At 59.2% G+C, this 57,671-nt stretch carries 51 protein-coding genes and 1 tRNA gene (2 of these 52 running past the window's edge); 18 read left to right on the top strand and 34 right to left on the bottom strand.

Annotated features, from left to right (window positions below; genetic code table 11):
• Positions 1-1,168: the 5' portion of a dicarboxylate/amino acid:cation symporter gene (locus PMI28_RS22105; protein WP_007983831.1), read on the bottom strand. 188 nt of this gene lie to the left of the window's left edge; 1,168 of the gene's 1,356 nt are visible here — the first part of the coding sequence; the start codon lies at positions 1,166-1,168; its stop codon lies beyond the left edge, outside the window.
• A gap of 105 nt (positions 1,169-1,273) precedes the next feature.
• The gene (locus PMI28_RS22110) at positions 1,274-2,329 is read right to left on the bottom strand and encodes a tartrate dehydrogenase (RefSeq protein ID WP_007983829.1); all 1,056 of its coding nucleotides are present in this window, start codon (positions 2,327-2,329) and stop codon (positions 1,274-1,276) included.
• Between the two features lie 136 nt (positions 2,330-2,465).
• Between PMI28_RS22110 and PMI28_RS22115 the strand changes: the two genes are divergently transcribed.
• Together PMI28_RS22115 and PMI28_RS22120 are read left to right on the top strand one after the other, a co-directional pair.
• Positions 2,466-3,389 (top strand): LysR family transcriptional regulator, encoded by a 924-nt coding sequence (locus tag PMI28_RS22115; RefSeq protein WP_007983827.1) that lies wholly within the window; start codon positions 2,466-2,468, stop codon positions 3,387-3,389.
• A 141-nt stretch (positions 3,390-3,530) separates the two neighbouring features.
• Positions 3,531-4,352, top strand: coding sequence for a DeoR/GlpR family DNA-binding transcription regulator (locus PMI28_RS22120; RefSeq protein WP_007983824.1), 822 nt, complete (start codon positions 3,531-3,533; stop codon positions 4,350-4,352).
• A 129-nt stretch (positions 4,353-4,481) separates the two neighbouring features.
• Here the strand turns inward: PMI28_RS22120 and otnI are convergent, their stop codons facing one another.
• From otnI to PMI28_RS30740, 6 genes are all read right to left on the bottom strand, one after another.
• Positions 4,482-5,264, bottom strand: a complete 783-nt coding sequence (gene otnI / locus PMI28_RS22125; RefSeq protein WP_007983823.1) for a 2-oxo-tetronate isomerase — start codon at positions 5,262-5,264, stop codon at positions 4,482-4,484.
• Positions 5,265-5,285: 21 nt separating this feature from the next.
• Positions 5,286-6,746, bottom strand: a complete 1,461-nt coding sequence (locus PMI28_RS22130; RefSeq protein WP_007983821.1) for a GntP family transporter — start codon at positions 6,744-6,746, stop codon at positions 5,286-5,288.
• A 189-nt stretch (positions 6,747-6,935) separates the two neighbouring features.
• The gene (otnC, locus tag PMI28_RS22135) at positions 6,936-7,574 is read right to left on the bottom strand and encodes a 3-oxo-tetronate 4-phosphate decarboxylase (protein WP_007983819.1); all 639 of its coding nucleotides are present in this window, start codon (positions 7,572-7,574) and stop codon (positions 6,936-6,938) included.
• Entirely contained in the window at positions 7,571-8,869 is a 1,299-nt protein-coding gene (gene otnK / locus PMI28_RS22140) for a 3-oxo-tetronate kinase (protein WP_007983817.1), read from the bottom strand. Before otnK ends, otnC begins: the two co-directional genes overlap by 4 nt.
• 10 nt (positions 8,870-8,879) lie before the next feature.
• A complete protein-coding gene (gene ltnD, locus PMI28_RS22145) occupies positions 8,880-9,785 on the bottom strand; it encodes an L-threonate dehydrogenase (RefSeq protein WP_007983815.1) in 906 nt (301 codons plus the stop codon).
• Positions 9,778-9,945, bottom strand: coding sequence for a hypothetical protein (locus tag PMI28_RS30740; protein WP_007983813.1), 168 nt, complete (start codon positions 9,943-9,945; stop codon positions 9,778-9,780). The genes ltnD and PMI28_RS30740 overlap by 8 nt, the downstream gene beginning before the upstream one ends.
• Before the next feature lie 220 nt (positions 9,946-10,165).
• Here PMI28_RS30740 and PMI28_RS22150 point away from each other — a divergent pair, with 220 nt between their 5' ends.
• The 9 genes from PMI28_RS22150 (at position 10,166) to PMI28_RS0128345 (ending at position 17,790) form a co-directional block, all read left to right on the top strand.
• Positions 10,166-10,930: a COG4705 family protein gene (locus PMI28_RS22150; RefSeq protein WP_007983811.1), complete on the top strand. Its 765-nt coding sequence runs from the start codon at positions 10,166-10,168 to the stop codon at positions 10,928-10,930.
• 28 nt (positions 10,931-10,958) lie between these two features.
• Positions 10,959-11,396, top strand: a complete 438-nt coding sequence (locus PMI28_RS22155; protein WP_007983809.1) for a hypothetical protein — start codon at positions 10,959-10,961, stop codon at positions 11,394-11,396.
• 81 nt (positions 11,397-11,477) lie between these two features.
• A complete protein-coding gene (locus PMI28_RS22160; RefSeq protein WP_007983807.1) occupies positions 11,478-12,143 on the top strand; it encodes a response regulator in 666 nt (221 codons plus the stop codon).
• Positions 12,119-13,477: an ATP-binding protein gene (locus PMI28_RS22165; protein ID WP_007983804.1), complete on the top strand. Its 1,359-nt coding sequence runs from the start codon at positions 12,119-12,121 to the stop codon at positions 13,475-13,477. The genes PMI28_RS22160 and PMI28_RS22165 overlap by 25 nt, the downstream gene beginning before the upstream one ends.
• A 164-nt stretch (positions 13,478-13,641) precedes the next feature.
• A complete protein-coding gene (locus PMI28_RS22170) occupies positions 13,642-14,709 on the top strand; it encodes an alpha/beta fold hydrolase (RefSeq protein WP_007983802.1) in 1,068 nt (355 codons plus the stop codon).
• A 238-nt stretch (positions 14,710-14,947) separates the two neighbouring features.
• Positions 14,948-15,601 carry a hydrolase gene (locus tag PMI28_RS22175; protein ID WP_007983801.1) on the top strand — a complete coding sequence of 218 codons (654 nt, stop codon included), beginning with the start codon at positions 14,948-14,950 and terminating at the stop codon, positions 15,599-15,601.
• A 170-nt stretch (positions 15,602-15,771) separates the two neighbouring features.
• Entirely contained in the window at positions 15,772-17,091 is a 1,320-nt protein-coding gene (locus PMI28_RS22180) for an OprD family porin (protein WP_007983799.1), read from the top strand.
• A gap of 170 nt (positions 17,092-17,261) precedes the next feature.
• Entirely contained in the window at positions 17,262-17,507 is a 246-nt protein-coding gene (locus PMI28_RS22185) for a type II toxin-antitoxin system ParD family antitoxin (RefSeq protein WP_007983798.1), read from the top strand.
• Positions 17,500-17,790: a type II toxin-antitoxin system RelE/ParE family toxin gene (locus PMI28_RS0128345; RefSeq protein WP_033063138.1), complete on the top strand. Its 291-nt coding sequence runs from the start codon at positions 17,500-17,502 to the stop codon at positions 17,788-17,790. Before PMI28_RS22185 ends, PMI28_RS0128345 begins: the two co-directional genes overlap by 8 nt.
• Positions 17,791-17,907: 117 nt before the next feature.
• Here the strand turns inward: PMI28_RS0128345 and PMI28_RS0128340 are convergent.
• The 7 genes from PMI28_RS0128340 to fdnG all read right to left on the bottom strand — a co-directional run bounded on the left by PMI28_RS0128340 (position 17,908) and on the right by fdnG (position 27,014).
• Positions 17,908-18,003: transfer RNA gene (locus PMI28_RS0128340), tRNA-Sec, on the bottom strand.
• Positions 18,004-18,034: 31 nt separating this feature from the next.
• The gene (selB, locus tag PMI28_RS22190; RefSeq protein WP_007983796.1) at positions 18,035-19,942 is read right to left on the bottom strand and encodes a selenocysteine-specific translation elongation factor; all 1,908 of its coding nucleotides are present in this window, start codon (positions 19,940-19,942) and stop codon (positions 18,035-18,037) included.
• Complete coding sequence (gene selA / locus PMI28_RS22195) at positions 19,939-21,369, bottom strand: L-seryl-tRNA(Sec) selenium transferase (protein WP_007983794.1); 1,431 nt, start codon at positions 21,367-21,369, stop codon at positions 19,939-19,941. The genes selB and selA overlap by 4 nt, the downstream gene beginning before the upstream one ends.
• A gap of 51 nt (positions 21,370-21,420) precedes the next feature.
• Positions 21,421-22,347: a formate dehydrogenase accessory protein FdhE gene (gene fdhE / locus PMI28_RS22200; RefSeq protein ID WP_007983793.1), complete on the bottom strand. Its 927-nt coding sequence runs from the start codon at positions 22,345-22,347 to the stop codon at positions 21,421-21,423.
• A gap of 3 nt (positions 22,348-22,350) precedes the next feature.
• Entirely contained in the window at positions 22,351-23,016 is a 666-nt protein-coding gene (locus PMI28_RS22205) for a formate dehydrogenase subunit gamma (RefSeq protein WP_007983791.1), read from the bottom strand.
• Entirely contained in the window at positions 23,013-23,948 is a 936-nt protein-coding gene (fdxH, locus tag PMI28_RS22210) for a formate dehydrogenase subunit beta (RefSeq protein ID WP_007983789.1), read from the bottom strand. Before fdxH ends, PMI28_RS22205 begins: the two co-directional genes overlap by 4 nt.
• Positions 23,949-27,014, bottom strand: a complete 3,066-nt coding sequence (fdnG, locus tag PMI28_RS22215; RefSeq protein ID WP_157395752.1) for a formate dehydrogenase-N subunit alpha — start codon at positions 27,012-27,014, stop codon at positions 23,949-23,951.
• A gap of 288 nt (positions 27,015-27,302) precedes the next feature.
• Here fdnG and PMI28_RS22225 point away from each other — a divergent pair, with 288 nt between their 5' ends.
• Positions 27,303-28,457: a MalY/PatB family protein gene (locus PMI28_RS22225; protein ID WP_007983784.1), complete on the top strand. Its 1,155-nt coding sequence runs from the start codon at positions 27,303-27,305 to the stop codon at positions 28,455-28,457.
• Between the two features lie 158 nt (positions 28,458-28,615).
• Here the strand turns inward: PMI28_RS22225 and PMI28_RS22230 are convergent, their stop codons facing one another.
• The 3 genes from PMI28_RS22230 to PMI28_RS22240 all read right to left on the bottom strand — a co-directional run bounded on the left by PMI28_RS22230 (position 28,616) and on the right by PMI28_RS22240 (position 33,595).
• Entirely contained in the window at positions 28,616-29,524 is a 909-nt protein-coding gene (locus tag PMI28_RS22230; RefSeq protein WP_007983783.1) for a zeta toxin family protein, read from the bottom strand.
• Between the two features lie 127 nt (positions 29,525-29,651).
• The gene (locus PMI28_RS22235; RefSeq protein ID WP_007983781.1) at positions 29,652-31,931 is read right to left on the bottom strand and encodes an ATP-dependent DNA helicase; all 2,280 of its coding nucleotides are present in this window, start codon (positions 31,929-31,931) and stop codon (positions 29,652-29,654) included.
• Positions 31,928-33,595 (bottom strand): VRR-NUC domain-containing protein, encoded by a 1,668-nt coding sequence (locus PMI28_RS22240; protein WP_007983779.1) that lies wholly within the window; start codon positions 33,593-33,595, stop codon positions 31,928-31,930. The genes PMI28_RS22235 and PMI28_RS22240 overlap by 4 nt, the downstream gene beginning before the upstream one ends.
• Before the next feature lie 195 nt (positions 33,596-33,790).
• Between PMI28_RS22240 and PMI28_RS22245 the strand changes: the two genes are divergently transcribed.
• Both PMI28_RS22245 and PMI28_RS22250 read left to right on the top strand, forming a co-directional pair.
• Complete coding sequence (locus PMI28_RS22245; protein ID WP_007983777.1) at positions 33,791-34,015, top strand: YgdI/YgdR family lipoprotein; 225 nt, start codon at positions 33,791-33,793, stop codon at positions 34,013-34,015.
• Between the two features lie 138 nt (positions 34,016-34,153).
• Entirely contained in the window at positions 34,154-34,831 is a 678-nt protein-coding gene (locus PMI28_RS22250; RefSeq protein WP_007983775.1) for a lysozyme inhibitor LprI family protein, read from the top strand.
• Between the two features lie 45 nt (positions 34,832-34,876).
• Here PMI28_RS22250 and PMI28_RS22255 read toward each other — a convergent pair whose 3' ends face one another.
• The 4 genes from PMI28_RS22255 to PMI28_RS22270 form a co-directional block, all read right to left on the bottom strand.
• On the bottom strand, positions 34,877-35,962 hold the full coding sequence (locus PMI28_RS22255) for a polyamine ABC transporter substrate-binding protein (protein ID WP_007983774.1): 1,086 nt from the start codon (positions 35,960-35,962) through the stop codon (positions 34,877-34,879).
• 72 nt (positions 35,963-36,034) lie between these two features.
• The gene (locus tag PMI28_RS22260) at positions 36,035-36,376 is read right to left on the bottom strand and encodes a cupin domain-containing protein (protein WP_007983773.1); all 342 of its coding nucleotides are present in this window, start codon (positions 36,374-36,376) and stop codon (positions 36,035-36,037) included.
• A 43-nt stretch (positions 36,377-36,419) separates the two neighbouring features.
• Positions 36,420-37,826 (bottom strand): NAD(P)/FAD-dependent oxidoreductase, encoded by a 1,407-nt coding sequence (locus PMI28_RS22265; protein ID WP_007983772.1) that lies wholly within the window; start codon positions 37,824-37,826, stop codon positions 36,420-36,422.
• 50 nt (positions 37,827-37,876) lie between these two features.
• Entirely contained in the window at positions 37,877-38,692 is an 816-nt protein-coding gene (locus PMI28_RS22270) for a helix-turn-helix transcriptional regulator (RefSeq protein WP_007983770.1), read from the bottom strand.
• A 265-nt stretch (positions 38,693-38,957) separates the two neighbouring features.
• Between PMI28_RS22270 and PMI28_RS22275 the strand changes: the two genes are divergently transcribed.
• Positions 38,958-39,230 (top strand): DUF1652 domain-containing protein, encoded by a 273-nt coding sequence (locus PMI28_RS22275; protein ID WP_007983769.1) that lies wholly within the window; start codon positions 38,958-38,960, stop codon positions 39,228-39,230.
• Between the two features lie 116 nt (positions 39,231-39,346).
• Here the strand turns inward: PMI28_RS22275 and PMI28_RS22280 are convergent, their stop codons facing one another.
• Positions 39,347-41,821: a UvrD-helicase domain-containing protein gene (locus PMI28_RS22280; RefSeq protein WP_007983767.1), complete on the bottom strand. Its 2,475-nt coding sequence runs from the start codon at positions 41,819-41,821 to the stop codon at positions 39,347-39,349.
• A gap of 279 nt (positions 41,822-42,100) precedes the next feature.
• Between PMI28_RS22280 and PMI28_RS22285 the strand changes: the two genes are divergently transcribed.
• Complete coding sequence (locus PMI28_RS22285; protein ID WP_007983766.1) at positions 42,101-42,796, top strand: pirin family protein; 696 nt, start codon at positions 42,101-42,103, stop codon at positions 42,794-42,796.
• Between the two features lie 175 nt (positions 42,797-42,971).
• Here PMI28_RS22285 and pgm read toward each other — a convergent pair whose 3' ends face one another.
• The 4 genes from pgm to PMI28_RS22305 form a co-directional block, all read right to left on the bottom strand.
• Positions 42,972-44,618 carry a phosphoglucomutase (alpha-D-glucose-1,6-bisphosphate-dependent) gene (gene pgm, locus PMI28_RS22290; protein WP_007983765.1) on the bottom strand — a complete coding sequence of 549 codons (1,647 nt, stop codon included), beginning with the start codon at positions 44,616-44,618 and terminating at the stop codon, positions 42,972-42,974.
• A 113-nt stretch (positions 44,619-44,731) separates the two neighbouring features.
• Positions 44,732-46,132 (bottom strand): aminotransferase-like domain-containing protein, encoded by a 1,401-nt coding sequence (locus PMI28_RS22295; RefSeq protein WP_007983764.1) that lies wholly within the window; start codon positions 46,130-46,132, stop codon positions 44,732-44,734.
• Positions 46,133-46,172: 40 nt separating this feature from the next.
• Positions 46,173-47,663 carry a hypothetical protein gene (locus tag PMI28_RS22300; protein ID WP_007983763.1) on the bottom strand — a complete coding sequence of 497 codons (1,491 nt, stop codon included), beginning with the start codon at positions 47,661-47,663 and terminating at the stop codon, positions 46,173-46,175.
• A 576-nt stretch (positions 47,664-48,239) separates the two neighbouring features.
• Positions 48,240-49,262, bottom strand: coding sequence for a zinc-dependent alcohol dehydrogenase family protein (locus PMI28_RS22305; protein ID WP_007983762.1), 1,023 nt, complete (start codon positions 49,260-49,262; stop codon positions 48,240-48,242).
• Between the two features lie 269 nt (positions 49,263-49,531).
• Between PMI28_RS22305 and PMI28_RS22310 the strand changes: the two genes are divergently transcribed.
• Together PMI28_RS22310 and PMI28_RS22315 are read left to right on the top strand one after the other, a co-directional pair.
• Positions 49,532-50,446, top strand: coding sequence for a LysR family transcriptional regulator (locus PMI28_RS22310; RefSeq protein ID WP_007983761.1), 915 nt, complete (start codon positions 49,532-49,534; stop codon positions 50,444-50,446).
• A 212-nt stretch (positions 50,447-50,658) separates the two neighbouring features.
• Positions 50,659-52,035 (top strand): NfeD family protein, encoded by a 1,377-nt coding sequence (locus PMI28_RS22315; RefSeq protein WP_007983760.1) that lies wholly within the window; start codon positions 50,659-50,661, stop codon positions 52,033-52,035.
• Positions 52,036-52,176: 141 nt separating this feature from the next.
• On the opposite strand, the gene PMI28_RS22320 is transcribed toward PMI28_RS22315, so the two are convergent.
• From PMI28_RS22320 to PMI28_RS22345, 7 genes are all read right to left on the bottom strand, one after another.
• Positions 52,177-53,163 carry a lipase family protein gene (locus PMI28_RS22320; RefSeq protein WP_007983759.1) on the bottom strand — a complete coding sequence of 329 codons (987 nt, stop codon included), beginning with the start codon at positions 53,161-53,163 and terminating at the stop codon, positions 52,177-52,179.
• A gap of 296 nt (positions 53,164-53,459) precedes the next feature.
• Positions 53,460-54,371, bottom strand: a complete 912-nt coding sequence (locus PMI28_RS22325; RefSeq protein ID WP_007983758.1) for an AraC family transcriptional regulator — start codon at positions 54,369-54,371, stop codon at positions 53,460-53,462.
• 361 nt (positions 54,372-54,732) lie between these two features.
• Positions 54,733-55,053, bottom strand: a complete 321-nt coding sequence (locus tag PMI28_RS0128335; protein WP_177318953.1) for a hypothetical protein — start codon at positions 55,051-55,053, stop codon at positions 54,733-54,735.
• A 2-nt stretch (positions 55,054-55,055) separates the two neighbouring features.
• Positions 55,056-56,114 (bottom strand): alpha/beta hydrolase family protein, encoded by a 1,059-nt coding sequence (locus tag PMI28_RS22330; protein ID WP_007983756.1) that lies wholly within the window; start codon positions 56,112-56,114, stop codon positions 55,056-55,058.
• A gap of 58 nt (positions 56,115-56,172) precedes the next feature.
• Positions 56,173-56,709 carry a DUF1330 domain-containing protein gene (locus PMI28_RS22335; protein ID WP_238540671.1) on the bottom strand — a complete coding sequence of 179 codons (537 nt, stop codon included), beginning with the start codon at positions 56,707-56,709 and terminating at the stop codon, positions 56,173-56,175.
• A 111-nt stretch (positions 56,710-56,820) separates the two neighbouring features.
• Complete coding sequence (locus PMI28_RS22340) at positions 56,821-57,237, bottom strand: ester cyclase (RefSeq protein WP_007983754.1); 417 nt, start codon at positions 57,235-57,237, stop codon at positions 56,821-56,823.
• Positions 57,238-57,303: 66 nt separating this feature from the next.
• Positions 57,304-57,671 carry the end of an SDR family oxidoreductase gene (locus PMI28_RS22345; RefSeq protein WP_007983753.1) on the bottom strand. It continues 475 nt past the right edge of the window, so the window shows 368 of its 843 coding nt (coding positions 476-843); its start codon lies off the right edge, out of view; the stop codon is at positions 57,304-57,306.

The following is a 57,671-nucleotide window of genomic DNA, read 5'->3' as shown; positions in this document are numbered from 1 at the left end:
TGCCGATGGTGTTGGTGATGGCCCGCGCTTCCGACATAAACCGGTCGACACCCAGCAGCAACACCATGCCCGCTACCGGAATGGTGCCCAGTGAAGACAAGGTAGCGGCCAGGATGATGAACCCGGAGCCTGTGACCCCCGCCGAGCCTTTGGAGGTGAACATCAACACCGCCAGCACGATCAATTGGTCGGTCAGCGTCAGCGGTGTATTGGTTGCCTGGGCAATGAAAATCGCGGCGATGGTGTAGTAGATCGCCTGGCCGTCCGGGTTGAAGGTCAGGCCGGATGGAATGATCATCCCGGCGACGGGTTTGGACACCCCGGCCTTCTCCATTTTGGAAATCATCTGCGGCAGTACCGATTCCGAGGAACTGGTGCCCAGCACGGTGAACAGTTCTTCCTTGATGAATTTCAAAAACTTCCACAGGCTGAAACCGCTGTAGCGGCAGATCGGCCCCAGCACGAAGATCACGAACACAGCGCAGGTGAGGTAGACGCAGGCCATCAGCTTGCCCAGAGAGAACAGTGAGCCAAAGCCATACTTGCCGATGGTGAAGGCGATGGCGCCAAATGCGCCGATCGGTGCCAGGCGCATGACCATGTTGACGATGCGGAACATGCCCTGCATCAGGCTATCCAGCGTATCGACGAACGCTTTGCCGCGTGGCCCTACATGCGCCAGGGCGATACCCAACAGGATGGAAAACAGCAGGATCTGCAGCACATTGCCCTTGGCGAAGGCATCGACGATGGTGTCGGGGATGATGTTCATGACGAAGTCCATGAACGATGCATGTTTCACGGCCGAGGTGTAAGTGGCCAGGCTGGAGGTGTCCAGCGTCGCGACATCGATGTTCATGCCCGCGCCCGGCTTGAACACATCCACCACTACCAGGCCGACCACCAGCGCCAGCGTCGAGACCACTTCGAAATAGAGCAAGGCCCGGAAGCCGACACGCCCCAGTTCCTTCATGTTTTCCATGCGCGCGATGCCCGTGACCACGGTGAGGAATATCACCGGAGCGAGGAGCATCTTGATCAATTTGATGAAGGCGTCGCCCAGAGGTTTGAGCGCGGTGCCGGTTTCGGGAACGAACACCCCGACGATTGCGCCGAGGATCACAGCGATGAGTACCTGTACGTACAGTTTGCCAAATATTCTTTTCATGACAGGGCCCTGATTTTTTATTGTTGTCAGGAAATGCCAAGGAGTCAGATCCAGTGACCTGCCCCTCGGCGGTGTGCCGCAGTACTACTTTGAATCGCTGGAAAATCAGCGGTTGATCAGCGCAATGACCGCATCGGTGATCTGGCGTGTGGTGGCGTTGCCGCCGAGATCCGGGGTATGCAAACCACTTTCGGTCACGGCTTCGATGGCTGACATCAGTTGCTTGGCAGCGGCTTGCTCGCCGAGATGTTCAAGCATCATGGCGGCGGTCCAGAACGTTGCGATCGGGTTGGCGACACCTTTGCCGGTGATGTCGAAAGCCGAACCGTGGATCGGTTCGAACATCGACGGGAATTGGCGGGACGGGTTCAGGTTGGCGGTTGGTGCGATGCCCAGACTGCCCGACAGCGCCGCGGCCAGGTCGGACAGAATATCGGCGTGGAGGTTGGTGGCGACGATCACATCAAGCGTCGATGGCTTGAGCACCATGCGCGTGGTTACGGCATCCACCAGTTCCTTGTCGACCCTGACGTCCGGGAAGTCCTTGGCCACTTCATAGAAGATCTCATCCCACAACACCATGCCATGCCGCTGGGCATTGGACTTGGTGACCATGGTCAAGTGTTTGCGCGGACGGCTCTGCGCCAGCTCGAAAGCGAAACGGTGAATACGTTCGACCCCGGCACGGGTGAAAACCGATACTTCGGTGGCGACCTCTTCCGGCAGACCACGGTGTACGCGGCCACCGTTACCGGAGTATTCGCCTTCGGAGTTTTCCCGCACCACCACCCAGTCAATTTGATCGCCATTGTGCAGCGGACTTTTCACCCCCGGCAGTACTCGCGCAGGACGCACGTTGGCGTATTGATCGAAGCCCTGGCAAATCGGCAGGCGCAAGCCCCAAAGGGAAATGTGATCCGGTACGTTGAGTGCGCCCACTGCACCGAAGAAGATGGCATCAAAGGTTTTCAGTTCTTCCAGGCCACCTTCGGGAATGTAGTACCCGTTTTTCAGGTAGTTATCCGAGTTCCAGTCAAAGTGTTTGAAATCCAGTTGGAAACCGGATTTTTTCGACAGGGCTTGCAACACCTCGACGCCGGCGGCAATCACTTCGACACCGATGCCATCACCTGGAACCGCTGCAATCTTGTATGCGCTCATGGTCAACTCCACTCTCGTAACGTTCTTGTTGTGCCTGTCGAACGGGCTGTTCAATCAGGGTGTGAGCGGAGTATATGTAGTGAACAAATAGATGTGAGTTACTCAAAATCACTACATAAATAACTTTGAGTTACGAATGAACCAGACCCTGGATTTGTCCTTTTTCTACCTCTTGGCCAACAAAGGCAGTCTCGCCGCGACCGCGCGGGAACTGGGCATCACGCCGCCGGCAGTGAGCAAACGCCTGACCGCGCTGGAAGCTCGACTGGGCATCCGCCTGGTCAACCGCACCACGCGCTCGATGAGCCTGACCTCGGAAGGTGAACTGCTGTTTTCCCATGCCGCCCGCATCCTGACGCAGATCGATGAGGTCGAGCAGTTGCTCAGCAGCAGTCGGGCGACACCAAAGGGCCTGATTCGGGTTAACGCGTCGTTAGGTTTCGGTCGCCGTTACATCGGCCCCGCTCTGGGTGCATTCTTCGCCCAGTACCCGGAGGTGGAAGTACAACTGGAAATCAGCGATCACCCCCTGGACCTGACGACCCATGGATTTGACCTGGGCATACGCTTCGGTACCCTGCCGGACGCCGCCTTCCATGCACGCAAGATCGCGTCCAATCGTCGTCTTCTATGCGCTTCGCCGCTGTATCTGGAAAAGCATGGTATGCCACAACGCCTGACGGACCTGCAGCAACACAACTGCATCTTTCTGCGGCAAAACGAAACGCCCTACGGTGTATGGAGTTTCACCAATGGGGGGCGCACGCAAAACATCAAGGTCCGTGGGGCTTTGGGCTGCAATGACGGCGAAGTAGCCCTGAACTGGGCGCTGGAAGGCTACGGCATTCTGTTGCGAGCCGAATGGGACATTGCCCGCTATGTGCGCAGCGGCCGCTTGCGATTGGTGCTGGAAGACCAGACCCCGACGCGGGCCGATGTCTACGCGGTGTACCCACAACAATTACATCTTTCAACCCGAGTGCGCAGCTTGATCGATTTCCTGGTAGAGCGTTTCAAGCACATTGACCACCTTGATGAGGCGGCAGGCATGCAAGACTGAACCATTATGAACAAGTAGAAGCCAGCGCTATACATAGGGCTAACGGGCTCGACGCCTCATTACGCTACTGATCCGGCTGCAGATTCGCTACTATGGTTCCCCGCCCTCCCTGTCTGCGGATTTCTTCATTCTGGAGCCCGAATGCCTAGTCAAAAGGACATCGCCGCCGACAGCGGCGCACCGATGATTCCTGAACAGCGCCGTGAATTGATGCTGCGACAGTTACGCAAACATCAGGTGCTGAGCGTTCATCAATTGATGGAAATGTTCGACTGTTCGCACATGACCATACGCCGCGACATCGCGCTGCTGGAGCAGGAGGGTCGTGCTTACTCGGTAACGGGTGGGGTGCGGATCGCCAGTCAGCTGCACAGTGAGCCCAGCCATCAGCTCAAGGCTGTGGTCGAGTTGCCACAGAAGCAGGCCATGGCCAGGCTCGCCGCCCGGCTATTGCATGCCGACATGACGATTTACCTGGATGCGGGAACCAGCACGCTGGAAATCGTCCCCTACATCAAGGCGCTGTCCGGCATGACCGTGGTGACCAACGACTTTGGTATTGTCCAGGCACTGATCGATGCCCCCCATGTCACGGTGATTCACACCGGCGGGCAGCTGGATCACTCCAATCAATCGTGCGTGGGCGGCCTGGCGGTGGCCACCTTGCGTCAGGTCGTCACCGATGTCGCATTCATATCGACCAGTTCATGGGATTTGCGTCGCGGCCTCACCACGCCTTCGGCGCTGAAGGTGGAGGTTAAGCAAGCCGCCATGCAGTCGGCTTCGCAAGTGGTGCTGGTGGCCAGCAGTTCGAAGTACGGCACGTTCAGCATGTACCGGATCGCCGGGCTCGAGCAATTTGACATCATCATCAGCGACGACGCGTTGACCTCTGCCGCGGCCGATGGCATCCGCAAGCAGGGTGTCGAATTGTTACTGCCGGCTGACAATACCCCGGCCTGAAACGACGGGCTCCTGGCCTGATTTGTAGGAGCGAGCTTGCTCGCGATGGACGTTAACGATACCGCGTGTTTGCTGAATAAACACGTCGCCCTCAGCTCCATCGCGAGCAAGCTCGCTCCTACAGGTTTCTTAACGCGCTTTCCAGTCGCGCAGCCACTGCAAGCCGGCAGACGTGTTACCTCGTGGCCGGTATTCACACCCTACCCAGCCGTCATATCCCAACTGGTCAATCAGCTCGAACAGATAGGGATAGTTGATTTCTCCCAGGTCGGGTTCATGTCGGTCTGGCACACCAGCGATCTGGATATGGCCAATTCCGTCGAAGTCCCGACGCAGTTTGGTGGCCAGGTCGCCCTCGACGATTTGGCAGTGATAACAGTCGAACTGAACCTTCAGGTTACTGGCGCCTACTTCCTTGCAGATGGCCTGGGCCTGATCCTGCCGGTTGAGGAAAAATCCCGGCATGTCCCGCGTATTGATTGGTTCCAGCAGCACCGTGACGCCGACTTTGGCCGCTTGGGCGGTGGCGTAGGCGAGGTTCTCCAGGTACACGCCGTGATGCCGTGGGCGGTCGCTTTCCGACGGCAACAGCCCGGCCATCACGTGAATGCGCGAGTTGCCCAGCACGCTGGCGTATTCCAGGGCACGATCAAAACCGCTGCGAAATTCACTCTCCCGACCGGGCAACGACACCGTGCCCCGCTCGCCGTTTGCCCAATCACCGGGCGGCGCGTTGAACAGTGCCTGCACCAGGCCGTTGTCGCTCAAGCGTTGCTTGAGTTCTTCAGCGCTGTAGTCGTAGGGGAACAGATACTCCACCGCTTCGAAACCGTCGGCAGCCGCGGCCGCAAAGCGATCCAGAAACTCATGTTCCGGGTAAAGCATGCTGAGATTGGCAGCAAAACGAGGCATGGTAGCTCCTGAGATAATGGGTTAGACAAAGGGCCAGATCAGCAGGGTAATACAGAAACCCAGGGTGCCAAGCAAAGTGGTCAGCACCGTCCAGGTGCGCAAGCCATCGGCCACGTTCAGTCCGGACAGCTTGGTGAAGATCCAGTAACCGGCATCATTGATATGGGACATGGCCAACCCGCCACCGCCCATGGCCAGGCACAACAGTGCCATATGGTTCGGGGTGAGGCTGAGGGTCGCAATCAGCGGGCTGATGATGCCGGCAGTGGTCACCAGCGCCACCGTGGTCGAACCCTGCACCGCGCGCAATAGCATGGTCAGCAGAAAGCCCAGGGCCAGCACCGGCAGACCGGTGGTGCGCAGCATATCGGAGACCACGGCACCGATTCCGGTGTCCACCAGCACCTTGCCGAATACACCGCCGGCACCGGCAATCAGGATCACCATGGCCACACCGGGCAAGGCCGAACCGATCACGTCGGACACCTGAGTGCGGCTCCAGCCCCGACGCGAACCCAGCAGCCAGGCACACAGCAAGGTGTCGATCAGCAGCGCCACCAGCGGCGCGCCGAGCACGGTCATGACGCCGCGCAGGGTCGAATCGGCTGGCAGCAACGAGGTAGACAGAGTCCCCAGCAAAATCAGAATGATGGGCAGCACGATCAGGCTGACAATCAGACCAAAACCCGGCGCGGGTGCCGGCGGCAATTTCGAAACGATGCTGCTGGTGGACTCTTCCAGGCCCATGTGCGACACGGCCACAGCCGCTCGCTCAGCGCTCTTGTCGTTGCCATTGGACCAGGCAGCCAGATCCTCGTTGGTGACATGCGGGCCATAGACCTCGGCACGAATATCGTCGGTCATTGGGTACACCCGACGGGTCATGCGCCCGGCCACGCGGTAGCCGACATAGCAAAGCAGTGCGGTGATCGGCAAACCGAACATCAGCACGCGGCCCAGGTCCGCGCCCAATTGGCTGGCAGCGGCCACCGCACCCGGGTGTGGCGGCAGGAAGGCGTGTACGGTCAACAACGCCGCGCACATCGGCAACGCGAACACCAACAGCGGCTTACGCGCACTGCGGGCAACACCATAGGCCAGCGGCATCAGGATGATCACGCCGACCTCGAAGAACACCGGCACCCCGACCATAAAGCCGGCAATCGTCAATGCCAGGGGCGTACGCCGATTGCCGAAACGGGTAATCAGCGTCTTGGCCAGCGCCTCGGCACCACCAGAGAGCTCGATGATCCGCCCGATCATCGCACCCAAGGCAATGATGATCGCGATATGGCCCAAGGTCTTGCCCATGCCGCCTTCAATGGTGGCGACCAGATCGGCCGGTTTCACACCGGCCACCAGCGCCACCAGAATGCTCACCAGCATCAAGGCCACGAAGGGCTGGAATTTGTACTTGAGCACCAGGAACAACAACAGCGCGATGCCCACCCCGGCGGTCATCATCAGGATTAACGGGCTCATTGCAGAACCCCTCCACGCCGGGTAACTGAAACGGTACTGCCACTGGTTCTGAACATGCTGCAGTGAAGGTGAGTCATGCTTGGATTTCCTGTTGTTATTGTTTTTTCAGGCAAGCCGGGGCCGTCGAAAGTCGCTGGGCGGCTCCCGGGCAGGGCCTGCGTTATCGATCTATCGTGTCAAGCCAGCGCGTTACCAGTGCGCACCAAAGGTGTCTCGTAATTCGTCCAGTGCCGCCTGATCGAGCGGTTCAGGCTTGGGATTGCTCATCAGCCAGAGCTGTGCGGTTTCCTCGAGCTCTTCCAGGGCGTAGCTGGCCCTGGATACCGAACTTTCCCAGACTACCGGGCCCAGCCGTTCGAGCATCACGCCGCGAACACTGTTGGCCAGCCGGGCGACTTGCTCGGCAACCTTTGGCGAACCGGGTCGCTGGTAGCCGATCAACGGGATATGTCCGACTTTCATGACCTGATACGGCGTCAGCGGCGGCAGGATGTCGTCTGCCTGCCAGACCCCGGCCAGCGTCAATGCCACCAGATGGGTGGAGTGGGTATGCACCACGCCGCCGACACCCGGATTACGGTCGTAGACCTGACGATGCAACGCCAGGGTCTTTGAAGGTTTGTCACCGGACACCCATTCGCCAGCCAGATTGACCTTGGCGATGGTCGCCGGATCGAGGCGCCCCAGGCAGACATCCGTGGGCGTGATCAACCAGCCATCGTCCAGGCGCGCGCTGATATTACCGGCGCTGCCGACGGTGTATCGGCGCTGGTAAAGGCTGTGGCCAACCTCACAGATTTCTTCGCGCAAGGCGTTCTCGTTACTCATTGCACATCTCCGGCCTGGGCGAGTTGGTTCAAGGCTTTGCTAAAGAAATCCCGGCCACCGAAGTTGCCCGATTTGAGTGCCAGCGCCAAAGGTTCGTCAGTGCTGCTGACGGTCGCCGGCACACCCGGATCGATCTGCGCGCCGATCTGCAACAGCTGTACACCCAGCGCCTGAACCACTGCGCCCGAGGTTTCGCCACCGGCGATCACGAAGCGGCGTACACCGTTCTGGCGCAAACCCTGGGCAATTTCGCCAAAGGCGTTTTCCACCAGGCTACCGGCCTGCTCGACACCCAGTTGCTGTTGCACCGACTTGACGTCTTCCGGTGAGCTGGTGGCGTAGATCAATACGGTTTGTTGGTTGTCGCGGGCAAAGGCCAAGGCTTGCGCCACCACCGGTTCACCCGCCGCCAGGGCCAGCGGATCAATCCGCAAGGCTGGCCGACCGGCTTCGAGCCAGGCGGCCACTTGTCCATTGGTGGCGATTGAAGCACTGCCAGCCAACACCACTTCCCCGCCGGACACCGCTGGAAGTTTCGAGGCATCGAGGTCGCGCAGCTTGCCGGCGCGACGGAAGTTTTCCGGAAGCCCCAGGGCTAGCCCCGACCCACCCGTCAACAACGGCAGATCAGCGCAAGCGGTACCGAGGGTATACAGATCGCTGTCCGACAAGGCATCCGCGATGGCCATGCCGATACCTTGCGCCCGCAGCTCAGCGATTCGCTCCCGCACCTGTTCAGCACCACGGGCAATCGTGTCGTAGCGCAACAGACCGACATTCAGGCGGGTCTGCGATTGCAGGACCCGAACCAGATTGGCATCGGTCATCGGCGTCAACGGGTGATGCTGCATGCCAGACTCGCTGAGCAGCTGATCCTGCACGAACAAGTGGCCGCGAAAGATCGTCCGGCCATTCTCCGGGAACGCCGGGCATGCAAGGGTAAAGTCGCTACCCAGTGCCGCCAGCAGCGCTTCGCTGACCTGGCCGATATTGCCGTCCGCGGTGGAGTCGAAAGTCGAGCAATACTTGAAGAAGATTTGCTCGCAACCTTGTTCACGCAACCAGGCCAGCGCGGCGAGGGACTGTTCGACCGCTTCGGTGACCGGCGTGGTGCGCGATTTCAGGGCAATGACGATCGCATCGGCATCAAGCCCGGCAGCAACTTCCGCGCTCGGGATGCCGATGCTTTGCACGGTGCGCATACCGCCGCGCACCAGCATGTTGGCCAGGTCCGTGGCACCGGTGAAATCGTCGGCGATGCAGCCCAGCAGCGGGCGTGCGGTGGATGTAGTCATGGGGTGTTCCTCAAACAGGCTCAGGCTTGGCAGTCGGCAATTCGATACCCGGGAAAATCTTGATCACCGCCGAGTCGTCCTCGCGGCCGAAACCGGCACTGGACGCCTGCATGAACATCTGGTGAGCGGTGGCCGACAGCGGCAGCGGGAATTTGCTGGCCCGGGCGGTATCCAGCACCAGGCCCAGGTCCTTGACGAAAATATCCACCGCGGACAACGGCGTGTAATCAGCCTTGAGAATGTGCGGTACGCGGTTTTCGAACATCCAGGAATTACCGGCGCTATGGGTGATCACCTCATACAACGCATCGGCATCGACGCCTTCACGCAGGCCCAGCGCCATGGCTTCGGCGGAGGCGGCAATATGTACCCCGGCGAGGAGCTGGTTGATGATCTTGACCTTCGAACCCAGGCCATGGACGTCACCCAGGCGATAGACCTTGCCGGCCATGCCAGCCAGGATCGACTCGGCCTTGGCATAAGCGTCGGCCGGGCCCGAGGTCATCATGGTCATCTCGCCAGCGGCGGCCTTGGCGGCGCCACCGGAAATCGGTGCGTCAAGATACAGCAGGCCCAGCGCGGCCAGGCGCTGGCCCAGGTCTACGGCGTAAGTCGGGGCGACTGTGGCGCAGCCGATTACCAGACTGCCCGGGCGCATTGCGGCCACGGCACCACCCTCACCAAACAATACGGTCTCGGTCTGCTCGGCATTGACCACTACGGTGATAATCACGTCACACTCGGCGGCCATATGCGACGGTGACGGACAAGCCACACCACCCTCCCCGGCGAACTGTTCTGTCACGGCAGAACGCACATCACAGGCATGCACATTAAAACCGCTGCGCAACAACGAGCGGGCAATGCCCAGCCCCATCGCGCCCAGACCGACCACACCGACATTCTTGTTATTCATGGGGTACTCCAGAGGAAAGCAGCGACGGCTTCCACGCCTGCAAGGCGCAGACGTTGGCCGCGTTGTAGATAAGGCCACGGCAGACAGGATCAGCACCGAGCGGATAAACCCGCTGAGGGGCGCTGTCATTCAGGACGGGAGTCGGGTTCTGATTGAACATCAAGGCCATCCTGTTTTTGTCGTGTTATCAGGTTGTCATACCGGCTGGTGTAAATCATCTACCAGTGATCAGATTATGTGAAGTATTTTTTCAAGATTCACATTTTTTAACATGGCTTGGGAAAACCTGGCGACTTCGTCGCCACTCAGTCTCAGCTAAGTTTCGATCCGTATCGTCTCCCCTGCGCAAGTCCTGCGCTGCACAGGAGAGGCACCCGCCCATGAAACCCGCTATAGCCGGATGGCTGAACAAAGTACCCGAGGTAACACTGTCATTCTGGGTGATCAAGATCTTGTCCACGACGGTGGGTGAAACCGGCGCGGACTTTCTGGCTGTCGATGCCGGCCTCGGTCTTGGCTGGACCAGCCTTGGCATGGCGGCATTGCTGGCCATCGCGCTGTTCCTGCAGATGCGCAAAACCGCCTGTTCGCCCTGGATCTACTGGCTGACCGTGGTCTTGGTGAGCATCGTCGGGACGCAGCTCACCGACATCCTGACCGACGTGCTCGACGTCAGCCTGTACACCAGCACGGCGGTGTTTTCGGTCTTGCTGGCGCTCAATTTTCTCGTCTGGTACCGGGTGGAACACAACCTGTCGATCCGCGAGATCGTCACCCCACGAAGGGAGTGGTTCTACTGGACGACTGTGCTCTGCACCTTTGCCCTCGGCACGGCGGCCGGCGACCTGGCCACCGAAGCGCTGGGCCTGGGCTTCACCCTCGGCGCGGTGATTTTCGGCGCACTGATCGCCGCGACCCTGGTGGCCTGGCGCCTGGGCGCCAACGTGGTGCTGGCCTTCTGGATCGCCTACATCCTGACCCGCCCGTTCGGCGCCTCACTCGGTGACTTGCTGACCCAGTCCAAGACCTATGGCGGCCTCGGCATGGGCGCGACCTGGACCAGCGCGATATTCCTGTGCGTCATCGTCATGCTGGTTGCAGTCGCGCAGATCAGCGTCGGCAACCGCAAACCCGTCACTCAGTAACCCTTTGAAAGCCCATCAAGGAATCTTCATGCGCCCTTTTCAAAACATCATTCGCCACGTCGCCATTGTCTCGTCGATCTTCCTGCTCAGCATCGCCGCCGGCTGCTCGAAACCCGCCGACAAGCCAAACGCGGGCAACACTTCAGGTGCGATGAGTGCACAAACCCAGTCAGGCTCAAAACTGGGTGATCTGTCCGAGTTCCACACCATCGCCGCCGACGTTGCCGTGCTCGTCGATAAAAACGACCTGCCCGGCGCGAAAGCCCGCATCAAGGACCTTGAGAGCGCCTGGGACTCGGCCGAAGCCGGCATCAAGCCTCGCGCCGCCAGCGACTGGCATGTAGTGGACAAAGCCATTGACCGCGCGCTCGACGCCTTGCGCGCCAGCAGTCCGCAACAGAGCGACAGCAAGGCCCGCATGGACGAGCTGATGCAGGCCTTCGACTCGATGAAAGGCAAGCAATAACCGGGCGGACAAACGCCGGTACAGGTGCTTCAATACAGGCGCGACGGTCACGACCGCCGCGCCTTTTTTTCGGAGCGGGACATGCGGATATTGCTGGTCGAAGATGACCCGATGATCGGAGACGCCATCCAGGTCGCACTCAATGATGCGAGTTACGCGACCGACTGGGTGAAAAACGGTCTGACCGCACTCACGGCGCTGGAGACCCAGCCTTATGACCTGGTGCTGCTGGATCTCGGCTTGCCCGGCAAGGACGGGCTCGATGTCCTTGACAGCATTCGCGGCCGCAACAACCCGGTGCCGTTGCTGATCATCACCGCACGGGACGGCCTCGACGACCGCCTGCGCGGCCTCGACGGTGGCGCCGACGATTACTTGCTCAAACCCTTCGAAATGGCCGAGTTGCTGGCCCGCATGCGCGCCGTGCTGCGCCGTAAAGGCGGGTACGCCCAGTCATTGCTGGACAACGGCGTGGTGGCGCTGGACCTGGTGTCGAAACAGGCGAGCACTGCTGAAAATCCCGACGTGCAACTGTCCAGCCGCGAGTTCGCCCTGCTCCAGGCCCTGTTGATCCGTCCGGGGGCGATCCTTTCGCGCAGCGAACTCGAAGACCGTCTCTACGGCTGGGGCAATGAAGTGGAAAGCAATGCCGTGGAGTTTCTGATTCATTCGCTGCGCCGCAAGTTAGGCAACCAGGTCATCAAGAACGTCAGGGGGATGGGATGGATGGTTTCAAAAAGCGCTTGAGTGACTCGGTCCAGCTACGGCTGTCGGTCACGTTGTCGCTGGCCATCCTGATCGTGGCGGTGCTGGCCGGGATGTTTGCGTTCGTCTCGGCCCTCGACGAAGCCCACGAAATGCAGGACGAAACCTTGCGTCACGTGGCCGTGCTGTTCGATCGGCAGCAAATGACACTGCACTATCCCGCGGCCGAAAAAGTCCCGGGTGACGACGAAGAATCCAGGGTCATCGTGCAATACCTGGCCGACGGCAGCAAAGCACCCGGCAGCAACGACGACAGCGTCATCCCGCTGCCCTTCCCCACTACGCTGGCCGATGGTTTGTCGACCCTGAGTATCGCCGGCGAAGACTTTCGTACGCTGGTCAGGACTACCGCCCGGGGCGAGCGCATCGTCGTCGCCCAGGAAACCGGTGTCCGCGACAAAGAGGCACGGGAGAGCGCCTGGCGCAGCCTGTTGCCGTTTCTTATTCTGTTTCCGGTGCTGTTGCTGGTGGTGAGCGATCTGGTACGCAAACTGTTTCGCCCCATCGCCACCCTTTCCGATGAAATAGATCGACGCGATAAACAGGCCCTGCACCCGATCGACGAACACCATTTGCCAACCGAGATCCGCCCTTTTGTCGTGGCCATCAATCGCTTGCTGGCGCGGGTTGCGCAGTCCATGGAAACCCAGCGGCGCTTCATCGCCGACGCCGCCCACGAACTGCGTTCGCCCATGACAGCCCTGTCCCTGCAAGCCGAGCGACTGAAGGCCACGCCAATGCCGACGCAAGCCGTCGAGCGCTTGCTACCGCTTTCGCAAGCGATAGAGCGCAGCAGGAAGCTGATCGATCAGTTGCTGGCCCTGGCCGCCGCGCAATCGAACACCGAGCGACCGCCGGCCACGGTTTCGGTGCATGAAATCTATCGACGGGTGCTGGAGGACCTGCTGCCACTGGCGGAGCGCAAGAACATCGATATCGGAGTTGAAAGTACCGAAGACGTACAGGTCTTCATTAACGAAATGGACCTGCTGATCCTGGTCAAGAACCTGGCGGACAATGCAATCCGCTATACCCCTTGCGGCGGACGCGTCGACCTGTCGGTGGAACTGGCGCAGGACACCGTGATCCTTCAGGTCAAAGATTCCGGCCCGGGCATCACCGCCGATGAACAAATCCGGGTGTTCGACCCGTTCTATCGCAGCGTAGGCACCGAAGAAGCAGGCTCCGGGCTGGGGTTGTCCATCGTCAAGGCCATCGCCGAGCGTACGGGGGCTCGGGTGCGCTTGGGTTACTCGGACGAGACGACCAGACGCGGGTTATGTGTGTCGATCGAGTTGAAAAGAGGCTCAGACTAAATCCCCCATGTATCACAGTGTGTCAACGCCAACGCCCGATACACAGACTTTCATCAAGCCGGCGATTCGACACAGGCCAGATACGTTGCCAAGCTTCAATGCAAGCAAGGTTTGAAGGGGCTCAGACAGAATCCCTGACCCATGGCTAGTAATGGAGGCATCCCATGAAGATGGCACTGCGCAACAGCAACCCCCGCAACACTCGCCGCCACCTGGTCGGCCCTTCGATCCTCGCGCTTACGCTGTTCGGCGTGCTCGGCGCGGCCCATGCGCAAACGGCCGCCGCCGCGCAGCCCGCGGCGGCCCCTGCCGCTACCACGCAGGCGGCGCCCTCGCCCTTCGGCCCGCTCAAGCATGTCAACGCCGGACTGCTGGATGTGGCATACGCCGAAACTGGCCCTGCCAACGGGCCGGTGGTGATCCTGCTGCACGGCTGGCCGTACGACATTCACAGTTATGACGAGGTCGCGCCGTTATTGGCCGCCAAGGGCTATCGGGTGCTGATGCCCTATGCGCGCGGATATGGCGATACGCGTTTCCTCTCCGTAGAAACCGAGCGCAACGGCCAGCCGGCTGCGCTGGCCAGTGACGTCATCGACTTCATGGATGCCCTGAAGATCAAACAAGCGGTGCTCGGTGGCTATGACTGGGGTGCGCGTTCGGCCGATATTGTCTCGGCGCTGTGGCCGGAGCGGGTCAAGGCACTGGTCTCGGTCAGCGGTTATCTGATCGGCAACCAGGCAGCCGGCAAGAACCCGCTGCCACCGAAGGCTGAATTGCAGTGGTGGTATCAGTTCTACTTCGCCACTGACCGCGGACGCGCCGGTTACGAGAGAAACACCCACGACTTCGCCAAGCTGATCTGGCAACTGGCTTCACCAAAATGGGCGTTCGACGACGCCACCTTCGACCGCAGCGCCAAGGCGCTGGATAACCCCGACCATGTCGACATCACCGTGTTCAACTACCGCTGGCGCCTGGGCCTGGTCCAGGGCGAGAGCCGCTACGAAGCGCTGGAGCAGAAACTGGCCACGGCGCCGTCCATCAGCGTGCCGACCATAACCCTGGAAGGCGATGCCAACGGCGCACCGCACCCTGCCCCCGAAGACTATGCCAAGCGCTTCACCGGCAAATACGAGTTCCGGCTGATCAACGGCGGCATCGGCCACAACCTGCCGCAGGAAGCTCCGCAGGCGTTCGCCAAGGCGGTGATTGATGCCGATCATCTTTGAAGTCGATCTGACATCCGCACACCAGCGCCATGAACGTGGAGAACGTCGGTGCCAAACTTGCGCAAGCACTAACGCGTGATGCCGTGAATGGCACACACAAACCCTGTGGGAGCGAGCTCGTTCCCACAGGGTTTGTGCCGTTTGATCGCGATGAGTCAAAGACAGCACACTGATTCAATATTCCCGACCCGATCTACGTAACCATGACGTCCTCACTCCCCCCCATAAGGACAATGTCATGGCCATTGCAAAAGCAGTACCCGGTAAAACCCTGCTGACCCCGACCGACCACACCCTGATCATGATCGACCACCAGTCGCAGATGTCCTTCGCGACCAAGTCGATCGATGCCGTCACCCTGCGCAACAACGCCGCACTGGTAGCCAAGGCGGCGCGTGGTTTCAAGGTCTCGACGATTCTCACCACTGTCGCCGAGAAGAGTTTTTCCGGGCCGATCTTCGAGGAAATCAAAGCCGTGTTCCCGGAACACAACGTGATCGATCGCACCAGCATGAACACCTGGGAAGACGAGCGCATTGCCGTTGAGGTCAATGCCATCGGCAAGCAGAAGATTGTCCTCGCCGGTCTGTGGACCTCCGTTTGCATCGTTGGCCCGGCATTGTCGGCGATTGACCAGGGTTTCGAGGTGTATGTGATTGCCGACGCCTGCGGCGACGTCAGCACCGAGGCCCACGAAATGGCCATGCAGCGCATGATCCAGATCGGCGCCCGGCCGATGACCTCGCTGCAATACCTGCTGGAACTGCAACGTGACTGGGCTCGCAGCGAAACTTACAACGAAACCGTGAAAACCTCGATTGCCAACGGCGGCGCCTACGGTCTGGGCCTGATCTACGCCAAGACCATGTTTGGTGCCTCGGAAGGCCACTAAGAAAAACAAGCGACTGCGGGCGAACCCTGTAGGAGCGAGCTTGCTCGCGATGATCGTTAACGATAACGCCTGTTTACTGGGTAAACGCGGCGCTCTCGAGACCATCGCGAGCAAGCTCGCTCCTACAGTGAATCATCACCCGCAGTCGCTGCCCCTGTGGTGAACCATTGATGACCCTTTCCCCGCAAGATTTCAGGGCGGCCATTGCCCTGTGCCTCTACCTGTTGGCCACCCACGCACTGGCCGATGAATCGTCGCAAGACGCGGAAGGCTTCCTGAACGGCGCGACGCTTGGCGTACTTAGCCGAAACTTTTATCTGAACAGCGACTATCGATCCCCCTCGCCGACCGGCAAGAGCTACAAGGCCGAATGGGCTCAAGGCTTTATCAGCACTTTTGAATCCGGTTTCACACCGGGCGCCGTTGGTTTTGGCCTTGATGCCCATGCATTTCTGGGATTGAAACTCGATAGCGGCAAGGGACATTCCGGGACCGGATTACTGCCAGTGGGCAGTGACGGCCGCAGCGAAAGCGACTACTCCAGCGGTGGCGGCGCGATCAAGCTCAAGGCATCGAAGACCACCCTGGCGTATGGCGAGATGGAGGTCGAAACCCCGGTATTCGACACCGCGGACAAACGCCTGCAACCGGAGTACGCCACTGGTTTTCTGCTCGACAGCCGTGAGATCGACGGCATGAACCTGCAAGCCGGGCACTTCACGGCATTCAAGAATCAGGACAGTGCTTCAGGCAAGGGCAACTTTTTCGGCTATGGCGCCAACACCGAGGCCGGTGGCATTTCGTTTGTCGGCGCTGACCTGTTTACCCAAAGTCCGGTCGGCGGCGCCCTGTACGCTTCGGAGCTGACAGACACCTGGCATCAGTACTACGGCAACCTGCATTTCAAGCAATCCGATGTGTTCCTTGACGCCAACCTCTATCACACCCGGGACACCGGCCAGGCACTGGCCGGTGCCATCGACAACACCGCGTACAGCCTGTCGGGCAGATACACGATCGGCGCCCATGGTTTCACCGTGGCCTATCAGAAGATCGACGGTGATACGCCATTCGATTTTGTCGGTGGCGATTCCATCTATCTGGCCAACTCGATCAAGTACGCCGACTTCAACGGTGCCCATGAACGTTCCTGGCAGGCACGCTACGACCTGGACCTGGCGACCTACGGGATTCCCGGGTTGAAATTCATGACGCGTTACGTCACCGGCGACCAGATCGACGGCACCCATGCACCGCAAGGCGGGGCCTACAACCCGTTCGACGCGGCGTCCGGCACCTTCGTGCCGCAACAAGGTGATGGGGGCAAACACTGGGAGCGCGACATTGATTTGAAGTACATCGTCCAAACGGGGGCAGCGAAGGACCTGTCGGTGCAGATGTCGCACGTTTCGCACCGGGCCAATAAGGCGCAGGCGGGTGATGACATAGACCGGATATATGTAGTGATTCAGTACCCGCTGGTGTTCTGAGGAAAGCATTCGACAATGTTTGGAATGCATTCATTGGTTGGAGCGGGCTTGCCGCAAAGCTGCAAACTCTGTTCAGACTGGATGGATCGCAATAGAGGCTCGACTGCTCGATACCGCACCAATAGTATGATAGGTTTCATGCAGTCGACTATCTCCGTGGAGGCCCAATCATGGGAACCGTACGAAAAACCATCACCGTGACCGACCAGCAAGACAACTGGATCAAAGCGCAGATAGAAGCGGGCCATTACACCAACGACAGCGAATACATTCGCGATCTGATCCGTCGTGAACAGGAGCGCAGCGCTGAACTCGAAACGATCCGTGCCGCCCTTCGGGAAGGTGAATCCAGCGGAGAACCTCGCCCATTCGATCCAGCTGCATTCAAACAGAGAATGTTAACCGCGCATGGCTGAATATCGTCTAACGCCTGCCGCAGAGGGTGACCTTGAGGCAATCTGGAGTTATACCGCTCGCCAGTGGGGCCTGGTTCAGGCCAATCGCTACATTGACATCCTTACCTCAGCATTTGCGCAATTGGCCGAGCGCCCGAAAAAGGCGCCGGCCTGCGACTCTATCCGTCCTGGTTATCGGCGCTGCAGTGTTGAGCGACACATGATCTATTTTCGAATCACTGCGTACGGAATTGCGATCATCAGGGTTCTTCATGATCGGATGGAAGCCCAGCGCAATCTCTGACGATCCATTTCGCAACCCCGTGTAAAAACTGGGCGAATGTGTTGCTTCGACCAACCGCCATCGCGAGCAGGCTCCCCCCACAGTGGATTCGGTTGAGTCAGAAAATCTGGAGGTGATTGGCGGAAGGCAGCCGGAGTCGAACCTGCCCGGGAACGGATGCCGTCCCCAACCGGGTTTGAAGCCCGGCCGCGCCACCGGGCGCGATTGCCTTCCTTGAAGTCTGTCCTTGAATCCTGCCCTTTTATCAGTGTTCTGTGCGCTGGGCCAACGCACTGTCCGCACTAATCTGCCGACGATCACCAAAACGCCGCGTCAGGCCGATACGGTCAAAGTATTCCAGTATCTGAATGCTGCGCTTGCGCCCCAAACCGATTGCATCGCGGAACGACGCCACCTGAATCACCGGGTTGGCGTCCGCCAGTTGCAACAGCATAGCCGCCAATCGACGGATCATGCTGTCGGTGTAAAACAGATCGTGGACGACTTGATGGAGCAGGCCCAGCCGGGCCATTTTGCGCAGCAAGGCGCGAACGGTTGCCTCGTCATGCCCCAGGTTGCGCACCCAGGGCGGGTCGAAACCGGCTTGTTCGAACAACGGCTGCAAGCGTTGCCACAAGGCTTCGTCTTCTTCACTCAAGCGCACCTGATGTTCGGGTAAATGCAACCATGGTCCGCTGCTGACGATAGCGCCGCTGGCCAGCAATTCATCGAGCAGGCAGATAAACGTCGGACGTTCCAGAGTGCTGCCGGCAAATCGGCGCAGGCGATCCCGGTCCGGGCCCATTTGATCCGGTTCGAGTTGATGGAAATGCGCAAGTTGTTCGACTAAAGGCGCTTTCAAGGCTTGCCAGCGACTGGCACTGAACAGCAACGGACCTTGACGGGTATCGATCAGGCGCACGTTGTCAGGCAACGTCCAGGAATTGCGCGGACGGTTGAACTGACGTTCCAGGCGCTGCAGGTCGAGCCCGGTGTCGCTATGGGCCAGCAACGCCGGCAAAACATCTTCCAGCGTTGCACTGTTGGCCAGTGCGTCCAGTTGCGCCAAACGTTCGGGGCTGCGGCGTTGTCGAGCGGGTGCAAACGGATCGAGCACCCGACCGCCGCCAAGGGTGCGTTGGGCACTCTGGTCGCGCAGGATCAGCGGATCGCCCTTCACCGCATGCACCGGTGTATTGAGCAGCAGTTGCGCAAACATCCGCCCGCCGGGTGCCAGGCTTGTGCCTTCCAGCAGGGCGACTCGCCCGGTGACGTCCTGGGTGCCGAGGTGCACGTGCACCGGTTGAAAGTGCTCGAAGGCCCTGGGTTCACCAGCAAGCAACTGCATGTCGATGTCCAGGCGTTGGGTGGGCGCGTACAAGCCCTCGGCCAGCAACCAGTGGCCGCGATGGATATGCTCCAGGGCCAGCCGTTCGGCATTCAGGTTCAACGCCACACGCTGGCCGGCAATGGCGCTGTCGGCGGTCCGGTTTTGCGCGTGCAGGCCTCGAATGCGCACCGGTTTGCCTTGTGGCCCCAGCAACAAGGTATCGCCCACCGCGACCCGACCGGACAGTGCCGTGCCGGTCACGACGATGCCGGCCCCGGCAACGCTGAAGGCGCGATCGATCGCCAGTCGAAAGCCATCTTCGCTGCTGCGTTGCAACACTTCCCGCTGTGCTTCGAGCAAAGCCTGTCGCAAGGTTTCGATGCCCTCGCCGGTCACGCTCGACAGCGCAATCAGCGGCGCATCGGCATAAGGCCCGGGTGCCAGCAATGTGCGGACCTGATCGCGCACCACCTGCACCCGGGCGCCATCGACCCGGTCGCACTTACTGATCGCCACCAGAGCCCGAGGGATACCCAGCAACTGGACAATCGCCAGGTGCTCACGCGTCTGCGGCATCACACCGTCATCGGCGGCCACTACCAGCAACACCAGATCGATACCCTGCGCCCCGGCGAGCATGTTGTGGGTGAAGCGTTCATGGCCGGGAACATCGATGAAGCCGGTCAGGCTCGCTCCCGGCTCCAGCTCGGCATACAGGTAGCCGAGGTCGATGGTCATGCCGCGCTCACGCTCTTCCCGACGCCGGTCGCCCGCCTGGCCGGTGAGCGCCTGGAGCAGTGCGGTTTTGCCATGGTCGATGTGCCCTGCGGTGCCGACAATCACCCTGCCCGGCCCTCCGCCTGCAATTGATCAAGCTGCGCCAGCCATGCCGGCTCGTCGTCCAGTTGCCGCAGGTCCAGCCACAGGGCGTCATCGTCAATACGCCCGAGTACGGCAATCGGCAAGGCGCGAAAGGCCTCTTCAAGTTTCAACAGGGAGCGCCCGCGCAAGCGCTTGGAGGTCAACGGACGCAGACACAGCGCTGCGCTGGCCAGCCTCGCCACCGGTTGGCTGCCGCTGCCGATCATGCCCAGTGCCGGCATGGCACTGACGCTCCAGCCGTCACCCAACACCCGGGCCAGCGATGGCCGCAAGCGCTCGGCCTGGGCGAGAATATCGGTCTGTGGCCGGGTCAGCAGGCGCAGGCTGGGCAAGCGCTCGGCCAGTCGGTCCGGGTTGCGGTACAAGCTCAGCACCGCTTCCAGGGCCGCCAGGGTCATTTTATCGACCCGCAGCGCACGCTTGAGCGGGTTTTTCTTGATCCTGGCGATCAGTTCCTTGCGGCCGACAATCAGCCCGGCCTGTGGCCCGCCGAGCAGTTTGTCGCCACTGAAGGTGACGATGTCCGCGCCATCCAGCAGCGCCTGACGCACTGTCGGTTCGGCGGGCAAACCCCAGCGGGTCAAGTCCAGCAGGCTGCCACTGCCGAGGTCTTCGAGCAGTGGCAAACCGTGCCGGTGCGCCAGTTGCGCCAGCTCCGCCGTTGGCACGCTCGTGGTGAAGCCTTGAATGCTGTAGTTGCTCGCGTGCACCCGCATGATCAAACCACTGCGCGGGCCGATGGCGGCCTCGTAGTCGCGGGCATGGGTGCGATTGGTGGTGCCAACCTCATTGAGCTTTACCCCGGCGCGGGCCATGATGTCGGGAATGCGGAAGGCACCGCCGATTTCAATCAGTTCGCCCCGGGAAATAATCCCTTCCTTGCGTGCGCCCAGGCTGTTGAGGGTCAGCAGCACCGCTGCGGCATTGTTGTTGACCACGGTCACCGCTTCGGCGCCGGTCAGTTCGCGGATCAAGCCTTCGATCAGGTCGTCGCGATCTCCGCGCTTGCCGCTGCGCAAGTCGAATTCGAGGTTGAGCGGATAGCGGGCCGCCATTTGCACCGCCTCAATTGCTTCCTCGGGCAACAGCGCCCTCCCGAGGTTGGTGTGCAAGACCGTGCCGGTGAGGTTGAACACCCGACGCACATGGCTGCGGTGTTGCGCAGACAATCGCTCGCCCACCCGGCCCGCCAGCACTTCAGGGCTGACTTCTACCGATTCGAGCAAACCCTGCTGCACTCCTTCGCGCAGTTCATCAAGCAATTGCCGCAAGGCAGCCAGCAAGGCGTCGCGTCCATAGCGCTCGGCCAATGGCTGGCACGCCGGGTGACGCAACAAACTGTCGATGGAAGGTAGGCGCGGGGGTTGGCTGGCACCGCGAGCAGACATCTGGCACTCCTGAAAACGAATGACCGTCGCGCCTGAGTGTAGACGCTGCGGTTATTCGTCTCCCGGAGCCAGCAACAGATTCGGTGCCAAACGCTGATAACCGTCCTGCGCCAGGCGCATGTCGAGCATCAGGCTGGACAGGTCCGCCGACAGCGCTTCGGCGTCTGCATCGTTCTCCAGATAGAGCAACTTCAGATAACTGTTACAACCGGGGCAGACTTCTGCGCGCAAAGGCGCCTGGTTGGCGGCATGGCGATCATCTTCAAGGCTGAGGTATTCCAGGCCCTTGCTCTGCTCGCAATACACGCACTTGACCCGCACCACATGCCACTCGCAGGCGCACAGCGAACAGACCAGATAACGCAAGCCGTTGTGCTTGCCGCGATGGCGGATCACTCCGGCCATGGCCGGCGAGCCACAGGCCGGGCATTGACTGAGGCTGTCGCCGGGGCTAAGTGTCAGGTTCGGTGTACTCAACAACCAGTGGCTCCAGGCTATTTGCAGCGCCGCACCGAGAAACGGCACCAACGCGGCCGGCACCAGTGAATACTGGCCGCTGACCAACGCCACCGCCCAGACGCGGCGTTGCCCGGCGCCGGCCAGACGCAAGGTTTCCACGGCATCGGCCACGGCGGATTGTGGTGGTGCGTTATAGCGCTGCAGCAAGGCTTCGAGGTAAAGCTGCCAATCGTCTTCGCGCGCCAGGCTGTCGGCCGCGAACGGTGGCAAGCCGTGTTGCTGGCACAACTCGATGCGTTGCCGGTCAAGAGGCTCGCTCAGCGGTGGGTCGTCCAGCACCTGTTGCTGCACCCGGCACAGCCCGGCAATCAGGCGCAGGTAATCGGCCAGCGGGTGCCCTTCGGCCAGCGTTTCCAGGCGCTGGGCGCGCAGGCTGAACAAATTATGCGGTGGCATGTACAGAAACGGCGGCGAACCGGCCGCCGCTTCGATTTCTCCAGGTTCCAGGATGGTTGGCAAATGTCAGCCCTTTTTGGTGATCGGTCGCGTAGGAGCTTCGTCGCGGGTCTCATCTTGAGTCACTTGGCGATACCAGAGCTCATGGTGTTTCTTCGCCCAGCCGCGGCTGACCCAGCCATGCAACATGGCGCTGACCGAGCCCTTGATCCAGATGCCGGCATAGATGTGCACGATAATGCTGAGGATCAGCACGAAAGCGGCCAACGCATGCAGCAACATCGCCCAGCGGATAACAGTGATGCCGAAGTAATCGCTGAAATACGCACGCCAGATCACCAGCCCGGTGAACAACAGCCCAAGCATGCACAGCAGTAAAGTCCAGAACAGCAGCTTCTGCCCTGGGTTGTATTTGCCAATGGGCGGGACGCCCTCCTCTTTGTTCAGCATCACCCGGTCGATGCGCTTGAGCCACAGGCGGTCATTGGCGATGAAGTAATTGGCGCGCCAGAAGCGAAACACCAGGCCAAGGAACAACAGGAACATCAGCACACCCATGAACGGGTGCAGGATACGCGTCCATGGCCCGCCGCCGAACAGGTTGCTGAGCCAGAACAACGCCGGGTGAAACAGCGCCAGTCCGGACAGCCCGGCCATGAGGAACAGAATCGCCACCAGCCAGTGATTGGTACGCTGGCTACTGGTGTAGCGCAGGATCGTCTTGTTGCTCATGGCCTGCCCTCCCCACGTGGATCGAAGGTATGCACCGACGGATCGACTTCGTGCACGGCATTGTCCGGCGGGCTCGGGTGTTCATCTTCTTCGACAATTTGCGGTCCGACGCGCACGTAGTGGAAGAACCCTGCCAGTACTGCGGCGCCCATGGCCAGCAGCGCCAGCGGTTTGCTGATACCTTTCCACAGCCCTACCAACGGGCTGATTGCCGGGTGATCGGGCAAACCGGCGTACAGTCTTGGCGTATCGGCGTGGTGCAACACGTACATCACGTGGGTACCGCCGACACCTTCAGGGTCGTACAGACCGGCGTTTTCAAAACCCCGGCTCTTGAGGTCGACGATGCGCTCGGCCGCGTGTTCCTTCATGTCGTCCTTGGAGCCGAACACGATGGCACCGGTCGGACAGGTCTTCACGCACGCCGGCTCCAGCCCCACCGCTACCCGGTCCGAGCACAAGGTGCATTTGTAGGCCTTGTGATCCTTTTGCGAGATCCGTGGAATGTTGAACGGGCAACCGGTGATGCAATAGCCGCAACCGATGCAATGATCCTGATCGAAATCGACGATGCCATTGGCGTGCTTGATGATCGCCCCCGGGCTGGGGCATGCCGCCAGGCAACCGGGTTCGGCGCAATGCATGCAGCCGTCCTTGCGGATCAGCCACTCCAGGTTGCCGGCGTCGGTTTCATGCTCGGTGAAGCGCATCAGCGTCCAGGTTTCTGCGGTGAGATCCTGAGGATTGTCGTAGGTGCCATGGTTATGACCGACCTCGTCACGCAGCTCGTTCCATTCCGAACAGGCGACCTGACAGGCCTTGCAGCCAATGCATTTGGTGGTGTCGATCAGCTTGGCGACTTCCTCCATGCCGCGCACCGACGGCGCGGGTGTGGTGGTGGCCGAACGGGCAATGATGTCTTGGCTGGCCATTTAGACTTTCTCCACGTTGACCAGGAATGACTTGGATTCCGGGGTCTGGGTGTTGCCATCGCCGAGGAACGGCACCAGGGTGTTGGTCAGGTAACCGTGGCGTGTGAGGCCGGTGAAACCCCAATGCAACGGAATGCCGATCTGGTGCACCACCTGATTGTTGACCTGCAACGGACGAATCCGCTTGGTCACCACCGCCACCGCTTCAATGAACCCACGCTTGCTGCTGACCCGCACCCGGTCGCCGGCGACGATGCCTTTTTCCTTGGCCAGCACTTCGCCGATTTCGACGAATTGCTCCGGTTGGGCAATCGCATTGAGCTTGCAATGCTTGGTCCAGAAGTGGAAATGCTCGGTCAACCGGTAACTGGTGGCGGCGTACGGGTAATCCTTGGCCACGCCGAGGGAATCCCAGACCGAATCGAAGATTCGCGCCGCCGGGTTGCTGGTGGCCTTCTTGTTTTGCGGGTGCAGCGGGTTGATGCCGATCGGCGTTTCGAACGGCTCGTAGTGTTCAGGGAACGGGCCTTCGTTCATCTTGTCGACGGCGAAGAATCGCGCCACGCCTTCGGGGTTCATGATGAACGGATTCATCCCCGCTTCCGGCGCCACATCAGCCTTGTAGTCCGGCACATCGGTGCCGCCCCAGGTCTTGCCGTTCCACCACACCAGGCGTTTTTTCGGATCCCACGGCTTGCCTTGCAGGTCCGCCGAAGCGCGGTTGTAGAGAATCCGCCGGTTGGCCGGCCAGGCCCAGGCCCAACCTTGGGTCTGGTGCATGCCGTACGGGTCACTGTTGTCGCGGCGAGCCATCTGGTTACCGAGTTCGGTCCAGCTTCCACAGAAGATCCAGCAACCGGACGCCGTGCTGCCGTCGTCCTTGAGCTGGGCGAATCCGGCCAGTTGCGCATTGGCCTTGATCGCCGCGCCAGTGGCATCGGTGAAGTCGGTGGTGGCAGAGCCGTTGATTTCCTTGGCCAGCTCTTCCGGCGAAGGCTCGTCCGGGATCTTGTACGGCCAGGACAACTTGAGTATCGGGTCAGGGTACTTCCCGCCTTCGGTCTGATAGCGCTGACGCAGACGCTGGAACAGTTCGCTCATGATCCGAATGTCGGTCTGCGCTTCACCCGGCCCATCGGCGCCTTTCCAGTGCCATTGCAGCCAGCGACTGCTGTTGACCAGCGAGCCGTCCTCCTCCGCGAAACAGGTGGTGGGCAGGCGAATCACTTCGGTCTGGATATCGGCGCTTTTCACATCGTTGTACGGCCCGACGTTGCGCCAGAACTCCGAGGTTTCGGTGGCCAGCGGGTCCATCACCACCAGCCACTTCAATTTGGCCAGTGCCGCAGTCACCCGGTGTTTGTCCGGCAGCGCGGCGATCGGGTTGAAGCCCTGGCACAGGTAGCCGTTGACCTTGCCCTGGCCCATCAAATCAAACACCTTGAGGATGTCGTATTGGGGAATGTCCAGTTTCGGCAGGTAGTCGTAAGCCCAGTTGTTCTCGGCCGTGGCGTTGGCGCCGTACCAGGCTTTCATCAGGCTGACGTGGAATTTGCCGTAGTTCTGCCAGTAAGACAGTTGCCCTGGGCGCAACGGTTTCTGCGTGCGCTTGACGATGTAGGCGTTGTAATCCTGCTCGGCTTCGCCGGGTAGCGTGAGGTAACCCGGCAGCGAGTTGGACAACAGGCCCAGATCGGTCAGCCCCTGAATATTGGAGTGCCCGCGCAAGGCGTTGACGCCGCCGCCCGGCATGCCGACGTTGCCCAGCAACAATTGCACCATCGCCGCGCTGCGGATCATTTGCGAACCGACCGAGTGCTGGGTCCAGCCCAGAGCGTAGAGAATGGTCATGGTCTTGCCCGGCGTCGAGCAAGTGGCGATTTCCTCCCAGATTTTCTGCATGGCATCGACTGGCATGCCGCAGATCTGGCTCGCCAGTTCCTTGGTGTAACGGCTGTAGTGCTGCTTCATCAATTGATAGACGCAGCGTGGGTCCTGCAACGTCGGATCGACCTTGGCAAACCCGTCCTCACCAAGCTCATAGCCCCAGCCGGACCTGTCGGTGTAGGCACGCTTGGCGACATCGTAGCCGCTGAAGATTCCGTCCTCGAAGCCATAGCCGGCTTTTACGATGAACGACACGTCGGTGTAGTTGCGCACGTATTCGTGCTGGATCTTGTCCTCGGTCAGCAGGTAATTGATCAACCCGCCCATGAAGGCGATGTCGGTGCCGGTGCGGATCGGCGCGTAATAGTCGGCCACCGAGGCAGTCCGGGTGAATCGCGGGTCGACCACGATCAGCCGCGCCTTGTTGTGCGCCTTGGCTTCGGTCACCCATTTGAAGCCGCACGGATGCGCTTCTGCTGCGTTGCCGCCCATCACCAGAACCAGATTCGCGTTGGCGATATCGGTCCAGGTATTGGTCATGGCACCACGGCCGTACGTCGGGGCAAGACTTGCCACCGTCGGGCCGTGTCAGACACGCGCCTGGTTATCAAACCCCAGCATGCCGAGACTGCGGACGACCTTGTGCGTGATGTAGCCCGCCTCGTTGGACGCCGCTGACGCCGCAAGAAAACCGGTGGTCAGCCAACGGTTCACCGTTTGGCCCTGGGCGTTCTTCTCGATGAAGTTGGCATCGCGGTCGGCCTTCATCAGGTCGGCGACGCGATCGAGCGCTTCATCCCAGGAGATGCGGGTCCACTCGGTGCCGCCGGCTTTGCGCACCTGCGGGTATTGCAGCCGTCCGGGGCTGTGAATGAAGTCCAGCAGGCCTGCGCCTTTGGGGCAAAGGGTGCCGCGGTTGACCGGGTGGTCGGCATCACCTTCGATGTGGATGATGTTCTGTGCGACATTCTTGGCCGTATCGCCCTGGCTGTACATGATCACGCCGCAACCGACCGAGCAATACGGGCAGGTGTTGCGGGTTTCATGGGTGTGGGCAAGCTTGAAGTGACGCACCTGTTCGGCAAAGGCAAGCGTCGGGGCCATGCCCAACGCACCCAGGCTAGAGCCTGCAAGGCCGATGCCGGCGACCTTGAAGAACTGACGACGGCTGAGATCCATCGTGCACTCCTGATCAGGTGGAACCCGGTACATGGCCGGGCTTTTTGAACAACCTCGGTCGCGGCAGTCTGGCTGCCGACAGTTGAATATTAGACAGGGCTGTCGAATTCGCCACGAGAGCCGACCGTCGGGCCACCAAACACAACCCCCTGTAGGAGCGAGCTTGCTCGCGATGGTGTATCAGTTGAGTGAGCGTCGACTGACACTCCATCGCGAGCAAGCTCGCTCCTACAGGGGATTGGCGATTATCATGGTCAGCATTCCAACCCAGCTTTCATGAGACTACGCATGACTTTCGATTTTGATCAGGTGTTCGACCGCCACAACACCGGCAGTACCAAGTGGAGCCGCTACCCGGCCGACGTGTTGCCGATGTGGGTCGCCGACATGGATTTCGCCGCGCCGCCGGTCATCATCCAGGCCCTGCAAAAACGGCTGGAACACCCAATGGTCGGTTACAGCGTGGCCCAGGATGACCTGCGCGAGGCGATCGTCGCCGACCTCTGGAACAAATACGCCTGGCGCGTCGAACCCCAGGAGCTGATCTTCCTGCCGGGTGTCGAGTCTGGCTTCAACATGGCATTGAAGGCCCTGGTAAAGCCGCAACAGAACGTCGTTGTCCAGGTCCCCAACTATCCGCCATTGCGCCATGCGCCGGGCCATTGGGGGCTGAACAAGGTCGAGCTGAATTTCGATGCGCAAGCCGATGGCACCTACACCACGCCGCTGGATACCCTGAGCCAGTCGTTGCTAGGTGGCGGCTCCTTGCTGCTGAGCAACCCGCATAACCCGCTCGGCAAGGCCTTCCCCCGCGCAGAGCTGCAAGCCATTGCCGACATTTGCCTTGAGCATGATGCCTGGATCATTTCCGACGAGATCCACGCCGAACTGTGTTACGACGGCCGCCAGCACATTCCGATGGCGACCCTGAGCCCGCAAGTCGCCCAGCGCACCATCACGTTGATGTCGGCGAGCAAGGCCTACAACATCGCCGGCCTGAAAACCTCGTTCATGATCATCCAGGACCGGCATCTGCGCGAGAAGGTCAACCACGCCCGTTGCGGCATGGTCGACAGCGTCAATCCGCTGGGCATGGAAGCGACCCGCGTTGCCTACAGCGAAGCCGCGCCATGGCTGGCCGAGCTGAAGGACTACCTGCAAGGCAACCGTGATTTCCTGGCCGAGGCCGTGCGCACCCGCCTGCCGGGTATCACCATGAACCTGCCGCAAAGCACCTACCTGGCGTGGCTCGATTGCACGGCGCTGGGGCTGGAAAACCCGCAGCAGTTCTTCCTTGAACAGGCCAAGGTCGGTTTGAGCGCCGGCCTGGACTTTGGCGATGACTGCAAACAGTTCGTACGCCTGAACTTCGGCTGCCCACGGTCGCTGCTGGAAGAAGGCATTGCGCGGATGGAACGCAGCTTGCGCCATCTAAAGGCCTGACGAAGATCCCTGTGGGAGCGGACTTGCTCGCGAAGAGGGAGTGTCAGTCAATGATGATGTCGACTGACACTCCCTCTTCGCGAGCAAGCCCGCTCCCACAGGTAGCAAGTAGCGACAAACCGTCGATTTGGGAAGCCGCAAGAAAACTGTGCCGGAGTTTATCGGTACACGTACTTCACGATATAGGCATACAGGTCGTTATAGACAACATCAGGAACCTCTTTGGCATGGTTTGCAGTCTTGAGCAGGGCGAGGTGGCACTCCTTGGTCATCTCATCACGTTCTTCCGTGGTGTAGACGTGATTGTTGATGATTTTGTTGTAGGCGCTGTATGCATAAGGCGTTCCGGTCGAGGCGATGGCGACATCGCCGTTGGCGCCTCTGGTGAACGTGCTATGTGCCCGCAAGGTCCGTTCTTTCAACGCACCCAATCCACGTTCGTACAGGAAGATCTGTGAGCCGCTTACGGCTTTGGCGACTGTCTCGAACGCCAGAAGGATGGCTTGGGCATTCCTCATGCTCGACTCCAGCGCCGAGTAGCTGACAAACCGTTCCAGTTCCTTTTGCTCCAGGCTTTTCAGTGCTCGCTTGATGCTGGAAACGTGCGCAAATACCTGGTTGCAGCCCACGATGTGCGCCTCCAGCTGGTAGCCGGCAGGAACGGCATACGATGCAATCCCGGCAAAGTCGATGCTATCGAATGCACACTCCATGATGATGTTGTATTTGCGTGTGAGCACCTCGGTAAATATTCGCTTCCCGAGCTCCCGGACAAAAGCCTCCGTGTGCTCGTAAGCATGCAGCACCCCCAGCTTGATCATGTCGGCATATTGCGGGTGTTTTTCCCGGTATTCGGGCAGGTACAGGCGAACATAATTGGCGTAAACACCCGACGGCAGCAGTGTTTTTTCCAGCAGATAGGTTTTACCTGAGCCTTGTAAGCCAGCGGTAATCAGCAGTTTGGGGATGGTTTCGGCGGTTTTACCGGCCAATAGCGTTGCGGTGATCTCATCAAATGCTTTGGTTACGTCCGCTGTTGCATGGGTGTATTTCGGTGCTTCTGACATACCTTGATTTCCTTATCAAAGTGGGTTTGAAATTTTCATCCTGCCCTTTGAATAAAGTGTGCAATCGCCGATTGTTCAAATCTGTGATTGCATCAACATATGTCTATGTTTTTTAAAGTATAAATTCCTACTCGCCAGGAAGAAAAAACCTCGGAGCAATGGCCCACCAACGCGGCAGCAACTGCTTGACCTTGCTCTCGCCAAAACGGTCGTCGATCAACATCACCACCCCTTGATCCTGTTGCGTACGGATCACCCGTCCAGCGGCCTGCACCACTTTCTGCACACCGGGAAACAGGTAGGTGTAGTCATAACCGGCGCCAAAAATGGCGGCCATGCGCCGCTTCATTTGTTCGTTCACCGGGTTGAGTTGCGCCAGCCCCAGGGTGGCAATAAATGCGCCGATCAACCGGGCACCGGGCAAATCGATCCCTTCACCGAAAGCACCGCCCAGCACGGCAAATCCAACACCCTGGCCGTCGGCGTGGAACTGATCGAGAAACTGCTGGCGTTGCGCTTCGTCCATACCTCGGGACTGCGACCATCGTTTGATGTGCGGATGTTTCTCGGCCAGTAACTGCGCCACCTGCTGCAAATAATCGAAGCTGCTGAAAAACGCCAGGTAATTGCCGGGGCGTGCGCAGAACTGTCTGGCAATCAAGTCCACAATCGGTTCGAGAGAGGCCTGGCGATGCACGAACCGGGTGGAGATCTGGTTGACGATGTGCACTTGCAGTTGATCGGCGTGAAACGGTGACTCGACGTCGATGCACACCGTATCTGCCGGTGTTCCCAGCAAATCGGCGTAATAGTGCCGGGGGCTGAGGGTCGCGGAAAACAGCACCGTGCTGCGCGCAGCGCTCAGGCGCGGACGAATGAACCCGGCGGGTACCACGTTGCGCAGGCATAGCTGCGAGAGGTTGCGCTTGCGCTCCAGGTCGCGCTTGCTGATGTCGAACAGGAACTGCTCATCGAACAGTTCGGCCACCCGACAAAAATGCAACATGTCGAAGTAAAAACCCTGCAGTGCACTGTCCAGTCCTTGAGGATGATCGTTCAGGTAGTCTCCGATGCTGGCGCTGCACGATGACAGCGCCTGAAGCAACTTTTCCGGCGCCTTGTCATAGGCCTGATAGGCACCGGTTTGCGGACTGTGTACCGCGTTCCACTCGCGATTCACACGCTGCATGGGCTTTTTCAGCGCCTCAGGTGCAGTTTTGCGCACGCTGTTGAAGGTCGCTTGATCGAGGCTGGCGCTGTACATCTGCCGCCCCCGTTCCACCAGGTTATGGGCTTCGTCGACCAACACCGCGACTTTCCAGTGGTTGGCCTGGGCCAGACCGAACAGCAACGCGCTGAAATCGAAATAATAGTTGTAGTCGGCAACCACCACGTCGGCCCAACGCGCCATTTCCTGGCTCAGGTAGTAAGGGCAGACATCGTGCGCCAGGGCAACCTCGCGCAAAGTGCTCTGGTTCAACAGGCTCAGTTGACTGGCCGCCTGCCGTGCGGCGGGCAAACGATCGTAGAAACCCCGGGCCAGCGGGCACGACTCGCCGTGGCAGGCTTTGTCCGGATGTTCACAGGCCTTGTCCCGGGCGATCATCTCCAGTACTCGCAACGGCGGCGCATCGGCGCTGGCAAGAATCACTTGCGCGGCGTCCAGTGCCAGTTTGCGTCCCGGGGTTTTCGCCGTAAGGAAGAACACTTTGTCCAGTTGTTGCGGCGCCAGGGCCTTGAGCATGGGGAACAAGGTGCCTAGGGTCTTGCCGATTCCCGTTGGCGCCTGGGCCATCAGGCAGCGCCCCGTGCTCACGGCCTTGAACACCGACTCGGCCAGATGGCGCTGCCCCGGACGAAATTCGGTGTGGGGGAAGACCAGGCGTTGCGCCGCCAGATTGCGCCCTTCACGATGGGCGACTTCCTGCTCGGCCCATTGCAGGAAGCACGCGCAATGCCGTTCGAAGAATTGTTGCAGCTCGGTAGCGTCGAAAGGCTCGACCAGGCAGGTTTCCTTTTCGCTGACGATGTCGAAATACACCAAGGCCAGATTGATCTGTGCCAGTTCCAGTTTCCGACACATCAACCAGCCGTAGATTTTGGCCTGGGCCCAATGCAACTGGCGGTGGTTGGCTGGTTGCTTGCTCAAGTCACCGCGGTAGGTCTTGACCTCTTCCAGGCAGTTTTGCCCGGGGTCATAGCCATCCGCCCTGCCCTTGACCGTCAATGTTTGATACTGGCCTTCCAGGGCAACTTCGCTTTGGTAGCCTTCGCTGCGCCGCGACGCCACCGTACGGTGCCCGACAATACCCTCCAGCGCGGTCGGCGACGGCGTGAAACGCAGGTCGAGGTCGCCGGCCTTGGCGGTGAACTCACACAGCGCCCGAACCGCAATGCTGTAGCTCAAACCTCCTGCTCCGCCCATTGCACGTAGCACACGGCGATCGGCATCTGGTGCTCATGACAGAATTCCAGCCAGCGCAACTGGTTGTCCTGCAGGCGATCGCCCGGGCCTTTGACTTCAATCATGCGGTAGGTCTTTTGCCGGGGCCAGAACTGGATCAGGTCCGGCATGCCGGCGCGATTGGCCTTGATGTCGAGCAAGAGGCGGTTGAACCAGTGTTTAAGGTGCTCGGCCGGGAGACAGTCCAGGGCTTGCTCCAGCAACTCTTCGCTGAGCACGCTCCAGAACACGAACGGTGACTGCACGCCCCACTTGGCGGCATAACGTTCGCGGATGGTCTGCCGGTAGCGCCCGTCGTCGAGTTCGGCCAGGCATGCCTGGAACAGTTCGGCCCGGCGTCCATGGAAGTCTTCGCTGAGCAAATCCACCGGTCCGCGCTGGAACGGGTGAAAAAAGGCACCCGGTAAAGGTGCGAAAATCGCTGGCCAACACAGCAGTCCAAACAGTGAATTGACCAGGCTGTTTTCGACGTAGTGCACCGGTGCCGAATCCTTAGCCAGATGCGCCTGGACGTAAGATTCCACCGATAACGTCGGGTCTGTCCTCGGCAATTGCAGGTCCAGACGCTGCATTTCCCGAGGCGCTGCCCGCTTGATGGGCGGCCCGCCGAGTTTGCGCCGCAGTCGAGGCAGCACACGGAGCAGTTGCTGGTGTTCGGCGGCGCTCTCCGGTGCTTGTTCAGCCCGCACGGCCAGGTCCAGGGCCAGTTCAAACTGACCGCTGCGTTCCAGCACGCGAATCAGCCGCGAACGCGCGCCGGGATAGGCGCATTCGCGGTAGAGGTCAAGGGCCATGGAGAAATCCGCGATGCGTTCGCAATACTGGGCCATCTGGAACAGCAGTTTGCCGCGCCGCCGTTGCAACCACGGATTATCCAGCGCCAGCCCCATGATCCGCTCGGCCACCTCTTCCAGCGCTTCACCGGCCTCGAATTGTTGCTGGTACGCGTGCAGGAGGACGCAGGCATCCACGTCTTCGCGGCTGCGCAGGCCACGGGACTCGGTGCTGAATTCGACTTTTTCGTAGGTGTAGATACCAAGGTCGGCCAGCACAAACTCCGACCAGTCCTGGTACAGGTTGCCGAAGAACATCAGGCGCAGGCGATCGCACAATTGCATGATGGTCAGGCTAAACAGGCGGTCGTCCAGCGACGGGCACCAGTCGTTGAAGCTTTGTACCTGGGGAAATTGCTCGCACAGCGCTGGCAACCAATCGGCTTTCTTGCCTTTGGGTTGATCGATGGCAGGGCCAAAGGTCTGGAGGATTTCGCCCTTGAGCAGCAGTTCGAACAGCGCTTCGACCGCCAACGGCATTCGCTCATCGACCCAGCCGAGCTGTAACAGCGGGCTGGCGGCGCTGCCGATATCGCCGATTTCGTCGTAATGCAGTTTGCTCGCCCTGAAATGAACGCCTTTGCGCATGACCATTCTGACCAGCAGTGCCTTTGATTCACGGGGCAACAGCTTGAAGTCATGAATGAAACGCTGCTCGTCGACGCTCAACACATCGGCAGAGCGCTGTTCAAGCCAATCAAGCACTTGCATGAAGTTGTTCAGGTAATAGAACGGATCGTCGAGGGGGGTTGCAGTCACAGGGAAATGGGCCATGGCGAGCGAGTACTGGTTATGCGTACAGATACCAGTTCCGCCCTGCCCGGTGCAATGGGAAAAGGATAAATGGCGCTGTAGGGAATTTTTCCCGGGCAGTAGAACTTTCTGCCCCCCGGCGACACCAACCGCCATGGAGATGCAGCAATAGCCATCGAACTGATGGCGCTGCTTCAGAACGTACGGGAGGTGATTATGGACATCAAGACTTTGGGCTTGCCCATGGCGGTAGCGGCCCTGCTGACGCTGGCCGGTTGCTCGACGCCAACGGTGGTGACGCTGCAGAACGGCACTCAATACCTGACCAAAGACATGCCGAAAACCAAAACCAGCGACGGGTTCTTTGAGTTTGAGGACATTGCGGGTGCGAAGGTCAAAGTCAGGGCCAATGACGTGGCGACGATTCGTGAGGAAGACTAACGTTTCTCCTGGCACGATGTGGCAGGTTTCGAGCACTGCTTTACACTCGATAGACCCCGTGCGACCGAATGACTGTGCAACGCTTCGACACGATGCGTTGCAATACGGGCATCACGTAAAGATTCAGGTGACGCCGAAATGAAAATGGTCACGCCACTTCTTGCCTCTCTGCTCGCCGTCAGCGCGTGCATGACTGCGAGCGTGTGTGACGCCGCCACAAAGGCAAAGGCAAAACCAAAGCCCTTGCCAACTTACAAAACCAGTTTCGATTGCGCCTCGCCCCAGGCATCCGCCGAAAAGCTCATCTGTCATGACGCCCAACTGGCGCAGATGGACCTCGAACTCAATCGCCTTTATCTGCTGGCGCTCACGGATGAACATTCGGTGCCGCGCCCGGATAAAGTCGAGATTGATCAACAGTTCTGGATCGACGCCCGCAACCAGTGTGACAGCGGCCCGCAAGCCAAGCCCTGCGTCATTCGCAGTTATGCCGAGCGTGCGCATCAACTGCGCCAGGGATCGGCCATTGCCAGAACCAAGGACCCGAGCAGACGCACCGAAGGCCCCGTTGCCTTCCATTGCGCAGGACTCAGCCCGCTGGTTGCCGCCACGTACTTTACGGTCGAACCGGGGGTTGTGTTCCTGAAATGGGCGAACACTTCCATAGCCCTGAACCAGGTGCCGAATAATTACGGAACCCAGTACACGGGCAAGGATTACAAAGGCAACTACAGCTTCTGGCAAATCGGCGATGACGTATTTTTGCAGATACCCGGCTCAGGAAAGATGAGTTGCACAGCCGAGCCGGTCGGTTGATGACCCTGGCATCGGGACGTCCTGTCCCGATGGCCGCTCACGGCTTTAGCTGCCGGTGCGAATCTTGTTCCAGACCCGGGTACGCACCCGGTCGATGTTCAATGGCATGGCTTCCAGGGCAAACAGCTTGCCCATCATTTCCGGACTTGGGTAAACCTTGGTGTCGTTCTTGATCGCCGGGTCGATCAGGCTGTCGGCCTTCTCGTTGCCATTGGCGTAATGCACGTAGTTGCTGACACTGGCCATGACGTCCGGGCGCAGCAGGTAGTCCATGAAGGCATAACCAGCCTTTTCATCCGGGGCATCGGCCGGCATTGCGACCATGTCGAACCAGATCGCTGCACCTTCCTTGGGAATCGAGTAGCCGATGTCGATGCCGTTGTTGGCCTCCCTGGCGCGGTTTTCCGCTTGCAGGATGTCGCCGGAGAAACCGACCGCGACGCAGATATCGCCGTTGGCCAGGTCACTGGTGTACTTGGACGAGTGGAAATAGCTGACATACGGCCGCACTTTCAACAGCAGGGCTTCGGCCTTTTTGTAGTCTTCCGGGTTCTTGCTGTGAGGCGGCAAACCGAGGTAGTTCAACGCGGCCGGCAGCAGTTCGGGGCCGTTGTCGAGGATGGCCACGCCGCACTTCTGCAATTTCTGCATGTTCTCGGGCTTGAAGATCAGGTCCCAGGAATCCACCGGCGCGCTGTCGCCCAGTACCGCTTTGACCTTGGCAATGTTGTAGCCGATGCCTGTGCTGCCCCACAGGTACGGGAAGCCGTGCTCGTTGCCCGGGTCGTTGGTCTGCAACGCCTTGAGCAGTACAGGGTTGAGATTCTTCCAGTTCGGCAACTGACTCTTGTCGAGTTTCTTCAGTGCGCCGCCTTCGATTTGCCGGGCCATGAAGTGGTTGGACGGGAACACGACGTCGTACCCGGATTTGCCGGTCATCAACTTGCCATCGAGGGTCTCGTTGCTGTCATAAACGTCATAGGTGAAGGCGATGCCGGTTTCTTTCTGGAAGTTTTTCGTGGTGTCCGGCGCGATGTAATCCGACCAGTTGTAGATTTTGACGGTGTCGGCCGCCTGACTGATCGATGCCACGAGCATCAGCGGAGCCAGGGTCAGTGTCTTTCGGATCATGAGTCGATTCCTGTATGGGTTATTTTTGTTGGCAGGCAATCAAAGGGATCAGCTTTTAATTTTTTTAATCGTTCAAAAAATCAACACGTAGGTCTTGCGCACGGTTTCCTGGATATCCCAGATGCCGAGGCTGTTGGCCGGCAACATCAGTGCGTCGCCGGCTTCAATGTGCAGGGGCTCACCGCCGTCCGGGGTGAAGGTGCAGCGGCCCTGGATGAAGTGACAGAATTCCTGGGCGACGATCTGCCGCCGCCAGCGCCCGGGTGTGCATTCCCAGACGCCGGTCTCGACGCCGTCGTCGCGTTCGACGCTGGTGGTCGAAGCCACGGCCACGGGTGTGCCCAACGGCACGGCGACCGGATTGGACTCTTCCAGTTTCAGGGTTGCGGTGTTCTTGAATTGCGTGATGCTCATGGGAATACCTGTCGATGTAGCCTGTAGATGAAGAGCGCGTCGTTCAGTGCATGAAACCTTCCATGAAACCGGCGACCCCGCTGGCAAGCTTGCGCCGCCAGGGCGCAGTCGTCGGGTTGGCCAGGGTCTGGTCCTCATGGACGAAGCTGCGGATGATCGCGTTGTAGCCGAGCCAGCGGATGGGCTCCGGCTCCCAGGCCCTGAGCGCGTCAAGACCACGCTCGGGGATGACCCACGGTTGGCGTACCAGGTTGGTGTCGCGCCCCAGGATCAGGTCGGCCAGCGTCCGCCCTCCCAGGTTGCTGGCGCCAACGCCCTCCCCGCCATAACCGCCAGACAAGGCAATACCGTTGGCCCGATCGCAGAGCATGTGTGGCTTGAAATGCCGGGACATGCCCAGGTTGCCGCCCCAGGAATGGGTGATCTGCACGTTTTTCAATTGCGGGAACAACTCGCCAAACAGATAGCGCCGCAGCTGTTTTTCGTCAGTGGTCAGGTCGAAGTCGTGGCGTAGCTTGCCGGCGAACCGGTACCCGCCACGGGCGCCAAAGATCAAGCGGTTGTCAGCGGTGCGCTGACCGTAGGTGACCTGGCGACTGGCCTCGCTGAACGCCTGGCCGCGACTCAGGCCAATTTCGTCCCAGGTGGCGGCAGACAATGGCTCGGTTGCGACGATCAAGCTCTGCACCGGCATCTGATACCGCCCCAATGGCGGCAAAGTGACGGAGTAGCCTTCTACCGCCGGCACCACCCAGCGACTGCGCACCGACGCTTGCGCCGTCCGCAGGTTGCCGGACTGCCAATGGGTGACCGGGCTGTTTTCGTAGATTTTGACCCCCAGGCGCTCAACCGCCCGGGCCAGCCCGCGTACCAGTTTGGCCGGATGGATGGTCGCCACGTGTGGCGCGTAGATACCGCCATAGGGTTTGGCGACCCGGATCTGTTGCGCCAGTTGTTCCGGGTTCAGCCAGCGATAGTGGCTGTCGTTAAGGCCCTGGCGGTGGAGATCGTCCAGATAGTGACGAAGGCTGGCCTCCTGCTCCGGGTAGCGTGCGGCGCAATACAGTACCCCGCCTTTGCGGTAATCGCAGTCGATGCCCTCACGTTCGAGGACAATTTCCACTTCTTCCGGAATGCTGTGCAACAAATCGTAGGAGGCGCGGCGCTCTTCCACTGGCAGATTGGCCAGCAGACGATCTTCACCCAGCAAGTTGCCCATCAGCCAGCCGCCGTTGCGACCCGACGCGCCGAAACCGGCGGTTTGTGCTTCGACAATCGCGATGTTGAGGTCAGGTTTCTGCTGCTTCAGGTAGTACGCGGTCCAGAGACCGGTGTAGCCCGCGCCGATGATCGCCACGTCGACATCCAGGTCCCGCTCCAGCGCCGGACGCGCCAACAAAGGCTCGTCGAGCTGGTCCATCCACAAACTGATAGTGCGCCACGCCGGCATGCAAGACTCCGCCACTCAAACTTCGATGACGTCGATCCTAGTGCGTGGGCTCAGGGGCTGTCTTGCGCGCGTGCACGCAAAGAAATTTGTTTGACGTAGGCCTTGGGTGACTGGCCGGTGTGCTGACGGAAACAGCTGTAAAACGCCGACAGCGAATTGAATCCGGCAGCGAACGCCAGTTCATCGATACGCAGTGGCGGTGTGGCGGCATCCAGCGCGGCGAGCAAATGCTGCAGGCGCGCCTGGTTGACGTAGCGGTAGAAGCTCTGCCCCAACACCTGGTTCAACAGATAGGAAATCTGATTGCGGCTGTAGCCACACTCCTTCGCCACCCGTTGCAGGTCGAGTTCCGGGTCAAGATAAGGCTGCTGACCCTGGAAATACTGTTGCAGGTCATCGGCCATGAAGCTCAATTGGCGTGGTGACAATCCGAGCCGGCTGACCGCCGGGCGCTGGTTGCCGGAGGCTTTGCTGGCGGGTTGCTCATGCACCAATGAAGCGTATTCGTTGACCCGCCAGATCAGCCCGTCCTTGACGGTAATCGCTTCGCTGGCACGGAACGACACCAGTCCTTCACCGCCACGCAGTGTGATGCGGTACTGAATGAACGCCGTGTTGCCGTCCAGTCGAATGCGGTCGGAGTGCTCCAGCGCTTCATCCGGATCCCGGGGCATGCTGCTGCGCACGTAGTCGCGCAATTCGGCCAGGCCCATGACCCGGTTCTGGAAAAAATCGTTGTACTGCACTTCAGGGTGATAGAGCGCCATGACGCCATCCAGATCCCGGTGCTTCCAGCGCAAGTGATAGCGCATGACCGTCTCGCCCGTGGCCTGGGTTTGCAGCGGGCCATCATCATCGGCGTGCATTGAAAATCTCGACGGGAAAAAACCGAGCTTGCCCAACTTCCGCTTTGTCTTCAACGACTAAACAGATGGTGGCTTTTGCCCGCAAATTGCAGATAAGAGTGAGCTGAATCAAAACAATGCCGGCAATCGCCAAACGGCCTGAAAAATCCACACTCTTTTCACATCCGGCTGCTACTTTTAAACACTGTCACTGGTTGAACCAACGAAGGTTCTTCCCTCCTACCATGAGCTAAAGGAAGCGCTCGAAGATGAAGGCGGGTAACACATGAATATAGGGTTCAGTAAGGTCACGTTTCCAAACGCCTGCCAGCTGATGCGCTGGCATTTTCATCCCATGGGGTTCGAGGCGAGCATGGACGCACCGGGCAGCATGATTGCCCGTCTGTTTGATCGTGCCACTGGCGAGACCATGATCGCCATTGCCGGTATTCCATGCGCCAACATCATGAATGCCGCGGATGTAGAACGAATAATCGAAGCGGTGGAAGATGAACTTGAAGCCTTCATTCCACCGGAGGCCATCAAGAGTTATGCCTGAAGGCTGCCCCCCCTGTAGGAGCGAGCTTGCTCGCGATGGTCGTTAACGATAACGCGTATTTACTGGCTGAACGCGGCGCTCTTGAGTCCATCGCGAGCAAGCTCGCTCCTACAAAATCAGGTCGTGGTTTGGCTTTTACGATGATCGACAAAAAACGCCTTGCCCTTGCCGATCCGGTCGGAGGCCTTGGGCATGTTCGCAGCCTGGGTGTCTTGCGCGTCGACATACCAGTAGCAATGGCTGACGGCGCGGGTAATACCCACGTACGCCAGCCGCAGGATCTCGTCCTTCTGGGCATTGTCGTAGGGTTCGCTGTCACCTGCCTTGCCCAGGCCCGCCATCCGGTAAACCTGATTCTTGTAAGGCGAACTGGTCAGGTGCTGGCAGTCGCCCAGTAGAAATACCGCATCGGCCTGGAGGCCCTTGGCACTGTGATACGTCAGTTGCTTGAGCCTGCGAGCTTCATACGGCAAGCTCGAATCAACATTAACTACAGACTGAATATGTTCTTCTATCAATAACTTATCGCTACTTTTTCGATACAGCATCAAGATCGAATCGCCCTTTCGGTAATGCTCCATCAGGCGTTGGGCCATGCCTTGGTCATCACGATCGAGGACGTTAACCGGCAGCAATGCCTTAGGCTCTCCGCTGGCCTTGGCTTTCTTCCCGGCAATCGCCGGTGCGGCCCGCACGATGTGTTCGGCAGCATCGATGATGTGCTGGTGGCTGCGATAGTTGTCACTAAGCATGACCTTGGTGGTGCTCGGCGACGGGAACTCCTTGTTGAACTCCATGAAGTAGGTCGGCGAACTGCCGCGCCAACCATAGATGGATTGCCAGTCATCCCCCACGCAAAGTAACGAGGAACGCTGGGCGCCGCGTCCGACGTGCATGGCCGGTCCGCGACTGCGGATCTCGGCCAGGCTGGCCCTGATCCACGAGACGATTTGCGGCGAGACATCCTGGAATTCGTCGATCATCAGGTGCGACAGCGGCCGCAGCAGCTCATCACTAAGCAGCTTGAGGTTCTCCGGCGAATGCTCGCTGAACAGGGCGAACATCCGGTTGTAGGTCATGATCGGCGGTTTCTGATCGAGCAAATGATCTTCCAGCGCCCGCCAGTAAAGGCTCAGGGCCTCGAAGAAAAACCGGTCGGGATCGTCCTTGGCAAAACTCATCTGTCCCACGGCACTCGGCACATCCAGCCCGAGGTTTTCGATAAACCCGGCGGCGGCGACAAAACAATCGAGCAATGGCGCGGAAGCGAGTTCGCCCTTGACCTTGTAATCGAAGCCCGGCCCGGCGCTGGCATCGCCGGCGAGCGAGGCCAAAACACGCTTTGACAATTCGTAACTATCCAGCCATATCAATGGCTTACGACAGAAAGCTTGAAACAGGGTGCGCTTTACTGCCCACTCTGCGCGCACTGTCAGTTTGGCGTTTGGACGTGCCACCTGCGGGTTTTCCCGAGGATCGAAGCCCAGCACCACCCAGGCGTCCAGGGACGGAATATAGCCGTGACAATGGAATTTCGAACCGTTGATATCAAACGATTGGCGATTCGGTTCGATACCCTTGATGGGCCAGGCACCGGCACGAATCCACAGGTCTTCAATGGCGTCGCACAATTCTTCATCGCGCTTGGCGGCCAGTTCGGTAACGCCGATGCGTTTCTGCACATCCGGGTGATCCCGCTCCAGTTCCTTGAGTTGCAAGGCATGGCGGGACAATGGCTTGATCAGCTCGCGAAAACGCTCATCGTCACGGTGCAGACGGTGATAGCAGGCGTTGAGTTGTTGGCGTTGAGCATCGTTGATCCGCAGATCGAATGGATTGCTGTCGACCTCCTCATCACCCTGTGCAGCCCGCAGGCTGAGGTTTTCGAAAGCCTGTAAACGCTCGAAACCCGGTAGGCTGCGCACCATCGGCAGGATCCGCGAGTGAAAGGTGCGCACCAGATCACGCGCCTCCTTGAAGCTGATAACGCGCCCCCAGAGCGCAAACAGTTCGATCAGCTTATTGATGAAGTCCTTGCGCGACTCGCGGGTGAAGGTTACCACTGTCATCGAACTCAGCTCGAAGCCCAGGTAATGGGTCAGCAGCAAGATACGCAGCACCAGCGTGGTCGATTTGCCTGCACCGGCCCCCGCGATCACCGAGGTGGACGGCGTATCGCTGAAGATCATTTTCCACTGTGCGGCGCTGGGTTGGGCATGGGCCGGCAGCAACCGGGCGACATCGGCCTTCATGCGCCTCTTCAACTCGGCGCTCAATGGCAGGCGCCAATCGTCGAACAGCAGGTCATCGACATTCGGTGGCCGGTGTTCAGTGGAGCGCGAGTCGCGGATCAGCAGGACCTGTCGACCTTCCTCCAGCCCTTCGAGCTTGCCTTCCTTGTAGCCGTAATCGACCCCGGCGCTGTGACCGCTGCGAAAACCGTCGGCCTGGCCATGCAACCACGACGCACGATGCTGGGCATGCAGGCGGGTCAGGCTGTAACCGAAGAATCGGGCGAGCAGTCGCTTGATCAGCGGCATCTCGGCCAGGGGGCGAAGTTCAGGAGGAAGATCGGGGGTGTGTTGCGGCACGCGGACTGACTCCAGGGTGTGAGGCTGTTGAGCGCTATGGTGTCTGCATTTGCCGTCGAGTTCTAGTGAATTGCTTATGACTCATTGGCTTATGCGATGAAGTGAAGGTTGGATGAGAAAATTTCGAGGTGGTTTTATATCAATCTATTCGATTGGAATGCTGCATTTTTTACGCTTTTTATCGATTGTTGCCTGCTGGATGATGGCTGTCATCACTCACCGGTCTCGCTTCGTGGCCCAGGCGCCTCGCCCCATGACGAACCTTTTCTGGAGACGATCATGCTTGAACTCAGACCTTTCAACTCGCTCGGTGGCGCTCATCACGGCTGGCTGGATGCTCATCACCATTTTTCGTTCGCCGAATACTACGATCCCAAGCGTATGAACTGGGGCAACCTGCGGGTCTGGAATGACGACGTGATCGCTCCCGGCACCGGTTTCCCGCAACACCCGCACCGGGACATGGAAATCATCACCTATGTCCGCGAAGGCGCCATTACCCACCAGGACAACCTTGGCAACAAGGGCCGCACCGAAGCCGGTGACGTCCAGGTCATGAGTGCCGGTACCGGGATCGCCCACAGCGAGTACAACCTGGAAGCTGCACCGACCAGGATTTTCCAGATCTGGATCATCCCGAATGAATCCGGTCTGGCCCCGTCCTGGGGCGCCAAGCCGTTCCCGAAAGGCGAGCGCGAAGGTTTTGTCACCCTGGCCAGCGGCAAGGAAGGCGACGATCAGAGCCTGCGTATTCGCGCCGATGCCAGGCTGGTAGCGGCCAACCTGAAGGCTGGCGAGTCTGCCGAATACCATTTGGACAACGGCCGTCGTGCATACCTGGTTCCGGCCACCGGGGCCATTGAAGTCAATGGCTTGCGTGCACAAGCTCGAGATGGTGTAGCGGTGGCCGATGAGCAGGTGCTGCGCGTAACGGCCATCGAGGACAGCGAGATCGTTCTGGTGGACCTGGCGTGATCCGCTGAACGCCATTGCAAAAAAAAGGGGCGACCGTATTGGTCGCCCCTTTTTTATTGCTGCACCGAACCCATTGTGGGAGCGGGCTTGCTCGCGAAAGCGGTATCAGCTTCAACATCAATGTTGACTGAAACATCGCCTTCGCGAGCAAGCCCGCTCCCACAGGGTTGTGTGTTTACTTCGCGGAAATGGCGCCATCCACCAGCGTTTGCGCCTCGGCCACCAGTTGCTTGAGGTGGTCGTCGCTGACAAAGCTTTCGGCGTAGATCTTGTAGATGTCTTCCGTGCCCGACGGACGCGCCGCGAACCAGCCGTTTTCAGTCATGACTTTGAGACCGCCAATGGCCTGGTCGTTGCCCGGTGCGTGGCTGAGGATGCTCTGGATCGGCTCGCCGGCCAGTTCGGTAGAAGTGACCTGTTGCGGCGACAGCTTGCTCAACAGTGCTTTCTGTTCCGGGTTGGCCTTGGCGTCGACCCGTACCGAGAACGGCTCACCCAGTTCATCGGTCAAGGCACGATACGCCTGGCTCGGGTCGCGACCGGTACGGGCAGTCATCTCAGCGGCCAGCAGGGCCGGAATCAAACCGTCCTTGTCGGTGCACCAGACACCGCCGTCCTTGCGCAGGAACGACGCACCAGCGCTTTCTTCACCGCCGAAACCCAGCGAACCATCGAACAGACCATCGGCAAACCACTTGAAGCCAACCGGCACTTCGTACAGACGACGACCCAGGCGCTTGGCCACACGATCGATCAAGCCGCTGCTGACCACGGTTTTACCCACGGCGGCATCGGCGCGCCATTGCGGACGATTCTGGAACAGGTAGTCGATGGCAACGGCGAGGTAGTTGTTCGGCGCCAGCAAACCGCCGGACGGCGTGACGATGCCATGACGATCGTGATCGGGATCGCAGGCAAACGCCACGTCGAAACGCTGTTTCAGGCCGATCAGGCCTTGCATGGCGTGGCTGGACGATGGGTCCATGCGGATCTGGCCGTCCCAGTCGACGGTCATGAAGCGGAAGGTCGAGTCGACCTCTTTGTTCACCACATCCAGGTCCAGGCGGTAATGCTCGGCAATCGCCGACCAGTAGCGCACCCCTGCTCCACCCAGTGGGTCAACACCCAGGCGCAACTTGGCCTCTCGAATGGCATCGAAGTCGATCACGTTGATCAGGTCGGCAACATAGGTGTTGAGGTAATCGTGACGATGGGTCGTGCTGGCCTTCAGTGCCTGCTCATAGCTAATGCGCTTGACCCCGGCGAGCTTATTGGCGAGCAGCTCGTTGGCCTTGGCTTCGATCCACTTGGTGATGTGGGTATCGGCCGGACCACCGTTGGTTGGGTTGTACTTGTAGCCACCGCTTTGCGGCGGGTTGTGGGACGGTGTGATGACGATGCCGTCCGCCAGGCCCGAAGTGCGCCCGCGGTTGTAGCAGAGGATCGCATGGGAAATGGCCGGCGTCGGCGTGTATTCGTCACCTTCGGCGATCATCACGGTCACGCCATTGGCCGCCAGCACTTCGAGGGCGCTGGCGCCGGCCGGTGTGGACAGCGCGTGGGTATCGATGCCGACAAACAGCGGGCCATCGATGCCTTGAGCTTCGCGATACAGGCAGATGGCCTGGCTGATCGCCAGCACATGCCATTCGTTGAAACTCAAGTCGAACGAGCTGCCCCGGTGCCCGGACGTGCCAAAGGCAACGCGCTGGGTCGAAATGGCGGCATCAGGCTGGCCGGTGTAATAGGCCGTTACCAGTCGCGGGATGTCGACCAACAATTCTGCCGGTGCCGGTTTACCCGCAAAAGGACTGAGTGTCATGCAAAACCTCTGGAATAGAGTGGTTCAGGAATTGGGTCGCAGTTTACTGGCAGTTTGACCGCAAGGCGATGGGATCGATCCAACAGAGTGCAGGATGTTATTTTTTGCCTGAGTCACTCGATTGATTCAAGGCGCAGCGCATCCCCTAACAGGCCCAGTGCGGCAGCCAGATTGTGATCACCGCCAAACGTATGACTCAGGCGCAAATGCTGCCCGTGCAGGCCGTGGAGGCTGAACAGTTCTCCCGGTGCGATAACCACTTGATGCGCCAGCAGGCGCTGGAATACACGACGTACATTGACCCGACGCAAGGAGCGCACCCAGATCGTTGCGCCGCCTTCAGGCTCGACAAAATGCAAGGCATCGCCCAATCGCTCCTGCAACAACAGGATCATTTGACTCTTGCGTTCCTTGAGTAACCGACGCAGCACCAGCAGGTGCTGATCGATGCGACCGCTGCTGTACAACCGGGCGATGGCTTTCTGGCGAATCGGCGAGAGACGGAATGAGCGCAGCAGAAAGTGCCGTTGCAGCTCAGCGCTCAAGTGCCTTGAAAGCAGATAACCATAGGGCGCTTCCGCACCGATGGCTTTCTCGAACGTGGAAAACACCATCAGCCGTTCCGGGGCCAGCAAGTCTCGAAACCGCACGCTGCCCAAGTCGAATACGAGTTCGCCATAACAGTCGTTTTCCAGCACCCAACTCTCGTGCGTAGCCAAAAGCCGGGCAATGGCTTGCCGGTTTTCATCGGGCGCCAGGCTGCCACGGGGCATGTTCAGGGCTGATGAAAGCATCACCAGCCGCACCGGTTCGGTATCCAGCAGCACTTTGAGCCGTTCCGGATCCAGGCAGCCATCGGCTTGCACCGGTAATTCAATCACCCGTACGCAGGCGGTTTGTAACAAACGCAGGATCGTCCAGTCGCACGGCGATTCAACCACCACGGTGGCGTCTTTCAAGCCCAGCACGGCAATCAGGATTTCCAGTACACCACGAAGGTCGGCGCCGATGTAGACATCATCGGCATGCCAGTAACGCAGCGGAGAAGTGGTATAGCGTGCTGCCAGGGCGGCGCGCAGTTCGAGTTCGCCGCAAGGTTGCGAAGGCGCCTGCGGCTGGCGGGGATACTGGCGCAGCAACTCCCGCTCCAGCAGCAACAAAGGACTGTCGAGCGGCTGTAACAAGGCCGGTTCATCGGCGCTCAAGACCAGCATCCCCGGACGCCTGGCATTGACGTAGACGGCTTCCAGCAGATCACTGCCGCTGTCCTGCAGGCTGATTGAAGACACGGGCAATGCGTAGTAACCGGACTTGGCCACCGAATAGACGCGCCCTTCCTTCTCCAGCAGCGAATAGGCGTACTGGATGGTTGAGATCGACACATTGAGTCGCTCCGCCAGATGCCGCAACGACGGCAGGCGGATGCGCGAGTCACCTGCAGACTCGTTGATCAGGCTGGCCAGGTATCGGTAAACCGCCTGATACGCGAAATCCGTTGCTCGTGGACCTTTCATGGGTGAAGGCCGACTGCACTGCCTGCAAATCCACCCACGTTCAGTGACCCGCCGACCATTCATCCACCCACGTGATGCCAGTGTCAGGGTCGTCCACACCGTTTTGCAACGCAGCCCTTTGGATCTCTGCTTCAGGCGCCCCGCTATCGCTTCCGGGCACCCACTCCATGCGATAGAGCTGGCCAACCAGACTCGCGGGCAATCCGCTGACATCCATCATCCATTGCATGATCTGTTCGGCGACCGGATGCCCCTGCATGGCCCGGTGCAGTTCGGGCATGGCCACCAGCATGCCCGGATGGCACTGACGCAGAAAACGCTCAAGCCCCGCGCCCTGTTCGATAAATGGCGAAAAAAGCAGGCACACCAGTTGTGCCTCGCTCAGGCCCAGGTTCTTTTGCGCTTCGGCCGCCGCGCGGGCGCGCTGTTCGGCCAGTGTCGCCGGGTTGCCAAATACCTCGACGGCCTGCTCGCACAAGCGCTCTGGCAAGCATTTGCGGCGCATCATCACCAAGGCGCGTTGCAGGTATTGCGCAACGCCGGCCTCGTAGCTGCGGCCCTGCACGAAGCACGCTTGCAACCCCCTGACGTGCGCCGAGACCGATGGGCTGACAAATTCGTTGTCACTGATCTGCGCGGACAGTTCGTCAGGCTGGAACCCGAGAAACTCAGTCAGCAATGGCCAGCGCTCTTCCAGGTTGCTGACCAGCAGGTCGTGAATGTCGATGCAGGTCGCGCGGCGACAGGCCTCAAAGCGTTCTTGCGGACGCCATCGGGCCTGGCCGTAATCCGTGTAGAACGCTTGATAACAATCGCTGCCCAGTTCATCGAGCAACGCAAACAACCCTGCAAAACCGGCTTCGCCCGCATGCGAAGGTTTGAGCCCGGCCTTGGTCGCGGCACGTTTCAAACCGTCGATGAATTGTTTCTGCTGGCGCGGCGTGTCGCTGATGAGCAAAGCGTCGACACCACCGTCCCAGCGGGCAATTTGTCCGTAGAACTCCCCCGTGGCCAGATAACCGTCATCCCACAGGTCAAACCCGCCGCGCCACTCCCGGCGATGGCCGATCAGCAACAGGTTCAGGCGGCTGGACTCGCGGCCGGCGTCGGAGATCGGCGTCAGGTGATTGAACGGCAAGACTTGCCGATCATCGACCATCAACACCTCGACCCGGGGATCGTCATAGACAAACAGTGCGCTGTTGGTCCGGTGCATGTTTTCCACGGTCGCGCAGCTTGCCCCGTTCAGCCGCAACGAGGCTATGCGCAACTGGAATGTCGCCGGCGCCCGGGTGGCGATGGTCAACTGCGCGGCACGCAACAGTGCCAGGGTGTAGCAGTTGTCACGGGCACCGGACTGAATCGCCAACACCTTGTAATCGCCAATATGCTCCATACCCCCCGCCGCTACCGCCAGACGCTGGATCAACAATTGCAATGCGGTGCGTTCGGCACGCGAGAAATAACCCAGCAATCGCTGCAGCACTTGTTGATAGACATGGTTCATCGCTTGGTCATGGATGCTGGTCATCTTTATTTACCTGATACTCGTAAGTTCAATATCGCGCAGACAGCAAATCCCGTTGGACTGTCTGTACGAACGGAGTCATGGACTTTATTGCCAAATGCTAACACTAGAATTTTCAGACAATCATTTGAAGTGAGCGCTGCCCCCCCTCGGTTTAACCACGACGGCGAGGCTGTACCACCCGGCGGGCAAGGGTTTGCTCGATTTAAACCGGAGTCCTAGGAAACGTCCGACAAAGTCCCACAGACTCTTAATACAAGAAATAAAGAAGAAAGTTGTCGCTGAGTCTTTGGCAACTACACAACAACGAACTAAATTTGAGAGGTGCACCGACGGCGCACATTGAAAAGTTCCAGCCTGACACCCAGCCATGACTCATTCCTTGAGATGAAAGTAATCATTCAATTATCAGGGCTTAGTGGCTGATTAGAAGCTACAGATTACGAGCAAAAACCAGTTCAGTTGCTGGACTGGCCTGAGGGTCGACGGGTTTCGAGGGCTGAAACGAAAGAGTCCGTGTGGGCACGGACTCTTGGGTGGGCTCTTGGATGGACTTTTGGGAGCGCTCTTGGGTAAGTGTTACGCCGGTTCGACCTGCAGCGCGACCCGTTCACGACACGGGCATTCGTCCATGTAGCGGTGTGCCTCGACAACCTCGGCAAACGGGAAGACCCGAGTCTTGAGCGGCAACAGCACGCGGTCAGCGGTCAACTGGTTGATGTCGCGTAAAGCACGCTGCAGTGCGACCTGGTCCTGGATGATGCCCAGTTCCGGCTTGCCGGTGAAGTTGCCGATGCAGTGCACGAAGAACTGAATGTTCTTCTGGAACGCAGCGCAAGCCGGGAATGGCGTCTGGTTGCCGCCTTGCAGGCCGTACAGCACCAGGCTGCCGCGAGGCGCCAGTACATCACCTAACAGCGACATCTGCGGGCCACCCAAACCATCGAAGACCACGTCCACGCCGCGGTTGTCTGTGATTTTGTTGATCCGCATGAGCAGATCTTCTTCCTCGGTAACGATGACTTTTTCGGCGCCCAGTGACAGCAGATACTCACGTTCTTCTGCTGACTTGGTTGCGGCAATCACTCGAACGCCCAAGGCCTTGCCCAGTTGCACGAACGAAGGTCCGGCGCAATGACTCGCGTCAGTCACCAGGGCGAATTGCCCGGGCTTGACCCGTGCCAGGTCGGCATAAGCGAAATAGGCGACCAACAGCGGCGTGTAATGCACGCTGGCTTCGATCGGGCTAAGTACATCCGGGTAACGGGTCAGCGACGAGCGCGGCAGTACAATCAGTTCGCCGTAGACCGGATAGTCGTTCGGGCTTTGGGCCGGGAAACTGGCGACCTTGTCACCTATCGCCAGGTCATCGACACCCTCACCGACAGCCGTGACGATACCGGCCATTTCCTGGCCAAGGCCGGAAGGCAGTTGGGCACGGGACGATGCCAGGTTCTGGCGCCAGAGAGTGTCGTACCAGCTGATGCCAATGGCTTCGACGCGCACCTGCACTTCACCCGGTGCAGGCAGAGCGGCCGCATGCTCTTCGCATTTGAGCACCTCGGCTGGACCAAACTTGTGAAAACGGATCGTGCGGGACATCGCAAACCTCGCCAAATAAACCTCTAATGCCATGAACTCTAGCTGGGCTTTCAACCCAACACTATCAGTGGCTATTAATAGTCGACATGCCTGTCATTGATTCCGCAGCGGCGGCAACATCGTCAAATGTCGTAAGAAACTGAAGCCGCTTTTGTAGGAAAACTGAATTACTCGGTGCAGAGTACCAGCCTTTCCCCGTAATATTCCTGCTGGCCATTGTTCTCATATGGCCGCCCACGTCAAGTTTGCTGACTCTGCCAGGACTCCAGATGAATCGTAATGACCTGCGTCGTGTCGACCTGAACCTGTTGATCGTTTTCGAAACATTGATGCACGAACGCAGCGTGACCCGTGCTGCGGAAAAACTGTTCCTCGGCCAGCCAGCCATCAGTGCGGCGCTCTCGCGCCTGCGCGGGTTGTTCGATGACCCTTTGTTTGTGCGCACCGGCCGCAGCATGGAGCCGTCCGCCCGGGCGATCGAGATTTTCGCCCTGCTCTCTCCGGCACTGGATTCGATTTCCACTGCGGTCAGCCGCGCGGCCGATTTCGACCCCGCTACCAGCACCGCGGTGTTTCGTATCGGGCTGTCGGACGACGTCGAGTTCGCCTTGCTGCCGATGCTGCTCAAGCGCCTGCGCGCCGAATCACCGGGGATTGTGCTGGTGATACGCCGGGTGAACTACATCCTGATGCCGGGGTTGCTGGCATCCGGCGAGATATCCATCGGCGTCAGCTACACCACAGACCTGCCAGCGAATGCCAAGCGCAAAGTATTGCGCCGCAGCCAGCCGAAACTGTTGCGCGCCGACACCGTGCCGGGGCCGTTGAGCCTGGATGATTACTGCGCCCGCCCCCATGCACTGGTGTCGTTCGCTGGCGACCTCAGCGGCTTCATAGATGAAGAACTGGAAAAGCTCGGGCGCAAACGTCATGTGGTACTCGCGGTGCCGCAGTTCAATGGCTTGAGTACCTTGCTGGCCGGCACTGACATCGTCGCAACCGTGCCGGACTACACCGCCGATGCACTGACTGCTGCGGGAGGTGTGCGGGCTGAAGACCCGCCGTTGCCGGTGCGCAGCTTTGAACTGCACATGGCGTGGCGAGGGTCGCAGGATAATGATCCGGGTGAGCGCTGGTTGCGCTCGCGGATTCAGATGTTTTTCGGTGACCCAGATAGTTTGTAACAGAGCCCCATCAAGCTAAAAAAATCTTTTATAAACATAAGGTTACATTGAAATTCAGTCCAAGGCCGTCCCTCTATGTCGTTCGACATGTTCAGAGTCGCCCCTATCTGTATAGGCAACGGACTAATCGCCGCGCCTGCATCGCCCATGACTGACTCAACTACGCTTTAAGTGAGGGTTGCAGGCTGTCATACCCGCAACCGGGAGGTTCCGTGAACAGTCACTGGTGGTGCCGCCTGCTCCTACTAGTAATACTGATCGGGTTACCGACGGGTTCAACGACGGCTGCAGGCAGTGTCGTGGTACTGACCGTCAACGATGCTATTGGTCCGGCCAGTGCCGACTACGTGGAGCGCGGCCTGGCGCGTGCGGTGACCGAGGGCGCGCAGTTGGTGGTCATCAGCCTCGACACCCCCGGCGGGCTGGACACCTCAATGCGTTTAATTATTAAGGCGATTCTGGCCAGTCCCTTGCCAGTGGCAAGTTTCGTCGCCCCTAGTGGCGCACGTGCGGCCAGCGCCGGCACCTATATTTTGTATGCCAGCCACATTGCCGCGATGACCCCGGGCACCAACCTGGGCGCTGCTACACCGGTGCAGATCGGCGGCCTGCCCGGGACCGCGCCCGAACCGCCGAGTCCACCCACCACCGACAAGAGTTCTGCGCGTGAGTTGCAGGACACCTTGACTCGAAAACAGATCAACGATGCGGCGGCTTACATCCGTGGCCTTGCGCAACTACGCGGACGCAATGCCGACTGGGCCGAACAAGCGGTACGTGAATCGCTCAGCCTGTCGGCCCACGAAGCGCTCAAACTCAAGGTGGTCGATTATGTGGCCAATGACGTGGCAGACCTGCTCAAGCAATTGGACGGCAAGAGCCTGAATGTCTCCGGTCAAACGTTCAGGCTGAGCACCGCCGGGGTTGCGCTCATCGACCATGCGCCTGATTGGCGCACACAACTGCTGGCGGTGATCACCAACCCCAGCGTGGCGTTGCTGCTAATTATGCTCGGGGTCTATGGCTTGATATTCGAGTTCATGAACCCTGGGTCGAGCATTGGTGGGGTGCTAGGTGGCATCTGCCTGTTGCTGGGGCTGTATGCCCTGCAACTGTTGCCCGTGAATTACGCCGGGGTCGGACTGATTCTGCTAGGGATCGCCTTCATGATCGCCGAGGCGTTTCTACCGAGTTTCGGTGTAATCGGCTTCGGTGGGGTGGTTGCTTTTGTAGTTGGCGCAGTGATTTTGATGGACACCGATGTACCGGGCTTTGGCATTCCGTTGACGCTGATCATCGGCATGGCACTAATCAGCGCCCTGTTGCTGATGACTCTGGTCGGCATGGCGCTCAAGGCCAGACGCCGTGCCTTGGTCAGCGGCGATGCGGGCTTGGTCGGCAGCCTGGCCACGGTGACGGGGCTGCTGCCGGGTCTGCCGATGAGCGGCTGGGTGCAACTGCAGGGCGAAAAATGGCAAGTTCAGAGCTGCTCGCCCCTGCACCTGGGCCAACAGGTCCGGGTGGTGAGGCGCACGGGCGTGATGCTGGACGTCATTGCGCTGGATGAAATGTCATCGTCAGGAGGTTGATCCATGTTCGTCGAATTGGGTTTTGGCCAACTGCTACGACAGCGCAATCTGCTTGCGGATAAGCGAATTGCAGTTGCGTCGACTTCCCCAAGGAAACCTCGGCAACTGCAACTCAAACATCTGGACGGCGAGACTGCCCCACTAGCTGCCGAACGGCGGCATCGGTATATCGGCGGGCTGCAGGCCCAACAGTGTCATGTACTCATAGACGTGCTGATAGCCGGATTGAGACTTGTAGCCTGTGCAGTCGGATTGAGGTTTCCCACAGAGCCGCAGCTCCATGTTCGCGCTGCCCATTCCCCATTGCGTATAGTTCAGGTTGTTATTCACAACCTTGTCTATGCCGGAACAAACCGTGTTCCTCGTTTTTTCTTCAATGGGATCATCATAAAGGGTCAGGGAGTAATCGAGAGAAGTTGCGCACCACGCCATCGGAACAACATCCAGGGTGTTGTAGATGCGCAGCGCATTACCGGCCATTTGCTTATTGAAATAGCTGGCGAAAAAACCATCTCCCGCCGTGGGCGCAGCAAAGGTTTCACAGAAGAAGTTAAAGCCCGGAAATTTGTCTTTCAGATAAAGCGCGAGCACTGACATGAGCGCACCGCCGAGGCTATGACCAACCAAACGGATGTTTGCTCCAATTTGCTTAGTCCCAAGAAAATCGCACAGTGTGCCCTGAGAATCGATAGTAGAGGCTGTGGTCAGTATCGCGTTCACACCATCCGACGTTCCCTGGGCAATACTCGCCGATCCCTGGCAGCCCGGGATTACGCTCTGCAACGGCACCATTGGAAAAATATCGAGATCGTCCACCTGATCCTTCAAAGAATCCGTGAGTGTCCCACTCGTCACCACGACGATGTCGTTCCCGCTTCCTCCGCCGGTCAGCACCACGGTGATGTGCGCCGCATACTCGCCATCCATTACCAGCGCGGGGCCCCAGGCTACGTCATAGCCGCCGCCTACCTTCGAGTCCTTGAGACGCGTAAGAATATTGTCTTTAACCTGGCTCGGCTTCGGGTTCTGCATGTTTTTCCAGGACTGCGAATGCAGCGCCGCATTATTGACCACGAAAGCATGTGTAAGACTGATTTGCCTTTGCACAAGTGTGTCTGGGGTAGTCATGACTGCTCCTTGTCTCAAAGAAAGTTTTCAAAGGACCCAACGAAAACCTATGGCAGCCGTCGATCCTTCTGGGCCAGCAAGACCGAGTGTAGACGCAGTTTTTGCAAGCGCGAGGGCGATGCTGTAGGCGCTGATGAAGAATTGACCCATCTGCCGATAAAACGCTGACCCAAGCAGCCTTCAAGGCTACGGCCGTCTGTGCTGGGTATCTACCTATCCATGTTGGGGCCGTCTTGCCCCAGCAGGTAGGGCAATTCCGCATCAACACCAATACGCCATTGGTAGCTGTAACTTATTCACTGCAAGCGCATTCGTTTTATGTCCCTCTGCGGCGGTTCTCCGAACAGACGGCTGTACTCGCGACTGAACTGCGACGAGCTTTCATAGCCCACCAATCCGCCCGCACTGCTTGCGTCGACATTCTGACTCAGCATCAACTGTCGAGCCGCTTGCAGCCGCAATTGTTTCTGATACTGCAACGGACTCATACCCGTGACGGTACGAAAATGCTGGCGAAAGGTAGACGGACTCATGTGTGCATTCGCCGCCAAGTCGTCCATGCGTAGCGCATGGCGAAAATTAAGCTTCAGCCAGGCAAGCGTCTTGGCGATGTGTTGGCTCGGTGAACCCGCGGCGACGACATGAAGCAACTGCGAACCGTGAGCGCCGCTCAACAGGCGAGCAATGATCTCTTCCTTGATCAGCGGCGCGAGTGTTTCAAGCAGTTCAGGCTCGCTGAGTAGTCCGACCAAACGCTCCAGTGCATCAAGCACTGCAGCGTCCAGCGCCTGTACGGTGATTGGCCGGAACCCTTCATCCTTCATGCGCTGTGACAAGTGCATACGCTCGGCGAGCTGTATCACCGTGGCGCTATCGAACGTAAGCATCATGCCCAGAAACGGTTGTGCGACACTCGCTTGGGTCACATGTGAAATGACCGGCAGGTCAACGCTGGTAACCATGGACTGACCGGGCGCGTAACTAAGCACTTCCTCCCCCACCATGACCTGCTTGCAGCCTTGCAAGGTCACCCCAATCCCCAGCCCGTAAATACAGTGCACAGGCGCAGTGGCAGATTTGCGTCGATGCAGACTCAGGCTGGGAATGGCGGTGATCAGGTCGCAATCGCTGCGCACAATCTGACTGACGACGCCGGCGAGACGACTTGTGTCGCTGGCAGTTTGGTGACTTTTGGTAGCAGGCTGCACAGTGGTCTCCTTGAAAACACCAGGTTTATAGCTGGTCACGAACGACACCGTTGCTGACACGAACAATGTCTACCATGACCGCCAGAGCAATCTCCACGGAGGTTTTTTGCTTCCCGAAACAGGCATTCATGGGGCAGCGCCTGCCAGCCGGGGCAAACTCAGCTCGCCCAGTTCTGCAGCCAGTACGGTCCTGCTTCGTTGATCAGAATGGCCACAGTATGAGGCGGCTCCGGCATCCGCCGATTGCCTCATTGATGCTGTTGTTTGCACGATTCAACGGAGTTTTGTAGCGCCGGCTTGCCACAGCCAGATATTACAAAGTAATTCAGATCGCCTTAATGCCTAATCCAATGAAGCCACTCTACAGTCGATGAAAGATGTAGTCGACGTGCGGCCGATCATCCAGAGCAGCACCCGCCGCCTGCAGTTGCTGCTGTAATTCAGGGTCATCGATTCGTATTTTCCAGTCGTGGCTTGTCGGTGCCCTCATCCCGATGTCGTAATGATCAATAGCCTCAAGTAGAGACGTTCGATCGGGTAAATACACCGCCAGGGCATTGCCTTTCCAGGCGGCGACCCTCAACCCCATCACTTCACACACGGCAATCTTGGTCAGTGCATCGTCCCTGTCGGCCTTACGGGAGCGTTCGACTTGATCGGCCAGTACCGGGTCGACGATCAACGTCAGGCAGTATGCTTATCGAACCAATCTAGGATCAGTTGGGGGTGCTGTCCAAAGTAGTTGTAGCCCTGAAATCTAAGGTCTGTTCCTTCGATCCAGTACAGCTTTTTGTCTTTGGAAGACAGGGTGTCGAAGATCTCCTGAACGTTGGAAGGCCTGGTCAGGAAGTCATTGCGCACTTGAGCGACAAAGGTCGGCAAGGTCACGGCTTTGGCATATTCCATGGGCCAGACATCCGCCAGGTGGTAGCCGGTGCGCCGATGCAGCGCGGCGTCGAAGCGATCGATGCCATTAGCAATTTTTTGCCGCTCCACCGCTGTTTCCACAAACACCCTTGGCGTTACCGGCTGCAGCGCCACCAGCGCTTTGACGTGTTTGAATTCTTTCGGGTGCTTCTTGATCCCGACAATGGTGGCGTTGGCACCCAGGCAGCGGCTGTACAGCACCGTCTTCATGCTTTTTGTATCCGGTCGGGATTTGGCGTAGCGCAGCGAACCCACCACATCGCGGTATTCCAGCACCCCGTGACCGTTGACGCCGCCACTGCCCGTGCCGCTCCGACCATGATTGCGCAGGTCGTAGGCAATGATGTTGTAGCCTGCATCATGCAAGGCCTTGTACTCCGGGAGGAAATTCACCTCGAAGCCGCCGAAGTCAGTCCAGGGTGCCAGGTGCCCTGGGTAACCATAACGGTTGCACGGCATCGGATGATTGCAGATCACCAAACGGTTGGATTTACCAGGAATGAACCAGCCTTCAATGGTCACGCCATCCATTGCCGGGAAGAAGATTTCCTCATACTCCATGCCGTATTCGTTCGGCCAGCGCAGAATCGGCGTACGTGTCGAGTGCGCCATCAAATCGGCGAGACCGTTGATGAAGGTATCGGATGGATCTTCTGTTGTTGCGGTCATCGTCTGTTTCTCAGCTGCTTGGGCAAAGGATAGCGCCGAGGCGATCACAGGCAGTGTGGCCATCGCCGCGCCGATTTTGAGTACGTTGCGGCGGCTTGGCGCAGGCGCTGCAATCGGGGGAACGAGCATATCGAGTGGCTTGTTCATGTCAGGCTCCGAATGTCTGCTAAAGGGCCGGGACTGCAAAAGAAGACCTGGCATCGGTTTACTGCGCAGCAGGTACATAGCCTTCGGTAATTACGACAGAGCCTTCGGTAGCGGCCATGCGAAGTTTTTTAGCTGCGGTGTACTCCGGCGAGTTGTAGAACCGCTGTGCGTCGGCAAGGCTTGGAAACTCGGCAATGGCCATCACCGACTTGGGTTTTCCTTCAACAGCCGTGGCATTGAGGTTGAAAACAATCACCTTGCCACCGTACTTCGGTGCCAGCGGACCTGCGGCTTCCATGTAGCGCTGGAAGGTCGCCTGATCGTTGATCTGGTAGTTGGCGATCATGTAGCCGTGCGGCGTTGGACCCTGCGCCAGACAGAGACCGGCAAACGTGAACGTGATTGCAGCGACAGAACCTGTGACCCATTTTTTCATCGTATGAACTCCCATGAATTTGAATAACAAACGAAACCCCAGATGAGCCGGACCGGCCATCGATGGGCCATCGTGGTTTTCTAAGTATGTGAGGGTGTGCCAGGAGGGAGTTGCCGGTTCTGCTGCTTCTACTGCCTGATCCAGCGAATTGACGTTCAAGGTTAAAACAGGTGTCCGTTTACGGATGCATGGACACCTGAGGCCGCCGCCCTGCATGGGCCACGGGTGCCAAATACCCGGAGCGACCATGCACTGAGTCCGACGGTGAATCTATAGCGGTACCGCACCGATCTGCTGAAGCAGCCCCAGCAGGTCAGGCTGACCATACTCTTCAACTATTTGACCATCGGCGAACCGATAAAAATTTACCGCCTTGACCTCGATAGCCTTTCCAGAGGGTGGAACACCCAGGAAGCTTCCATGATGCGTACCGCGCATTGTGAAGCGCGCGGCCACCCTGTCGCCCTCAATAATCAGTTCCTCAAGCGTCCACTGAATATCTGGAAAACCTGCGCGCATCATCGCAATGATCTCCTGATAGCCGTCCGGCCCCTGCAAAGGCTCGGAACGCCCCGGAACGAAAAACATCGCCTGCGGAGAGATCAACTCCCCGGCCAATTCATCGCTCGCGGTGTTTATGAAATCAGTGAAGCGCTTCATCAGAAGCTTTTTTGATCCCGTTTCCATGATGGTTTCCCCTTTCTATGTCAGTCGGTTGTAAACGGCCGGCAATGGATGAGATGTTGACGAGAGTCACGCATCATCGTGAGCAAGAGAGGACGACAGCTGACGGTAGACGTCGGCCTGTGCCAGTAACGCATTGGCCTTGGCTTCGAAGGTCTGCACCGCATCAGCGCCCGCGGCGAAACGAACCGGTGGCTCGTCGAGCCCTGCAAGCTGCACAATCGCGTCGGCGAGCTTGGCAGGGTCACCGCCCTGTTTGCCGTCCATGCCACTCCAGGCCGTGACGGTCTCTCGCGTCCGCTGGGCATAATCGTCGATGGAGGGTGGTGCGAAAGTGGTGGAATCGGCCGTCAGCAGTTCAGTACGGAAGAAGCCCGGCTCAACCAACATCGTGCGAATGCCAAAGGGTTCGATCTCTGGCGCAAGGGACTCGATCC

It is taken from the genome of Pseudomonas sp. GM48 (assembly GCF_000282335.1).
Taxonomy (GTDB): domain Bacteria; phylum Pseudomonadota; class Gammaproteobacteria; order Pseudomonadales; family Pseudomonadaceae; genus Aquipseudomonas.
Note: the sequence above shows the minus strand (reverse complement) of the source record. Positions and strands in the feature narration are given on the sequence as shown.

What these genes read in the sequence shown, in the direction of transcription:
- PMI28_RS22255 (WP_007983774.1), bottom strand. Translation starts at nt 35,962, where the DNA reads ATGATCCGAAAGACACTGACCCTGGCTCCGCTGATGCTCGTGGCATCG.
- PMI28_RS22165 (WP_007983804.1), top strand. Translation starts at nt 12,119, where the DNA reads ATGGATGGTTTCAAAAAGCGCTTGAGTGACTCGGTCCAGCTACGGCTG.
- PMI28_RS22230 (WP_007983783.1), bottom strand. Translation starts at nt 29,524, where the DNA reads ATGTCAGAAGCACCGAAATACACCCATGCAACAGCGGACGTAACCAAA.
- PMI28_RS22240 (WP_007983779.1), bottom strand. Translation starts at nt 33,595, where the DNA reads ATGGCCCATTTCCCTGTGACTGCAACCCCCCTCGACGATCCGTTCTAT.
- PMI28_RS22305 (WP_007983762.1), bottom strand. Translation starts at nt 49,262, where the DNA reads ATGTCCCGCACGATCCGTTTTCACAAGTTTGGTCCAGCCGAGGTGCTC.
- PMI28_RS22260 (WP_007983773.1), bottom strand. Translation starts at nt 36,376, where the DNA reads ATGAGCATCACGCAATTCAAGAACACCGCAACCCTGAAACTGGAAGAG.
- otnK (WP_007983817.1), bottom strand. Translation starts at nt 8,869, where the DNA reads ATGACTACATCCACCGCACGCCCGCTGCTGGGCTGCATCGCCGACGAT.
- fdxH (WP_007983789.1), bottom strand. Translation starts at nt 23,948, where the DNA reads ATGGCCAGCCAAGACATCATTGCCCGTTCGGCCACCACCACACCCGCG.
- PMI28_RS22160 (WP_007983807.1), top strand. Translation starts at nt 11,478, where the DNA reads ATGCGGATATTGCTGGTCGAAGATGACCCGATGATCGGAGACGCCATC.
- PMI28_RS22150 (WP_007983811.1), top strand. Translation starts at nt 10,166, where the DNA reads ATGAAACCCGCTATAGCCGGATGGCTGAACAAAGTACCCGAGGTAACA.
- PMI28_RS22320 (WP_007983759.1), bottom strand. Translation starts at nt 53,163, where the DNA reads ATGACTACCCCAGACACACTTGTGCAAAGGCAAATCAGTCTTACACAT.
- PMI28_RS22265 (WP_007983772.1), bottom strand. Translation starts at nt 37,826, where the DNA reads ATGCCGGCGTGGCGCACTATCAGTTTGTGGATGGACCAGCTCGACGAG.
- PMI28_RS22270 (WP_007983770.1), bottom strand. Translation starts at nt 38,692, where the DNA reads ATGCACGCCGATGATGATGGCCCGCTGCAAACCCAGGCCACGGGCGAG.
- PMI28_RS22180 (WP_007983799.1), top strand. Translation starts at nt 15,772, where the DNA reads ATGACCCTTTCCCCGCAAGATTTCAGGGCGGCCATTGCCCTGTGCCTC.
- PMI28_RS22285 (WP_007983766.1), top strand. Translation starts at nt 42,101, where the DNA reads ATGCTTGAACTCAGACCTTTCAACTCGCTCGGTGGCGCTCATCACGGC.
- PMI28_RS22225 (WP_007983784.1), top strand. Translation starts at nt 27,303, where the DNA reads ATGACTTTCGATTTTGATCAGGTGTTCGACCGCCACAACACCGGCAGT.
- PMI28_RS22110 (WP_007983829.1), bottom strand. Translation starts at nt 2,329, where the DNA reads ATGAGCGCATACAAGATTGCAGCGGTTCCAGGTGATGGCATCGGTGTC.
- PMI28_RS22115 (WP_007983827.1), top strand. Translation starts at nt 2,466, where the DNA reads ATGAACCAGACCCTGGATTTGTCCTTTTTCTACCTCTTGGCCAACAAA.
- pgm (WP_007983765.1), bottom strand. Translation starts at nt 44,618, where the DNA reads ATGACACTCAGTCCTTTTGCGGGTAAACCGGCACCGGCAGAATTGTTG.
- PMI28_RS22250 (WP_007983775.1), top strand. Translation starts at nt 34,154, where the DNA reads ATGAAAATGGTCACGCCACTTCTTGCCTCTCTGCTCGCCGTCAGCGCG.
- PMI28_RS22205 (WP_007983791.1), bottom strand. Translation starts at nt 23,016, where the DNA reads ATGAGCAACAAGACGATCCTGCGCTACACCAGTAGCCAGCGTACCAAT.
- otnI (WP_007983823.1), bottom strand. Translation starts at nt 5,264, where the DNA reads ATGCCTCGTTTTGCTGCCAATCTCAGCATGCTTTACCCGGAACATGAG.
- PMI28_RS22340 (WP_007983754.1), bottom strand. Translation starts at nt 57,237, where the DNA reads ATGGAAACGGGATCAAAAAAGCTTCTGATGAAGCGCTTCACTGATTTC.
- PMI28_RS22175 (WP_007983801.1), top strand. Translation starts at nt 14,948, where the DNA reads ATGGCCATTGCAAAAGCAGTACCCGGTAAAACCCTGCTGACCCCGACC.
- PMI28_RS22300 (WP_007983763.1), bottom strand. Translation starts at nt 47,663, where the DNA reads ATGACCAGCATCCATGACCAAGCGATGAACCATGTCTATCAACAAGTG.
- PMI28_RS22130 (WP_007983821.1), bottom strand. Translation starts at nt 6,746, where the DNA reads ATGAGCCCGTTAATCCTGATGATGACCGCCGGGGTGGGCATCGCGCTG.
- ltnD (WP_007983815.1), bottom strand. Translation starts at nt 9,785, where the DNA reads ATGAATAACAAGAATGTCGGTGTGGTCGGTCTGGGCGCGATGGGGCTG.
- otnC (WP_007983819.1), bottom strand. Translation starts at nt 7,574, where the DNA reads ATGAGTAACGAGAACGCCTTGCGCGAAGAAATCTGTGAGGTTGGCCAC.
- PMI28_RS30740 (WP_007983813.1), bottom strand. Translation starts at nt 9,945, where the DNA reads ATGTTCAATCAGAACCCGACTCCCGTCCTGAATGACAGCGCCCCTCAG.
- PMI28_RS22170 (WP_007983802.1), top strand. Translation starts at nt 13,642, where the DNA reads ATGAAGATGGCACTGCGCAACAGCAACCCCCGCAACACTCGCCGCCAC.
- PMI28_RS22155 (WP_007983809.1), top strand. Translation starts at nt 10,959, where the DNA reads ATGCGCCCTTTTCAAAACATCATTCGCCACGTCGCCATTGTCTCGTCG.
- PMI28_RS22275 (WP_007983769.1), top strand. Translation starts at nt 38,958, where the DNA reads ATGAATATAGGGTTCAGTAAGGTCACGTTTCCAAACGCCTGCCAGCTG.
- PMI28_RS22330 (WP_007983756.1), bottom strand. Translation starts at nt 56,114, where the DNA reads ATGAACAAGCCACTCGATATGCTCGTTCCCCCGATTGCAGCGCCTGCG.
- PMI28_RS22310 (WP_007983761.1), top strand. Translation starts at nt 49,532, where the DNA reads ATGAATCGTAATGACCTGCGTCGTGTCGACCTGAACCTGTTGATCGTT.
- PMI28_RS22245 (WP_007983777.1), top strand. Translation starts at nt 33,791, where the DNA reads ATGGACATCAAGACTTTGGGCTTGCCCATGGCGGTAGCGGCCCTGCTG.
- PMI28_RS22120 (WP_007983824.1), top strand. Translation starts at nt 3,531, where the DNA reads ATGCCTAGTCAAAAGGACATCGCCGCCGACAGCGGCGCACCGATGATT.
- PMI28_RS22185 (WP_007983798.1), top strand. Translation starts at nt 17,262, where the DNA reads ATGGGAACCGTACGAAAAACCATCACCGTGACCGACCAGCAAGACAAC.
- PMI28_RS0128345 (WP_033063138.1), top strand. Translation starts at nt 17,500, where the DNA reads ATGGCTGAATATCGTCTAACGCCTGCCGCAGAGGGTGACCTTGAGGCA.
- selA (WP_007983794.1), bottom strand. Translation starts at nt 21,369, where the DNA reads ATGTCTGCTCGCGGTGCCAGCCAACCCCCGCGCCTACCTTCCATCGAC.
- PMI28_RS22295 (WP_007983764.1), bottom strand. Translation starts at nt 46,132, where the DNA reads ATGAAAGGTCCACGAGCAACGGATTTCGCGTATCAGGCGGTTTACCGA.